Here is a 53,847-nt window from a genome sequence, read left to right as displayed (position 1 = left end):
GGCGGGTACCAGGCTCTCCGTGATGTCAATCTCATCGTGCGCAAGGGCGAGAAGATCGTGCTCTGCGGCCCGTCTGGCTCAGGCAAATCGACGCTGATCCGCTGTATCAACCGTCTCGAGGCGATCGAGCAGGGCAGCATCGTGGTGAACGGTCATCGGCTTGACGACAGCATCAAGGCCATTGATGTCGTACGTCAGGACGTCGGCATGGTCTTTCAGAGCTTCAACCTCTTTCCGCATATGACTGTCCTGCAGAACTGCATGCTCGCGCCCATCCGCGCGCGCCGTATCGGCAAGACCGAGGCGGAAGCGACCGCGCGAAAATATCTCGAGCGCGTTCGCATCGGCGACCAGGCCGAGAAATATCCGGCTCAGCTTTCGGGCGGACAGCAACAGCGTGTGGCGATCGCGCGCGCGCTCTGCATGCAGCCCAAGGTCATGCTGTTTGATGAACCGACCTCGGCGCTCGACCCTGAGATGGTCAAGGAGGTGCTCGATACGATGATCGGCCTCGCCAATGACGGCATGACCATGATCTGCGTCACCCACGAGATGGGCTTTGCCCGCCAGGTCGCCGACCGGGTCATCTTCATGGCTGAAGGCCAGATCATCGAAGAAGGCGAGCCCGAGGCGTTCTTCCGCAATCCACAGCATGCCCGCACCAGGCAGTTCCTTGGCGAAATCCTCGCCCATCACTGAACGGAGTTCTCTTATGAGTCGTCTAGTTTACGTCCTCAACGGCCCAAATCTCAATTTGCTCGGCAAGCGCCAGCCCCACATCTATGGTCACGAGACGCTTGCGGACGTGGAGCGGGACTGTCGGGCGCTGGGCAAGGAGCTCGGCCTGGAGCTTCGCTTCCATCAATCCAACCGGGAATACGAACTGATCGACTGGATCCACGAGGCGCGCGAGACGGCTGCCGGGATCGTGATGAATCCCGCAGCTTTCACCCATACGTCGGTCGCCATCCTGGATGCTTTGAACACGTTCGAGGGCACGGTGATCGAGGTGCATATTTCCAACGTGCACAAGCGCGAGGAATTCCGTCACCACTCGTTTATCTCCAAACGGGCCGATGGGGTCATCGCAGGCTTCGGCACTCAAGGGTACCTGCTCGGCTTGCGGCGTGTGGCCAAGCTGCTTGATGAGACGAAGGGATAGCACTGCATGAGCGCACCCGTCCGCCTCTCGGTCATGGGAGCGGGCCTCATCGGCAAGCGACACATCGAGCACGTTCTCGCGCGGCCGGAGGCGATGCTGTCGTCAATCGTCGATCCGATGCCGGCGGCCCGAGAGCTGGCGGCATCGCTGAAGGTGGACTGGTTTCCGTCGTTTCAGGACATGCTCTCCGGAAATCGGCCGGAGGGGGTGGTTGTCGCCACCCCCAACCAGATGCACGTGGCCAACGGCATGGATTGTATCGCGGCTGGCATCCCGGCGCTGATCGAGAAGCCGCTGGCGGATGAGATCGTCGCTGCGCAGGGGCTGGTCGAAGCCTCGGAGCGGGCGAGCGTGCCGCTGCTCACCGGCCATCACCGCCGGCATAATCCGATGATCCGGCGCGCCAAGGCGGAGATCGACAGCGGCCGGCTCGGCCAGATCGTCTCGGTGCATGGCATGTTCTGGCTGATCAAGCCGGACGACTATTTCGACGTGGCCTGGCGCCGCGAGAAAGGGGCGGGGCCTGTTTTCCTGAATCTCATCCACGATGTCGACCTGTTGCGGTACCTGTGCGGGGATATCGTCGCGGTGCAAGCCGCGCAATCCAATCGGCTGCGCGGAAACGCGGTCGAGGAGACCGCGGTGATCATCCTGCACTTCGCCTCCGGCGCGCTTGGAACGGTCAATGTCTCGGATACCATCCAGTCGCCCTGGAGCTGGGAATTCACCGCCGGTGAGAACCCGGCCTACACCCATACGCAGGAGGCGTGCTACCAGATCGGCGGCACGAGGGCATCGCTGGCCATTCCGCAACTCGACCTATGGCATCACCCAAGCAAGGCGAGCTGGTGGGCGCCGATCGAGCGCGAGCGGTTGAGCTATGAGAAGGCAGACCCGCTTGGTCTGCAGATCGCCAATTTCTGTGGGGTTATCCGCGGTACGGCCGAGCCTGTGGTGAGCGGGCGCGAAGGGCTGAAAACCCTCGGCGTGATCGACGCAGTCAAGCGCGCGGCGGAAAGCGGAGCTCTCGTGCCGGTTTGATACCGAAACGCAGGGCGTCCGCCCGAGATATCTGCGTCTGGAAATGTCGGCCGTCCGAAATTCGCAGGCCGATAGGTGCAGATGTCCCGGGGGATTTGCCTGCCCGTGATTGAGTTTCACCTCGCGCCAGAGCCCTTCAGCGCATTCCAAGCCGCCTGATTGGCCTGATCGAACGCCTTGCGAGACTCGGCGAGCGCTGCGCCCAGCACCGTCCACGACTCGCTGCCGGCCTGCTTCAGCTTCTGCAGACGTGCCTCGGCCTCTGACGCATCGGATTTCATCTGCTTGAGGGCGGCATCGAAATCCCCGGTATGAGTTGCGGCGACCTTGCCGGCCGCCTCGCGGAACTTGTCGGCCGCCTCGCGCCAGGCCTTCGCCTGCGCGGCGGCGATGTCCTTGAACGTAGCCTGCTGCTGCCCGAGCTGCTTGCCGGCGCTCTCGAAGTAAACCTTCATCTGCGCCTCGAAGCCGTTCCACTGCTTTTCGAGCTCTGTCTTGTTGCGTGCCCAGGCTGCCTCGCCGGCTTCGGCTTGTGCCTTGAGCTGCACCTGAAATTCGTCGCGGCGCTTCTTCAGGTCGGCGATGATCTGCTCGGCCTTGACCTTGGACTCCGCCTTGGCCTCGCCCGCCTTGACCTCGAACGAGGCGAGGGCGGCGTCCATTTCGTCGATGCGCTCCTTGGCCCAATTCAGGTAAAAATGCATGCTGCTCTGTTCTGACATGATCGTCTCCGTGACTGTTCGACTTGGATGATGTCCGGGCCTGGCTTTGCTCGTGTTGACTTGGGTCAATTGCCTCGCCGTTTGATGCGCGGTCCCTCAGGCCGCGAGAAAGGGAAGCAACGCTACCTCTTCGTCCCTGGCTGTTGGCCGAGTGCGAGATGGTCCGGAGGCAATCGCCGCGTAGAAGTCGCTCGGGGCCATCAGCTTGGCATCGCCTGGCAGCACATCCTCACTGAAAAGCGCCTCGCAGACGCGCAGGGCGTTCGCATGACGGTTATCTTCCGCGAAGTTGAGCTGGAGACAGTGCCTGGTCTCGTTCCGGTTGGCTTGCTTGACAGGAGACATGCTCAGAAATGTCCATCTCATATGCTTCTTCGTAACGTGCGCGCAGCATCTGTGCATCGCCCCGGATGCGACGCGCAATTGGCGTCAAAAGACCAGGGCCCTCTCACCGGCTCGGATCGAGCCGCGCGCCTGTTGCCGCAGATAGTCATGCACCACCGTTCCGAGGCCGAGCGTGAGGTCGGCGCGGACGTGGACGGCGGAGATGATCTCGAGTACCGGCAGTTCGGCCACGGGCGCCAGCGCATGTGGCGTCAACGCGAGGGCCGCAGGCCCGGTCCAGGCGCCCTTCAGCACGACATCCTCGAGCCGGTATTGAACGAGCTCGCAGATCCGCGGGCTGCCGTCGACGTGCGGGATGATCTTGAGCAGGAAGTTGGGCTCGCTGAGCGCTGCCTTGACTTTCGTCAGATCGGCCTCGCGGTGCTTGTAGCCCATCGTCCCGGTCGCGACGCGCAGCGGGCCGTAATCCAGCGTGCCGATCAGGGTATCGATCTCGGTTCTCAACGTCGGCTGCGCGAGCTTTTTCGGGAAGCCCCATAGCTCGCGCCCGCCGGCAATGGGTCCTTCGTCGTTGAGGAACATGCAGTGCGTGTAGCCGCCCTTGCGTCCGCGGAAGCAGACGGGAATGACTTGCCCGCTTTCCGTATAGTCGCCGAAGCCATTGGAATCGGGCATGCGGATGAACTCGTATTTGACGAGAGCCTCTCGCTCGTCGACCTCCAGCGGCTCCGGCACCACGGCTCGCAGCTTGGCTGGATCGGTGCGATAGGTGATGATCAGGTATTCGCGATCGACGAACCGGTACGGCCCCGGCGGATAAGCCGGGTTCGTCAGCGGCATGGCGAAGGCGCGTTGTTTCACATCAGTCTCGCGCATCAATGTTCTCTCCAGGCGATGGGTTGGGGCTATTCGCGGCCGTCATGTTCGAGATCGAAGGTGAAGACCCCGTCGGGGCTCGTAGGCCGGGCGAGTACCTCGGGATGGCGCAGTGTGCGTAGCGCATCGTGATAGCCGGCGCGCCAATGGTCTTGCATCGACAGCCGCGAGAACTCGTAGTCCTTGGAATGGCCTTCGTGATTGCGCGCGCGATAGATCAGATGAACGATGTTGTAGACGTTGCGGCAGACCGCGGTGCTGAGCAGCTTCACGTCCTCATGCTGGGTGAGATCCTCTGGCAGCCGGCCGAGCAGATCCGTCAGCGCGCGCCGCAGGCGCTGCACCCGCTTGAACTGGTCGGTGCTGGCGCGCGTGCGGCTCGAATACTGGATTTCCTTGTGGCGCGTGACGACTTCGGCCATGTTGCGCGGAAGTTGACCGCGCGCGCTCCAGAGGTCGACCTGGAACGCGAGCATGTCCTGCGGCGCATCAGTTTCGATCACCCATTGCAGCGGCGTGTTGGAGACGAGGCCGCCGTCCCAGTAGTGCTCGCCCTCGATTTCGACGGCCGGAAAGCCGGGCGGCAGCGCGCCGCTGGCCATGATGTGCTCCGGCTGGATGGTATGTGTCGTGTTGTCGAAATAGACGAAATTCCCGGTTCGGACGTTGACGGCGCCGGCACTGAAGCGCGTCAGCCCGGCGTTGAGACGATCGAAGTCGACCAGGCGCTCCAGCGTGGTCCTGAGCGCGCGCGTGTCATAGATGCTGGTCGCATCGCTGGCTCCGCTGGGCTGCAGCCAGGGCAGGATGGGACGGGCGGAGAAAAAGCCGGTTGCGCCACACGTGGCCGCAAGACCGGCGCTCATCTGGTTGATGAGGTTGCGCGTGCTGTCGGTCTTTGCCCAATCGCTGAGAGCGGACCACTCCCACGGCGCCGTCGAAGTGACCTGGGTCCAGAAATCGCGCAAACGGTCGACGCGGGACTCCGGCGGATTGCCGGCGATGATGGCGGCATTGATCGCGCCGATCGAAATGCCGGCGACCCAATCGGGATGAATGCTGGCTTCGTCCAAGGCTTCATAGACGCCGGCTTGATAGGCACCGAGCGCACCCCCGCCCTGCAACAGCAGGGCGATGCAATCGAATGGCAATTGCCGCTGTGCGGATGAAAGCTGTGACCGGGATTGGAAGTTCATGGAGTTTGCTCTTTGAGGATTGATGGGAAGGCCCGTGTCAACGATCGCCCGAAGCCTGCCTTCTGATCTTGGGCGGCTCGAGCATCACTTCCTTCAAGTGGTCCCCGGATGCGACGACGACCACGAAGTTGAGCCTGCCGTCTTGTCGCATCAATCCGCCGGCAAGAGCGTTGCCTCCTGCAGCCTTCTCGGCGACCTGCACGGCATCAGACAATTCCTGCTTGATCCATTTCAGGGCGACGATCTTGGCGAGATCTTCCCGATCGAGCTCCTTGAGTGAAAATGTCGTCTCCTTGCCCGTGACGTCTCCGGTCTTTGCATCGATGGCATTTTCCCAGACGCGCTCATTTCTGAGCGTGCGGATGCGATACACGGGCGGGCCTGCGATCTCGAAGCTGATGTCGGCCGTCTTCGATCCGCTGTGCAGGCGCTCCGCTATCGCCATCGCCTGGCTGAGCGGGACGCGGGTGGTGCGGAACTCCGAAAGCACGCGGCGGATCGCTGCCTCTTCGGCATCGCTCTGCTCGCTCGCGGCCTGCTTGGTTGCATCAGCGGAATTCCGCACGTCAGCGACCGCTGCGGTCGCGGCGAGCGCAGCGGACCACACGATCGCTGCAAACAAATGGTTCTTGGACATCGGATCAATCTCGATTGGGTTGGTCAGTCGCCTGCAACAGGCGCGTGGGCGACGACGATCTCCTTGTCGGAGGGCGCGGGCAGGGGCTGATTGGTATCGATCGTGACCAGCTCCGGTCCCTTCACGTCGGAGTGGATGCGGATTTCAGGCCGTGCGGGATTCGGCTCGGAAGAGCGACCCGGCAGTTGCGCCGGCAGCGCCCAGTCCGCCAACCATAACAAGCAGACCAGAGCTCCGCCCACCGACAGGAAATAGCCGCGTAGAGGAAGCGCGCTATCGATCGGCTGCCTTGCGCGCATGAACATGGCAGATCGTCGGCTCACGACAGCTCGCTCCCGGCAGTGGAATCACACAGTCTCATCTTCAGATGCTCCACGGGCGCGGATGCCGGCGCGCAAGCGCGGCGTCGAGATAGCCGCGCTCGTCGAGCCAATCGGTCGGACAATAGGTTGCGACTTTCGGATCCATGGCGAATCCATCACGCTTCAGCGCCGTCAGCGTACCGGTGACGCCGGTCCACACGGCTTCGCCGCTGTCCGGATCGACTTCCATCACGTCGAACACTTCGATGAAGTTCAGCATTGTCGGGACACCCGGCATCGTTTCAAGCGGCGTGCGTAAAATTGTCGGACTGGGCGGGTGGAACGCCTCTGCGCGCGAGCTCCGCCTCGATCACGTCGAACACATATTCGATCGGCGCTATCCAGGCGTTGACCCAGCAAATGATGCAGTCCCGGGCGATCAGCAGGGCCGGCGTCATCCGATCGTCCTCCGCTCCAGCCTGATAGTGCCGGGCTTGCGCTCGCTGAACGAATGAGCCGACGCGATCATCGCGATCGTGATTCCCAGCAGCAGGCTCAGCGCCACGAGATACATGGCGACGACGATGTTCAGCGATGCGGCGGCAAGTCCGGGCAGCGGATTTTCGCGCATCAATGCGAACAGCACGGTTGACATTCTCCGTCTCCTTAATAAAATACACCGTATAGTTCATATAAATCACGCGCAGCGAATGCTGTCAAGACGAGGACCTCACAAGCGCGTGTGCAGGATCAAGGCGGTGAGGCTCCGCCCGACCAGAAGCCTCGAGCAAAGAAAGGATCCGACATGACGAGATTGACGCAAATATTGTTCGCAGCGGTCGTGATTGCGCTTAGCAGCGCATCAGCATCAGCTCAGGAGAACCAGGGCACCGCGGAGCAGAGGGCGGCCTGTGCGCCGGACGCCTTTCGTCTGTGCAGCGCCTACATTCCGGACCCGTCGGGTGTCGAAGCCTGTCTGCGGCAGAGGAAATCGAACCTGAGCGAAGCGTGCAAGGCGGTGTTCGACCAAGCCAGCACCGGTTCGGCCAGGGGCAGATAAGGATTGATGCCGCAACCGGTGCGGCGGGGTTCCTACCCTGAATTGCATCGGCATCGCGGCAGGAGACAGGAGCGATCTCATGAGCACGGTGTACATACCGGCCCTGGCTGCCTTCGGCGGCTCTGCGTTCGGCGCGCTCTCGACCATCGTCAGCGGATGGTTCAGCGGCCGCCGGAAACGTCGCGAGCTTCATCATGCCCGCTCGTTTTCGAAGCGCGAACAATTGTACCATTGCTTCATCGAGGAGGCGTCACGGCTCTACGCCGAGGCCCTGGTCAATGATCAGGCCGAAATCCCGCGACTGGTTAGCCTCTATACGCTGGTCGGGCGCATGCGGATCTTGTCGAGCAGCGAGGTCGTTCAGGCCGCCGAGAGAGCCGGGCACTTGATCATCGAGACGTATCTCTCGCCAAATCGCACATTCGTCGATCTCCCGAAATTCATCGAGGAGATGGATCCCTTGCGCGATTTCGGCGAGGCCTGCCGCCGCGAGCTGATGACCATTCCGGCGCAGTGAGAGACATCATGCGCAGCCGGATTGAAGGTCGATCGAGCAGCGCCCGCTGTAAGATCGTGCAGGCCGCCATCCATCTCTATGGCGAGATAGGACACAAAAAGACCACCGTTGCTGATATCGCGCAGCATCTGTCGATGTCCTCGGCCAACGTCTACCGCTTCTTTCCCTCGAAGCGGTCGATTGAAGAGGCTGTGGTCGCAGAGCTGCTCGACGAGACGGTGAGTGCTGCAGCTGAGGCGGCCCGGACCCAGGGGCCGGCGCTGCAGCGCCTGGCGGCGATCCTGAAAGCGATTGCCGACTGCAATGAAGGTCGATCGGCGAAGCACCGGCGCGTGCAGGATCTGGTGGCGTTGGCTGCTCGTCAGAACTGGACAGTCGTCCTCGCCTATCACGACAGGATCCGGGGGCTGGTGCGACCAATCATCGGCACGGGGCAAGCACGCGGCGAACTGCAGGGCGGCAGCCCGATGGCGCTGACCTGCTGCCTGCTGGAAGCCATGGACGTCCATCTCAACCCATCGAGGGTCGGCGCTGTGGTGCTGCGACCAAGCTTCGAAGAAATGTTGAGATTTTGTACGAGCGCTTTGCGTCGCGCGCCATCGTTGCAGCCGGCCAAGGTGATACCTCATGGGCAGCTCAGGGCCGGCTGAAGCAGCGTCGCTCGCGCCGAAGACAAGACTGGCCGCAATTCTAGTGCGACCAGTCCGTCTCGCAGGCCGCCAGGAAGAATCCGACGCGCTCGCGCACGAAGCCGGGAAGCTCCTTCTTCAGGTCCTTCGGCGTCTCGCCGACCAGCGAGCGGAACAGCATCGGCAAAAGAATCAAGTCGAGAAAGATCTGGGCGGTGGCGCGGCTTCGCCTGGCGCTGAAAGGGCCTCTCGGGTTGCGCGCGAGCTTCTGCGTGGCGTCGTCCAGCAGCTGGGACACCGCGGCCTGAGAGCGATCGCGCGCGGTGTCATGAACGTTGCGGCTCAGTTCGGGAAATCGCTGCGATTCAGCGATAGTGGCGCGGACCAAGTCCACCGATTCCTCCACGAACCGTTCCACGATTGCGGTCCCGAGGTTCATCAATTTGTCCTCGATGGTGCGGCCTTCCGGCGAGAATCCCTGGAAATCAGTCAATCCCTCGACCGTGCGGGCCACCACCGCCGCGAACAGCGCTTCCTTGCCGGGGAAGTGGGCATAGATCGTCGGCTTGCTCGCGGGCGCGAGTTCGGAGATGTCGTCGATGCTGGCGCTGCGATAGCCCTTTTCCAGAAACAGCTGCTGGGCGGCATCGAGGATGCGCGCCTGCGCGTCGCCGGCCGAATCCTTGGGCGGTCTGCCTCGCTTCGTCTTCTTCATTGTTGGGCCTCCGAAATCACGAGTCTGTGCGTATCGCTTTCCCGCTTGACATGGCCCTGGAAGAAAGGCAAGAAAAAGAAAATATACGGTATAGTTTATTATTCGCCGGGTGCCGCTTGGCAGGCCTGGCGAGCGCTTCCGGACCATCCGGGCCGCGCAGGTGGACGTTGGCCCGATCGTTCGATCCAGATGAGGAGAATGTCGTGATTCCGTTGAACCGAGAACCGCCCGGCTTGCAGGAAGGCACGCTGCTGCGGGAGCTGCACCACAGGGTCAGCAATGGCGTTGACTTCGCCATCGACCTGGTCTCCGCCGCGGCCATCCGGGTCGAGGGAGCGGAAGCCAAATGCGCGCTGAGCGACGTGGTCGAGCTGCTGCAGGGCTATTCCGATGTGCATCGTGCGCTGGCCATGCCCGCGGGCGACACGCTGACCCACGCCGCGACTTACGTCCGCAAGCTCGGCTGTGGCATGCGGCGCGCGGTGCTGGACCGGATGAACATTCAGCTGGCATTCGCGATGCAGTCCCTCGCGCTGCAGCCGGAGCGCTGCTGGTATCTGGGGCTGATCGTCCACGAGCTCGTGATGCACGCGGCACGGCATGCCTGCTTCGAGGCGAGACCGGGGCAGATCAGGGTCAAGCTGACGCGGACCGGCGCGCTGGTGAACTGCGTGATCCTGGACAACGGCTCGCGTCCGGCGCGCGAGGCCTCGGACCGCGAATTGCGGATCGCGCGGGATATCGCCAGAGCGCTCGGCGGCCGGATCGAGCAGGGCCTTGGCACCGAATTCACCTCGATCGTCCTCTCGTTCCCGCTGACCGAGCGCGAACGCGACGCAAACTGGACCATCGCGACGCGCCAGATGAGGGCGCCGCGCCGCACGCGAGCCACCGCTTCGACTGACACAGCGCTCGCTTCCCGCCGATCCCAGGATCCGCTCGCCGGGCTCTTGACGCTGTCCCATCCGACGGTCGCGCCATGACCAGCCGATCCTCCCATCCGATCATGGCGCCGCGTGCGGTGAAGGTTTTCGCCGCAGCGGGCGCGCTCATCAGTATCGCACTGAGCGGCTGCAATGATCACGCGGCGCAGACGGCGACGCGGGCCACGCTGGTCCGGACCACGATTGTGCAGCCGCGCGACCGGCAAGGCGCCATCACGTTGACGGGAGAGGTCCAGGCCCGCTTCCGTGCCGATCTTTCCTTCCGCGTCAGCGGACGTGTGGTTGCTCGCACCGTGGACGTTGGTGCTCACGTCAACAAGGGCGACGTCCTCGCCCGGCTCGATCCGGCCGAGCAGGCGGCCGACGTGGATGCTGCGACCGCGGCAGTGGCCTCCGCCGAAGCTCAGCTGCGCGTGGCGAAGGCAACGTTCGAGCGCCAGAGCGCGCTGATCGCGAGCGGCTTCACCACCCGCACCGTCTACGATCAGGCCCAGGAGGGCCTGCGAACGGCGGTGGGCGTGCTGGAAGCAGCCCGGGCGCAGCTCGGCACCTCGCAGGACGCGCTTGGCTATACCGTGCTGCGCGCCGAAGCCGACGGCGTCGTGACCGCGCGAAATCTCGAGGTCGGCCAGGTCGTGCCGGCCGCGCAACCCGTGTTCTCGCTCGCGCAGGACGGGGAGCGGGATGCCGTCTTCGAGGTCTATGAATCCGCCTTCCTCGGCCAGACCGACAGCCGCCGCGTCACGCTGGCGCTCGTCTCCGATCCCGATGTGACAGCGGCGGGCGAGGTGAGAGAGATTTCACCTGTGATCGATGCGAAGAGCTCCACGATCCGCGTCAAGGTGTCCATCGACAATCCGCCGGCCGCGATGACATTGGGCAGCGCCGTCGCCGGAACGGTCAAGGCGAAGCCTCAGAACGAGATCGCCTTGCCCTGGAGCGCGCTGATGGCCGCGGGCAGCAAGCCTGCCGTCTGGACCGTCGACCCCAGGACGCAGACGGCGTCGCTGAAGCCGGTCACGGTCGGCGCATACGAGGCCGGACAGGTGCTGATCAAGGCTGGCCTCGAGCCCGGTGAGCGCGTCGTCGTCGACGGCGGCAAGCTCTTGAGCGTTGGCCAGTCGGTTACTGAAGCGGGAGGACGGTCATGAAGCGACCGATCATGATGATTGCCGGCACGCTCGCGGCGGCCTCGCTGCTCGCCGGGTGTCAGCAGGAGACGAACGCGCCGGAGTCCGTGCGCCCCGTGCTCTCGATGCTGGCCAAGCCTGATAGCGGCGACAGCACAATTGCCGTCGGCGTCGTCGAGCCGCGCTACAAGACCAACCTCGGCTTTCGCGTGCTCGGACGGCTGACCTCGCGCCCGGTCTATGTTGGCGACATCGTCGGCGAAGGACAAATCATCGGCACGATCGATCCCACCGCGCTCGATCTCGCCGTTCGCGCCGCCAAAGCCCAGCTTGCGAAGGCTGAGGCGCAGCTTGCGACGGCCAGGGCCACGGAGGAGCGGCAACGGACGCTGATCACCAGCGAGGCGACCACGAAACAGACGCTCGACAATGCCGAGCAGGCGCGCGCCGGAGCCGAAGCGAGCGTCGCACAGGAGCAGGCGAGCCTGACGAAAGCAATCGAGCAACTCGGCTATGCCCAGATCAAGGCCGATTTCGGCGGCGTCGTCACCGCCGTTGGTGCGGAAGTGGGCCAGGTGGTCTCGCCCGGTCAAACCGTCGTGACGGTCGCGCGGCCGGACATTCGCGAGGCGGTCGTCGATATCGGGGAAGACTTTCCCGTGCCGCTCGAGGTGGGGCTCGCCTTCACCGTCAGCCTGCAGCTCCTTCCCGCCGTCGAGGTGGAGGGCAGGATCCGTGAAATCGCGCCGCAGGCGGATGCGCTGACGCGGCTGCGCCGCGTTCGGATTGCGCTCGAGAATCCGCCCGAAAGCTTCCGCCTTGGCGCGACGGTCACGGCCAGGCTCGGCAAGGACCAGGGCAAGGTCTTGCGCCTGCCCGCATCAGCGGTGCTCAGCAAGGACGGTGCCGAATTCGTCTGGGTGGTCGATCAAACCACCGGCACCGTCTCGTTGCAGAAGATCGACGGCGTCGCCGAACCGGCAGGCATCCGCGTCACCGGCGGGCTTGCCGCAGGCGCTCGAATCGTCACCGCCGGAGTTCACAGCCTCAAGCCGGGACAGCACGTCCGCATCCAACAGGATCAACAGCCATGAAGTCGTTCAACCTCTCCGACTGGGCGCTCGGCCATCGCTCGCTCGTCTGGTATTTCATGATCGCCTTCATGGCGGCCGGCCTGTTTGCCTATCTCCAGCTTGGGCGACAGGAGGATCCTGATTTCACCATCAAGACCATGGTGATCCAGGCGCAGTGGCCGGGCGCCTCGCCCGAGGAGATGACCCGTCAGGTCACCGACCGGATCGAGAAGAAGCTGGAGGAGCTGGAATCGCTCGACTACACCAAGAGCGTGACGGTCGCGGGCCAGACCACCGTGTTCGTCTACTTGCGCGATTCGACCAAGGCCGCCGACGTCAAGCCGACCTGGGTGCGCGTCCGCAACATGATCGCTGACATCAGGGGCGATTTTCCCCAAGGCGTGATCGGGCCCGGCTTCAACGACCGTTTCGGCGACGTGTTCGGCAACGTCTATGCCTTCACCAGCGACGGCTTGAGCCAGCGACAGCTGCGCGACCAGGTCGAGGATATCAGGGCCAAGGTGCTGACGGTGCCGGACGTCGGCAAGGTCGACATTCTCGGTGCGCAGGACGAGGTGATCTATCTCGAATTCTCCACCCGCAAGACCGCGGCGCTCGGCCTCGATGTCCACGCCATCATGAATTCGCTGCAAGGCCAGAACGCGGTGGCGCCATCAGGCGTGTTCCAGGAGGGGCCGGAGCGGATCAGCGTCCGCGTCAACGGCCAGTTCACCTCTGAGGCGAGCCTGAAGGCGGTTAATCTGCGCATCAACGACCGCTTCTTCCCGTTGACGGATGTCGCGACCATTACGCGCGGCTATGCCGATCCACCATCAACGCTGTTCAGATACAATGGTCAGCCCGCCATTGCACTTGCGATCGGCATGAAGTCCGGTGCCAACCTGCTCCAGTTCGGCGAGGCGCTGAAGAAAGAGATGGCCGGGATCATCGCCGACCTGCCGATCGGCGTCGGTGTCCATCTCGTTGCCGACCAGCCCGTCGTGGTCGAACATGCGGTCTCTGGCTTCACCGAAGCGCTGTTCGAGGCCGTGATCATCGTGCTCGGCATCAGCTTCCTGAGCCTGGGCTTGCGGGCGGGGCTCGTGGTCGCCATCGCCATTCCGCTCGTGCTCGCGATCACCTTCGTGGTGATGGCCTATTGCGGCATCTCGCTGCAGCGCATTTCGCTGGGCGCCCTGATCATCGCGCTTGGCCTCCTGGTCGACGATGCCATGATCGCGGTCGAGATGATGGTGGCGCGGCTCGAGATCGGCGATCCGCTCGAAAAGGCGGCCACCCACGTCTATACGTCCACCGCGTTTCCGATGCTGACGGGAACGCTTGTTACCGTGGCCGGCTTCATCCCGATCGGGCTCAACAGCAGCAATGCCGGCGAGTTCACCTTCACCCTGTTCGTGGTGATCGCGGTATCTCTGATCGTCTCCTGGATCGTGGCCGTCTTGTTCACCCCGCTGCTCGGCGTCACCATCCTGCCGGCCAGGATGAAGGGACACCACGAGCAGAAGGGCCGGATAGCTCAGCTGTTCGCGCGCCTGCTCTTGTTCTGCATGCATCACCGCTGGAGCACCATTGCGGTGACGGTCGGCGCCTTCCTGCTCGCTGTGTTCGGCTTGCAGTTCGTGCAGCAGCAGTTCTTCCCGTCGTCCGACCGTGCCGAGCTCGTCATCGACTGGAACCTGCCGCAGAATGCCTCGATTACCGACACCAACGCCCAGATGACTCGCTTCGAGCGCGAGCAGTTGCAGGGCAACGATGCGGTCGAGCATTGGTCCACCTATGTCGGCACCGGCGCGCCGCGCTTCGTGCTGTCGTTCGATGTTCAGACCGCCAACACCTGGTTCGGCCAGCAGGTGATCGTGACCAAAGGCGGCGTCGCCGCGCGCGAGCGTCTCAAGTCGCAGTTCGAGGACTATTTGCGGAAGACCTTCCCCGGCACCGACACCTACGTCAAGCTGCTCGAGGTCGGCCCGCCCGTCGGCCGTCCGGTGCAATACCGCCTGAGCGGGCCCGATATCGCTGAGGTCCGCGACCTCGCGCAAAAGCTTGCCGGCGTCGTCAGCAGCAGTCCTGACCTCGGCAACGTGGTGTTCGACTGGATGGAGCCCGCGCGTGTCGTCAAGGTCGACGTGCTCCAGGACAAGGCGCGCCAGCTCGGCGTCACCTCGGAAGACATCGCCACCACCCTGAACTCGGTGCTCCAGGGCACGCCGGTCACCCAGGTGCGTGACAGCATCTATCTCGTCAATGTCACGGGCCGCGCGACCGCAGCGGAACGCGCCTCGATCGATACACTGCGCGACTTGCAGATGCCCGGGCTCGGCGGCCAATCGGTGCCGCTCGGCGCCGTCGCCAATCTGCGCTACGAGCTCGAGCAGCCCACGATCTGGCGGCGCGCACGGATTCCAACGATTACTCTCAAGGCCGCCGTCGTCAGCGATGTGCAGCCGAAGACGGTCGTCGACCAGCTCGCGCCGAGGGTGGCGGAATTTGCCAAGCAGCTGCCCGCGGGTTACGCGATCAAGATCGGAGGCTCGGTGGAAGAGAGCGCCAAGAGCCAGGGGCCGATCATCGCGGTCGTGCCGTTGATGCTGTTCGTCATGGCGACCGTGCTGATGGTGCAGTTGCAGAGCTTTTCGCGCCTGTTCCTGGTGTTCGCCGTTGCGCCGCTCGCGCTGATCGGCGTCGTCATGGCCATGCTGCCGAGCGGTGCACCGCTGGGCTTCGTCGCCATCCTCGGCGTGCTCGCCCTGATCGGCATCCTGGTGCGAAACTCCGTGATCCTGATCGTGCAGATCGAGGATCTGAAGAAGGAGGGGATGCCGGCCTGGGAGGCGGTGGTGGAAGCAACCGAGCATCGCATGCGACCGATCCTGCTCACGGCTGCCGCCGCAAGTCTCGCGCTCATTCCGATCGCGCGCGAGATTTTCTGGGGTCCGATGGCCTACGCCATGATGGGTGGCATCATCGTCGGCACGCTGCTGACCCTGCTGTTCCTGCCTGCCCTGTATGTCGCGTGGTTCAGGATTCATCCTGACCAGGCGGATGAATCACCTTCACATGCCGACGAAGCCGTTGCGCACGAAGCACCGGCCGAACAGAGGCCCACGCACGACACGCCCGAGCCTGTGCTCGAGCCCCAAATCTAAAATGGAGATGATGATGCTCTCGAAGACCCGTTCAGTCCTTGCTTTCGCTGCGACGATCGCGGCGAGTTCGCTCGCCCCGTCCATGGCATTTGCGCAATTTCCGCCGCCGCCGCCGATGGCGCCCGCGGGCCCTCCACCCATTGCTGCAGCAGCGCCTCCAGCCTTCGCAGGTCCCGGTCCCGCCGCACTTGGCGGTCCTCGCCTCGGTCCGGCAGCGGGGCCGCGCGCCGATCTCGCCGCGCGAGGTGCCGGCGGCGGGCCGACCCTCGTGAACGCCGCGCGGACCACCGCGGTCAACATCGGCGGTGCCGGCTATCGCTATGGCGGTGTGCACGGATATGGATATGGAGCGCGCGCTGCGAGCTATGCCGGCGCATACGCGGCCGGCGCCTATGCCGGGTACTCCTATGGCGGCGCGCGCTCGAGCGGCTACTCGAGTAGCGACTGCTACTACGTTTATAGACGCCATAGCAGGTATCTCGTCTGCGACTAGCCGTGAGCACGTTGCATCTGACGAGCGCAGTCCGGCTGAACGCGACATGGACATCGTAAGCGCCCTGGCGGTACTGGTGCGGGTCACCGAGACCGGATCATTCTCGGCTGCGGCGCGCGAGCGCGACGTCAGCAAGGCGGCCGTGGCGCGGCAGATCTCCGCTCTCGAGGAGCATTTCGGCGTTCGTCTGCTGCACAGGACGACCCGCAAGCTCAGCCTGACCGACGACGGACAGATGCTGCTCGATCTCGCGCGCCCGGTGCTCGAAGGCATCGAGACCATCGAAGCTGCGCTTGGACGACAGAGCGCATCGCCCGTGGGCCTGGTTCGCCTCGGGATCATGGTCGCGGCCAGCCATTTTCTCGCACCGCGACTGCCGGCGCTGCTGGCGAGCAATCCCGGCCTCAAGGTCGAACTTGTTGTAAACGACCGGTTCGGCGACATGATCGAAGACCGCCTGGACCTGGCCATGCGGGTCGGGGACATCGTCGATGCGTCCCTCGTCGGACGACGGATCGGGATAGCGGCCCGTGTCGTGGTCGCGGCGCCCGGCTACATCGCAGCGCACGGCGAGCCGCGCAATCCGGGCGAACTCGCAAGCCATGCCTGCATCATCCACGACATCGGCCCGGGATCGGACATCTGGGCCTTTGCGGGGCCGGACACCGCGCGGGAGGTTCGTGTGTCGGGCGGCATGCTCGCCAATGATGGCGCCGCGGTCCATCTTGCGGCTCGTGTCGGATATGGCATTGCCTTTCTTCCGCTCGTGCAGGTGGTCGATGACCTCCGCCGAGGCGATCTGGTCCGTCTCTTGAGCGACTATCCTTCGCCGGGACTGCCCTTCAGCCTGGTGTACTCGTCACGACGGCATTTGGCGCCCCGCACCCGTCTGGTGATGGATTTCGTCATCGAGCAGGTGCGGCAGATCCGCACCGAGCAATCAGCCTTGTCCGAAGAAGCGATCGTATAGCGCGAAGCGGCGCCTGTAGCGACGAGTGGTTCCAGGATTCATCTCTTTCTTCGCGCTTTGTGCCTGACTGGTCGAGTGGATTGGCTCAATTCGCGAGACAGTCTTTCGCGCTGCATCTGCTTTTTCCGAAAGCTCGCCCCGGCTAACTGTCCGTCGGTTTCATCACCGAACCGAAAGCACGGAGTGTAGACATGACCAAGACCATCGCCTTGAGCACCATCGCAGCGGCGGCACTCGCCGCTGCGACGTTCTGGTTTACGGCGGAGCCAGCAAGCGCGAAGAGCTACGAATATTGCCGCCTGGACTACGGTTTGGGATCGCCGCGGGACTGCGGCTACGATACCATGCAGCAGTGTCTTGCCATGATTTCCGGCCGCGGTGGCAGCTGCACGCGCGATCCCGCCTACCAGAGCGAGTCGTTTGCCTACGCTCCGAAAAACACCGGCCGTCGCCACCACTAAGGCGTTCCCGATCTTGCCGAGCGTTCTGGCGCAAATTCGCGCCAGAACCTTGCTCTACCAGGCTGGCGCACCGCTGGACAATGTTCCTGACTTCGCTAAGTGTCAGGTCTTTGGACTATCAAGAGCAAAAAAATGTTGGACCTCTTGAAGAGAGGCACCGAAGAAAGCTTCGGTCTGATCGAGCGTGAACTGCGGTGCGGACTGTGGAGCTGGAATCTGCGTACCGATGAGATGCACTGGTCTCGCGGGTATCATGATCTTCTGGGCATCGAGCCGGGAAAGGTAGCGCCTTCCTTTGCGGCCATCCTCCAGGTGACCCATCCGGACGATCGAGGCGCGCAGGCCGAGGTGGAGCGGGTCATCCAGAAGGCCTCGACCATCAGACGGAAATTCCGCGTCATTCGCCGCGGCGGCAACATCGCCTGGATCTACTGTCAAATCATCGTCTTTGTTGACCCGAAGGGGGCGGCGGAGAAGGCGATCGGCGTCTGCACCGATATCACGGCCCGCGAGGATCAGCTCAACCGGCTGCGGATTGCCGACGAGCGGTACCGTGCCCTGATCAAGGCTGCGGGAGCCGTGGTGTGGATCGCCAAATCGGACGGTCGAATCCACGAAGTCGTCAATTGTGATCATGGCAGCCAGATCGTCGCATCCGAATCTGGCTGGCTCCAGCTCGTGCATCCCGATGATCAGGAGAAGATGCTCAGGGTTTGTGCGGCCGCGAGCCGGGAGAAGCGCGGCTATGACGTCGTGCACCGCTTTCTCCAGGCCGACGGTACTTTCAAATGGAGGCGTTCCACCGGCCAGCCGCTGCTGGATGATGCAGGCAATATCAAGGAGTGGCTGGGGATCAGTGTTGATCTGGACCGCGATACGGCGCGCGCCGGTACCCACCGCGTGACGGGGGCGCAAATCAGGGCCGCGCGCGGGCTCGTGCGGTGGTCGGTCAAGGATTTGGCGCACGCTGCGGGGATCACGCGTGCGACCATTCGACGACTGGAAGAAGCGGACGGCGCTCCGCCTCACAACGATCCGGCGCTTGCCGCGATCGAAGCCGCGTTCGCGAGCGCCGGTGTCGAATTTTTGTTTCGGGAGGCCGGAAAACCGGGTGTGCGTCCCCGCTAATTTGGCGTGTCACCAGGGCTGATTCCGTAAGATTTGTCGCTACGTTTGCTGATCGACGACCATCGCCACAAATTTGGCTCTGAACTGCCGAAGCGAGGTGCGCGGACGCAGGCAATGGGCGCGCAATTCGCTTCGCAGCCGCCAATTTTGCCTAACAAAGGGTTAGCACGGTCGGTATTATTGTTCTGCACGTGGAGCTCCGGCGCGACGTGCAGGCATCATGAAGAAAATCATTCGACATCTCGCAATCGACACGCGCACTCAGCTTCTGGCCGCGCGGCTATGGGGCTTGCCCGACGAGCCGAGTGACCTCGTCATCGCGGCGCTCGTCGTCACACTCGAAAAATACGTAGCCGTCGACATGGCGCTCACCAAGCTACTCCGACCGGCTGGTCGACTGAGCTGGTGCGGTGCCGGATTCCCATATTTCTTTTCACAGTCACTTTTGAAAGGACCAGACCATGACGGACCTGCCCGCCTGCGCCACCTCCGATCAGCAAGCCCAGGCGAGACTGCGCTTCATGGGAATTGCACCCCGCACGGGGGAGCTGTTGCGGGAATTCTGGGCCATCGCCGAGCCGGCCGTTCCGCACATTCTGGACGGCTTCTACCGGCACGTGACGAGTGAGCCTCAGCTTGCCGCGTTGATCGGGAATGATATTCCCAGGCTGAAATCAGCGCAGGGCACGCATTGGGCGCGGCTGTTCAACGGGCGGTTCGATGACGAATACCTGAAGGGTGTCCGTGCCATCGGCATGGTCCACAACAAGATCGGCCTGGAGCCACGTTGGTACATTGGTGGATATAATTTTGTCCTGAACCAGCTCGTGGCGCTCGCCACGCGGCGCTATCGCTGGAGGCATAGGCGTCTCTGCGAGATCCTGAGCGCGGTGAATTGCGCCGTGATGCTCGACATGGAAATCGCCATCTCCGTCTACCAGGAGGCAATGCTTGCCGAGCGGGAAAGGCGGCAGGAGAAAGTCCACGCTGCGATCCGCAGCTTTGATTCCCGGATGAAAAGGGTGTTGGACACCGTCGATGGTTCGGCGGACAGTCTCCAGAGCGCAGCCAATGCCCTGGCGGCAAGCTCCTCGCAATCGACCCAGCAGTCCGGCGCGGTGGCGGCAGCTTCGGAAGAAGCGTCGACGAATGTACAGGCGGTTGCCGCATCCACGGAGCAACTGACCTCATCGATTCAGGAGATCGGCCGTCAGGTGTCCGACTCGACGAAGATCGTCCGGATTGCGGTCGAGCAATCCGCGCGGTCCGGCGACACGGTCCAGAGCCTTGCGAAGGCGGCGCAGCGGATCGGCGACGTGGTTGAGCTGATCAGCACAATCGCGGGACAGACCAACTTGCTTGCTCTCAATGCCACAATCGAAGCCGCGCGAGCCGGGGAGGCCGGGCGCGGCTTCGCTGTCGTTGCTTCCGAGGTCAAAGCCTTGGCGGAGCAGACGGCGAAGGCCACTGGCGAAATCGGAGAGCAGATTCTCTCGATTCAGGGCGCAACCAGGGAGGCGGTAGCGGCGATTCAGGATATCGGCCGCACCATCGGCTCCGTCAGCGAGATTGCGACCGCCGTCGCGGCGGCCGTGGAAGAGCAGGGCGTTGCGACCGCCGAGATTGCGCGAAATATCCAGCAGGCGGCCCAGGGCACGCAGGAGGTATCCACCAATATCACCGGGGTAAGCCAAGCCGCCACTGAAACGCGGCAGACAGCGGCAAGGCTCCTGGGCGCTTCCGAAGAGCTCTCGGTGCAGGCTACGGCCCTTCGGTCGGAGGTGGAAACGTTCTTTGCCGAAATTCGAGCAGCCTAGCGCAATATTCAAAAGTCTGGCGGCACAATGACTCAACCAACGATCGATTTCGGGGTCGGCGGACGCGCGCCGAAGCGCGAGGTGAACTGGGAGCAGCTGCTCCACACCGCCATCGAAAGCAGCTCTCATGGCCTGTGTGTCTTCGACTGGCGATCCAGGCTGGTGATAGGCAATGAACAGCACCGCAGCCTCTATTCGCTGACGTCCTCGGAGGTCTCGCCGGGTCGCCCCGCCGAGGATGTTCTCATAAGCCGCCATGCCCGGGTGGCCGGAGCGAAGGCCAATGGCCAATTGGCCGCCTATCTGGCGGCCATAAGTCGGCGCGAAGCGTTCCGCACCACCTATGAATTGCAGGACGGGTCGTTCGTCGAGCTCGATATGCATCCGATGTCGGACGGTGGCTTCGTCGAACGGCACCGCGATGTGACCGAGCTTCGCCTCGCAATGGTCCGGGCCGAAGAAGCGAGGCAGGAGCTGATCGAGAGGCAGTACGCCATCGACCAGGCCGTCATTGTCGCGATCACGGACGTCCGCGGCACGATCACCTACGCCAACGATCGGTTTTGCGAGATCAGCGGGTACACCAGGGAGGAGCTGGTCGGAAGCAACCACCGTGTCCTGAAATCGGGGGTTCATTCACCGCAGGTTTTTCGCCAGATGTACCGTTGCCTCGCCCGAGGAGGCGTCTGGCGGGGCGAGCTGTGCAACAGGGCCAAAAGTGGCGAGCTGTACTGGGTCGACACCGTGATCACGCCCCAGCTTGGCCCTGACGGGAAGCCGGTTGCCTACATGGCGATCCGGGTCGATATTACTGCCCGAAAGAAGGCCGAAGCGCAGCTCAGTCATGCGGCCCGCCATGACGCGTTGACCGGTCTTCTGAACCGTGCAGCTCTCCTGGACGATCTTTCGGAACGGCTGTCCCAGACACAGGCAAGACGGCAGCAGCTGATCATTTACCTGCTTGATCTCGACGGCTTCAAGCATGTGAATGACACGCTCGGTCATGCCGCCGGCGATGCATTGCTCAAGCAGCTAAGCGGACGTCTTGTCTCGGTTGTTCCAGAAACTGCCCTGATCGCACGCCTGGGCGGTGACGAATTCGCGATCGTGCAGTCCAGCTCCACCGACGAGCGTAAAGAGACCGAAGCGCTCGCGATCCAGCTGCTGCAGGCGATCGCCATACCGTTCTCGATAGAGTCGCAGGAGGCCTCGGTCGGCGTCAGCATCGGCATCTCGATTGCACCGTTGCATGGTGTTACGGTTCCAGAGCTGCTCTACAAGGCCGACTTGGCTCTGTATCGAGTCAAATCGGACGGGCGCAGCGGATTTCATGTCTTTGAAGATGAAATGCGCAGCCGCGCGCAAGACCGCAATCGGCTCGTCAATGAGCTCCGGGCTTCGGTTGCGCGCGGCGAGTTCGAGCTCCACTATCAACCTATCTGCGAGGCCGAATCCCTGCGGCCGCGCAGCGCGGAAGCGCTGGTGCGATGGCGCCATCCCACGCGAGGCTTGCTTTATCCAGATGAGTTCATCGGAGTTGCCGAAGATAGCGGGCTGATGGAGGCATTGGGACGGTGGACCCTGGAAAGGGCGTGCGCAGACGCCGCATCGTGGCCCGCGGAGCTCAGGGTTGCGGTCAATTTGTCTCCGGCTCAATTCCGGGGAGGGCTGCTGTTCGACTCCATCATCGGCGTGCTGATGAAAACCGGCCTTCCGCCGCATCGGCTCGAGCTCGAAGTGACGGAATCGATGCTGCTGCAGGACAGAGAGGAGAATCTCCTGTTGTTTCGCCGGTTGAAGGACCTTGGAATAACCTTTGCCCTGGATGACTTCGGCGTCGGCTATGCCTCGCTGGGTTCGGTCGTCTCATTCCCGTTCGACAAGCTCAAGATCGACCGCTCGTTCACGAGCGAGCTGCCGGGCAAGCCGGCGAGCAGGGCGGTCGTCGCATCCATCATGACATTGGCCCGCGGCCTCGATGTGGAGGTCACGGCGGAAGGTGTCGAAACAATGGAGCAGCTTGCGTATTTGCGGGGTCAAGGAATCGATTCGGTGCAGGGCTATCTGCTGGGCAGGCCTGCGCCATTCGGCCCGCTGGAGAGGGCGAGAGCGGTTGTCGGATGCAAGCCGGGCTTGTGAACCGGCGCATGGTTGACGGTCAGCTGCTTGATCCTGACATCATGCCCCTGTTTTGCCCGACGGATCAAGCTGTTTTTTTCGTAAAATTCGAAAAGCCGCAGCGGCGCCAATGCGTCGGCTACTGTGCATGGGGTTGTTTTTCGAGATTGAGACAGAAACGGATAGTCACGGCACTACCAGCTTCTTGCGGATCGCATACCGGACCAGTTCGGCCGTTGACGACATTCCGAGCTTGCGCATCGCCGTAGCGCGATGGGTCTCGACCGTCTTCACGCTCAGCTTCAGAACGGCGCTGATGGATCTGTTGGTATGCCCTTCCGCGATCAATTGGACGATGCTTTGCTCGCGCGACGTCAGCAGCATGCCCGACTTGCCCTGCTTGTTGAGCTGGTAGTCGTGCAGGAGCTTCTCGACAAGGGCGCTGGTAAAATAGGGTCTTCCGTCGAGCAGCGCCTCGATCGCGAAAATGAGGTGCTTCCTGGCATCCGACTTGAACAAAAAGCCGCGGACGCCGGCCAGGACCGCTTCCGTCAGCAGCTCCTCGTCCTCATGCATCGTCAAGATCAACACTTCCGTACGCTGACGGAGCGCCCTGAGACGGCGACTGACCTCAAGACCGTTGATGAGCGGCATCGAGTAGTCGACGATCACGATGTCCGGCCTCGCCTCCAAGGCCAACGCGATGGCCTGCTCGCCATTGCTCGCTTCGCCCGCAACAATCCAGTTCGGCTGCATTTCAACGATTGCGCGCAGCCCGGAGCGCACGACTTCATGATCATCCGCAATCAAGATGCGTTTCACGGGCGTCGTTCTCGTTGTTCCCGCCACAGTCGAGCAGATGACCGGCGGCGGCAAGGTCGAACGATCCTATCGATCGCACGTCGCAGGATTATCCTGCAAAACCCTGAGATGCTTCTGCGAAGTTACTCAGCTAGCGCCCTCGCTCGCGACATCTCCGGGGCCAATGCGCCCTCACGCCTCGACCAGCGAGGCGCGTACGGCGTATCGGACCAGGCCGGCAGTTGAATTCACGTCCAGCTTGCGCATGGCCGCCGCCCGATGCGCCTCCGTCGTCTTGACACTGAGGTTCAGGAGCGCGCTGATGCTCTTGTTGCTGTAACCTTCCGCAACCAGCTTGACGACGAGCTGCTCGCGCGGAGTGAGCCCGTGGGACTGGTCGGCATTGCCGCACGATGTCCGGTTCGCTCCACTCGGGCAACTCACGCTGCAAAACCGCCTATGCACCAGAAGCGATTCGACGGCTGCCAGAAGCAATCTGTTTGCATCCGATTTGACCAGGAACGCGCGTGCACCGGCCTCGAACGCCTGCTCCGCAAGCAGGCCGGAATTGTGCACCGTGAAGATCAAGACTTCCGTCGGCAACGGATATTCCCTGATCCGCCGCGCAACCTCCACGCCGGTCATTCGCGGCATCGAAAAATCCACGATCGCGACATGCGGCTGACTCTCGATTGCCGCGCTCAACACCTTGCCGCCGTCGCTCACTTCGGCGACCACTTCCCAATCCGTTCGCTGCTCGAGCACTGCCCGCAAACCTGATCGCACGGCTTCATGATCATCAGCGATAAGGAAACGCTTCATGTCCGAGTACTCCGGGGTCATTCACACGGCGGCCCGGCTTGAATGGCTGTATTCTCGCCTGCCATCGGTGTTCAGTGTTCTTGTTTCCTCACAGCGTGCTCGTTGCCCCTCGTATCAGTGCCGGCCTTGCGCGAGTTGCGCCTGTTCGGCGTCAGACCGTGCGGAAACACCGCCCGAAGGATCGTGCCGGAACGGTGCGCCGTCGTATCGGAGTAGATTTCGAGCGAACCTCCGATTTGCTGAAGTCTGGCTTTCATTGCGGGAATTCCGACGCCGATCGATATCGCCCTCGCGCCTGGCCTGGCTTGGTCGGCTCGAAACCCGCGCCCGTTGTCGCTGATCGTCAGCCGAAGCTCGCTCTCGGCCACATCAAGGACGATACCCACTTCCGTCGCCTTCGCGTGACGGAACACGTTCGTGAGGCCCTCCTGTACAACTCGCAGGATCGAGCGCTGCTTTTCGTAAGGCAGCAGATCGACCTCCGGCGCGATTCTGGTCGTGACCCGCAGCGACGTGCGCGCCGCGAAACCATCCGCGTAATGCTCGATCGTGGCCTTCAGCCTCTCCAGCGTGAGATTCTGCGGATGCAGCAAATAGGCAAAGGCGCGAATTTCCCTGAGGGCTTCGTCGATCGACGCGTCGATCTCCTGGCACAGCCGCTCGGTCGCAGCCGGATCGCAAAGGCTCCGCCGGATCCGCATCAGGCCCAGGCTCGCAGCGATCAGATGCTGGCATGTCGAATCGTGCAGATCGGAAGCGATCCGCTGCTGGATATCCTCCTGGATGGAGGCCAAATTGAAGATCGGATGATCCAGCTCGGTGGGGGAAGAGCGATGTGGCTTCACGGCACGCACTCACTTCTCCGGCGACGCTCGACACTGAATCTCAATATCGAGCGTCTCCTACCTTGCCCAATTGGGCGAAGCGGACGGATGCGCGCGCCCGCGGGGCTCCGCTGTTATACACCGTTAGGTTGCGGACACAAACAAGTTGCCCTGCCGGAGCGTCGAGTTCTCGAATCTGTGAAAGCCCCGGGGTTCGAGTATGCAGTTTGTGCCGAAGTCGGACAGTGATTCAAAGACGATGCAATCGATGGGCAAACGCTGCGGATGGCCTTCATGAACCATGGCGGAGGCCCACGCTTCGCTGCTACGATCGGAACTCGATGATCGTGAGTTCCATCTCGCCTGAAGTGGCGCTCGGCCGTGACACGCCGGCCACGGCCGGTCCCCACGCGATCTGCCTAGTAGTCCACCGCGTCCCTGATGATCGGGCAGGTCATGCAGTGTCCGCCTCCGCGGCCCCGCCCCAACTCGGCGCCGACGATGGTGATGACCTCGATCCCCTCCTTGCGCAGCAGCGTGTTGGTATAGGTGTTGCGATCATAGGCGAACACGACGCCTGGTGAGGCGCAAACCAGGTTAGCTCCGCTGTCCCACTGCGTTCGCTCGCGCATATAGGCGTTGCCGCCCGTCTCGACGACGCGCAGCCTCTTCAGACCGAGCGCCTCGGCCACGACCTCCACGAACGGCTTCTCGTCTTTCCGTAGTTCGATGCCGGTGGCATTGTCGGCCGGCCGATAGGAGTACGCCGTGATGTTGTTGACGATGTCGGGATAAAGCAGCACGCAATCGCGGTCGGCGAAGGTGAACACGGTGTCGAGATGCATCGCAGCGCGCAACTTCGGCATGGCGGCGACGATGACGCGTTCGGCCGCCTTCTGCTTGAAGAGCGCCGCAGCGAGTTGGCTGATCGCCTGACGCGAGGTGCGCTCGCTCAAGCCGATCAGCACATTGCCCTTGCCGATCGGCATCACGTCGCCGCCTTCGAGTGTGGCCAGTCCGTGATCCCTGGTCGGATCGCCCCACCAGACATTCACCTTTCCGGCGAAATCCGGGTGGAACTTGTAGATCGCCGTCGTGAGGATCGGCTCTTCGTGGCGCGCAGGCCAATAGAGCGAGTTGAGCGTGACCCCGCCGTAGATCCAGCAGGTCGTATCCCGTGTGTACAGCGTGTTCGGCAATGGCGGCAGCAGATACTCGGTCATGCCTGCCGCTTCACGGACCAGCTTGAGCGTCTCACCGCCATGTGCGTCCGGGAAATCATGGGTCGACACGCCGCCGATCAGGGTTTCCGCAAGGTCGCGCGGCTTGAGGCCTTCGAGGTAGGAGCGAAGCTCGTCGACGAGGCCAAGGCCGACCTGATCGGGAACGACCTGGTTGTCGAGAATCCACTTCCTGGCCTCGGGGATCGCGACCGTCTCCGCCAGCAGATTGTGCATCTCGACGACGTCGACGCCGCGGTCGCGCATCTTCTGCACGAAGTCGAAATGATCGCGCTTTGCGTTTTCCACCCACAGCACATCGTCAAACAGCAGGGTGTCGCAATTCGACGGCGTCAGGCGCTGATGGGCGCGGCCGGGCGAGCAGACCAGGACCTTCCTCAACTGCCCGACCTCCGAATGGACACCAAAGCGAATCGAAGTGGCCGACGTCTGATTTGCCATGGGAGCTCCCGCGAGTTTTGCTGCCTAGATCGTAATGTAGCCAGTGGCCAATCCGTGGATTCCGACAGCCGCGCCGACGGCGGCTGCGATGAAGATGCCCCACTCGACAGCTGTGAAGACCTTCGCCTTCCGTTCCAGGCGCGCCCAGAAGTACAGGGCCGTCCCAGGCGCGTAGAGGATCAGGGACAGCAGCAGAAACTTCATCCCGGCAGAGTAGATCAGGAACAGCGTGTAGATGAAGGCGATGCCGGCGAAGATCGTGTCGCGTGTGCGCTCACTGCCGCTCTTCTCATAGGTCTCGCCCCGCCTGACGAGCCGAAGCCCGTAGGCCGCGACCAGGAAGAATGGAATCAGTGACATCACGCTTGTCAGATTAAGCATCAACGCGAACGCATCCTGCGACCAATAGGTGCTGATGACGAAGAGCTGGACGATCACATTCGTCAGCCACAGCGCCGCGGCCGGGACCTTGTTCGCATTCTCCGTTCCGAACAGGGCTGGCATGTCCCTGGTCCGGCCGGCCGCCGAAAGCACCTCGGCACAGATCAGGGACCATGCAAGATAGGCTCCGAGCACCGAGACGAGGAGCCCGATGCTGACGAAGACGGCACCCCAATGCCCGACCACCGCCTCGAGCACCGTCGCCATGGACGGCTGCCGCATCTCGGCGATGTCCGCGCGGGGAAGCACCGCGTAAGGCAGCATGGTGACGAGCACCATGAGACTGGTGACGATCACAAAGCCCAAAATCGTCGCCGCGCCGACGTGAGATCGCTCCTTGGCGTAGCGTGAATAGACGCTGGCGCCCTCGATCCCCAGAAACACGAACACCGTGACCAGCATGGTCGCACGGATCTGGTCGAACAGACCCTTGTCCGGCATGCCTTCGCCGCCCCAGAAATTGGCGCGGAACATGTCGTATTTGAACGCGACCGCGAGAATGACGATGAAGACCAGGATCGGCACGATCTTGGCGATGGTGACGACCGTGTTGATTGCGGCCGCCTGCTGCACGCCGCGCAGGATCATGAAGTGGAAGAGCCAGATTCCGATCGAGGCGACGACAATCGCGGTCACCGTGTTACCTTCTCCGAAGACCGGGAAGAAAGCGCCCAGGGTCGACTTGATCAGGACCCAGTAGGATACGTTGCCGATGCAGCTGCCGATCCAGTAGCCAAATGCCGATAAGAAGCCGGGATAGTCGCCAAACCCCGCCTTGGCATAGGCGTAGACGCCGGCATCGAGCTCGGGCTTCCGCTCGGCCAGCGTCTGGAACACCCGCGCGAGGGTGTACATGCCGCCACTGGCGATGCACCAGGCAAAGATGGCGCCGAACGGGCCGGTGGCGATGCCGAAGGTGCGGGGCAAGGAGAAGATGCCCGAGCCGACCATCGAGCCGACCACCATTGCGGTCAATGCGAACAGAGAGAGTTTTTGGATTGACGGCGTCCCAGTCATGGGGAGACCTCGCGACACGAGGGGTGCGCTACATCCTGGCCGATTGACTTGCCCGGTCGTTGCACCATGCGCCTTGGGCAGAGCCTGGAATATCGGGTGATCACCCAGGGGAGGGCCGGGATTTCCCTCGCCGGAAACGACGGCTCAAGACGGCGCCGGTGCGGGAGCGCCGGTGCGTTCCTTCTCGCCGAAACAGGCCACGTACATTGTCGGCAGCAGGACCAAGGTCAGGACGGTCGCAACCAGCAGGCCGCCCATGATTGCAACGGCCATCGGTCCCCAGAATACGGTTGGCGCAATCGGAATCATGTTCGGCGCGCCTGTCTGCAGCTTGGCAGCCTTGTCGAGCGAGGCGATCATGTCCTCCGTCAATGGCCGGCGGCCGGCATCTGCATGCTCGCCGTGACGGTGCTGCTCGCCGCTTCGATGTTTGGAGCGGATTGAACGCCTGCCCGGATCGGAAAAACATCCTTCGCACCTCGGGTTTTGTCGGATGCCGGGGTGGCGGCTCACGCTCTATCCTGGATGTCGTGCTGTGCAGTCGGGGCCAGTCGGTCCTGAGCGGAATGGAAACGGAGGTCTCAATGTCCGATCTCGTCGCGATCGTGTATCCGTCCGAAGCGAAAGCCGAGGAGGTACGTCAGCGTCTCCTCAAACTGCAGAAAGAGTACCTGATCACGATAAGCGACGCTGTGATCGCCGTGAAAACGGAGTCCGGCGGCATCAAGCTCAATCAACTCGTCAACACCACCGCGATGGGCGCGATGACCGGAAGCTTCTGGGGTCTTCTGATCGGCGTGATCTTCCTCAATCCGATCCTCGGTGTCGCGATCGGCGCGGCATCCGGCGCACTTGGCGGTGCATTGTCCGATTTCGGCATCGATGACGCCTTCATGAAGCAGCTGGCCGGCTCACTCCACACCGGCAACGCCGCGTTGTTCGTCCTGATCAAGAACATGACGGCCGACAAGGTGCTGAAGGAGATCAAGGACGCCGGCGGAACGGTGCTGAAGACGTCGCTGGACGACGCCAAGGAACAGGCACTGCGCGACGCGCTCGCAAGCGCTGCCGCGGAGCGGCCGGCGGCCTGAAACGGCCGCCTTTGGCCGTTCAGCGCCGGCCGCCGAGCAGGCGTAGCATCATCGTGAACAGGTTGATGAAGTTGAGATAGAGCGACAGCGCCGAAATGACCGACTTGCGGCCTGCCGAAGTTTCATCGTCACCGGCATCGTACATCGCCTTGATCCGCTGCGTGTCGTAGGCCGTAAGGCCGGCAAAGACGCCGACGCCTACGATCGAAATCAGCCAGTCGAGCCCGGTTGACCGCAGGAAGATGTTCACCAGGCTGGCGATGATGACGCCAATGAGCCCCATGAACAGGAAGGTGCCGAGGCCGGAGAGGTCGCGCCGCGTTGTGTAGCCAAAGACGCTGAGCGCCCCGAACGTTGCGGCGGAGATGAAGAATACGCGGGTGATCGAAGCGCTGGTATAGATGTGGAACAAGGTCGAGAGCGACACGCCGACCAGCGCTGCATAGACGAAGAACAGCAGGCGCGCCGTTGATGCCGAGAGCGTATTGATGCGCGTGCCGATGAAGAACACCAGCGCCAGCGGCGCCAGGATAAACACCCACATCAAGGGACTTTGCAGCAGCGCCGGGCCGGTGAGCTGGTGGGTCAGCCACGCGGCGACGGCGGTGAGGCCGACACCCGCGGCCATGTAGTTGTAGATGCGCATCATATAGTTGCGCAATCCGGCGTCCACCGCAGCCGTGCCGCGGCCGATCGCGCCTGATGTCGAAAGGTTCTGGTCGAGGTTTGACATCGCCTGCCTCCTCCTGAACTCGCGGAGCTAGAGCCACGCTACCCTCCAGGACCAGGCGACGACATCGGACAATCACCCGAGTGCCCCTGGCGAAAACCCCTGCAACCCCGCCTTCACGGCACCATCCCGCGCATGACGATTGCGCAATCTGGCGCCGCTTCTCATCCCTTTGGCGTAGGCCTCTTACGGCTTTGTCACTTGGAAGCCGGCGGTGATCCGGCTTAATTCTGCGGCATGCGCTTCTTCTTCCATATCGTCGACAAATACGGGCTTTGTCCCGATGGCATCGGATGCGACCATGCCAATGACGACGCAGCCGTTCTGCATGCCCAGCGGATCGCCGCCGAGCTCGCGAAGGCCGGCGAGTTCTTCCGCGCCGGTGTCGTCTTCGTAGCGCGCGCCGCTCTTCCCGGATCGCCGTCGTGCGGTGGCGATGAGGGCCCGGCTGCACCCGCCGCCAAGAATCTGATCAAGCCCTGAAGGCGGCTTGCTGGGCTCCGGCACGGGCCGATTTCCTGCTCTGGCTCCTACAGAGAATCCCTGATGTCCGAAGGTGAGAGGTGCCTCTAGGCTCGTCACCGGGATCGGCCGCCATCGGTGCCGGCTTCGTCCCGGATTTGGAAGGCCGTCCTCATGGCTCCTTCGACCAACGACGCCAACCAGAAGCTCTCCCGCAACGCCCTCATCGCCCTTGTGATCGGGTCGATGGTCGGCTCCGGCATCTTTGCATTGCCGGCATCGTTCGGACGAGCCACCGGCGCATTCGGAGCGATCATCGCCTGGGCGATCGCAGGCACGGGCATGCTCATGCTGGCGCAGGTGTTCCAATCGCTGTCACGGCGCAAGCCCGACCTTGATGCCGGCATTTACGCTTATGCCAAGGCTGGATTCGGGGAGTATATCGGGTTCGCCTCGGCCGTCGGCTACTGGATCGGCTGCTGTCTTGCCGACGTCGCCTGCCTCATCCTGATCAAGGCGACGCTGGGAATATTCTTCCCGGTGTTCGGCGACGGCTCGACACCGATCGCCATTGCTTCCGCAACCGTGCTCCTGTGGAGCGTGCACGTGCTGGTGTTGCGCGGCATCAAGGGCGCGACCGCGCTCAACACCGTGGCGACCTACGCCAAGGTCATCCCGATATTCCTGTTCATCGTCGTGGCCGCGATCACCCTCGACGGCGATGTGTTCACCGGGAATTTCTGGGGAACGCAAGCGCCGGATGCTTCCGATGTGTTCACCCAGGTCCGCAGCACGATGCTGCTGACGGTATTTGTCTTCGTCGGGATCGAGGGGGCAAGCGTATATTCCCGCTATGCCCAGAACCGCGCCGACATCGGCTTCGCAACTGTCGTCGGCTTTCTGACCGTTCTTTGCCTTCTCGTCCTGGTGACGCTGCTGTCGTATGGCGTGCTGCCGCGACAACAGCTGGCGGGCCTCCCGACGCCGTCGATGGCGGGCGTCATGGAAGCGATGGTTGGTCGCTGGGGCGGCGTGTTCATCAGCGTCGGATTGCTGATCTCGATCCTCGGCAACTATCTTTCATGGTCGCTGCTGGCGGCCGAGGTGCTGCATTCCGCGGCCGTCAATCGCACCATGCCCTCGTTTCTCGCCCGCGTAAACGCGCACGACGTTCCCTCCGGTGCGCTCTGGCTCACCAATTGCGTCATCCAGCTCTTCCTGCTCGTGACCTGGTTTGCCGAATACGCCTTCACGCTCGCCCTGAAGATGACCAGCGCGATGACGCTGGTTCCGTACTTCCTGGTCGCGGCCTATGGCCTGAAACTGGCTTCGCGCGGCGAGACCTACAAGGCCTTCGAGCGGGCGCGCATCGTCGATTGGATCCGCGCGATCATCGCGACGCTTTACGCGATCGGCATGATCTACGCCGGCGGGCCCAAGTTTCTGCTGCTGTCGTCGATTCTGTATGCGCCCGGCACGTTGCTGTTCTTTCTGGCGAAGCGCGAACGCAAGCAAGCGACCTTCACACCGCTCGAGGCCGTTCTGTTTGCAGCGATCGCCATCGCCGCATGCGCCGGCATCTATGCACTCGCGACCGGAGCCATCTCGATCTGAATTGAGCCACCTCTGATCATTTGGAGGCGAACATGAAAATCACGCTCTTCGGCGCCCTGATCCTGATCGGAATGGCGGCGGTGGCCGCACCGCCGACCCTGTCCTTTGCCCAGTCGAACGCGCCTCCCGCATCCGCTGCAACGACGCCCAATACCAGCATGACACCGACCAAGCACCGGTACTGGCGTCATCGCGGCGGCAAGCATCCGCACTTTGGCAGCCGCCGCGTCCGCAGCCAGGTCCAGACGCCGCAGTAAGACCTGCAAAATCGGTCGACCCATGAACGATGCGAGTCCAGGCGAGAGAGACGACCAAGTCGCACGAGGCGACGAACCCAGCCGCGATGCCGGACCGCGCAGCATGCTGGGGACGGGACTGAGCCTGCTCGCCGCCGGCGTCGCGCTGTTCCTGGTCTGGCAGACGGTCTCCAGCCTGCTGCTCATCTTCGCGGGTGTGCTGTGCGCGGCGTTTCTCGATGCGTCAGCGCGGGCGCTGGCGCCGGTCATCCCGCTCAATCGTGCCTGGCGGCTGACGCTGGTGCTGTTGCTGCTATCGGCCATCGCGGGGTTCGGCCTCGACTGGGGCGCGGGCAAGCTGCCGGAGCAGACGCGGAACTTGATCAAGGTGATGGACACCCAACTCGACATCGTCCAGGCGCAACTGCTGTCGTACGGCGTGGAGCTGCTTGGGCCGGAAGGCGGCCGGAATTTCTCGCAATGGCTTTTCTCCGACCAGGGCAGGTTGATCAGCCATGCCCAGATCGTGCTTGGCGGCGCATCGAGCCTCTTGACCGGCGCTCTCGTGATCCTGTTCCTCGGAATCCTGTTCGCGTTTGATCCGATCAGCCATCGCGACAGCCTGGTCATGCTGATGAAGCGGTCGTATCGCGCGCGGGCGAGCGCCGTCATGGACGAGATGGGCGCCGTCATGCGGCTGTGGTTCGTCGGGCAATTGGTCCGCATCATCCTCATGACGCTGTGCGTGTGGATCGCGCTCTATCTCATCGGGCTGCCAGGTCCGTTCGTGCTGGGATTGCAGGCGGGCTTGTCCAATTTCATCCCGTATCTCGGGCCGATCCTGGCCGCGATTCCGATTGCGCTCGTGGCAATGCCGCTCGGCGCCTCACTGCTGATCTGGGCCATCGTGGTCTACACCATCATCCAGTCGGTGGAAGGCTATGTCATCGGCCCGTTGATCCAGCGCCAGGCTGTCGAAATTCCTCCTGCCTGGACCTTGGTTGCGATCGTCCTGCTGGGCGCGATGTTCGGCGTCATGGGCATCGCGCTCGCCATGCCCGCGGTCGCCGTCGGGCGGGTTGCGATCATCCGGTTCTACGTCGAGGACTGGCTTGAGGATGATCCCAGGCGGACGTTGCAAGAAAAGGTTGAACGCGAAACATTCGTAAGTGGATGACCATGAGCGACGTCGAAGTCGAACGGAACGATGGCACGGAGAGCCCCGCACCGCGTTCGGGGATGGCTCACTTCCTGTGGCAGCAATTGCCCTATGTCGTGGCGCTGGTGCTCGCCATCGCGGGCGTCGCCTATACCAACGTGTCCCACCAGCCTCTTGTCGGCTATTGGGAATTCCTGGCGCTGTCCATCGGCGTCGTCTGCGTCGTCACCAAATGGCCGGAGGCGGAGGGCAAGGAGGCCCAGCTCCGATTGATCTGGACCCAGGCGCTGCATTGGGTTGCCGTCCTGGTCACCATGAACATCATGCTGGTGTCGGGCGTGCAGCAATTGCTTCCCACACCGGCAACCGGCCTCGTCCTGCTGACCTTGCTCGCACTCGGCACGTTTCTGGCGGGCGTCAGCCTTCTGTCGCTGCAAATCTCCTTCCTCGGCCTTGCGATGGGCTTGGCCGTCCCGGCGATATCCTGGCTGAAGCAGTCGGTCTTCTTCTTCCTGCTGGGTGCCGTGCTGCTGATCGGGCTCGGCATCACGTTCTGGCTTCGCCAGGACCGACGGCCAGCGACGAGATCCATCAACAACCACAGGGAGGCTTGAATGCGAACAATGCGGCTCGTTTTCATCGGTGCGTTCGCCTTGATATGCACCGCCTTGCCCGCCCGCGCCGAGGCATTCCGGGTCGGCAGACTGTTGTGCTTCAGTGAGCCGCGCGTGGGGCTGGTTCTTGGATCGGCGCAAGCGCTGCGCTGCGTGTTCTACGCGCGCAGGACACGTCAACCATATGTCTATGAGGGACGCATCAGGCGCATCGGTCTCGACCTTGGCGTGACCTCGGCCGGCACCTTGTCCTGGGGCGTCCTCGCCAGGAATTCCCGGATCGGCCCCGCCACCTTGCGCGGGAACTATGTGGGAGCGAGCGGCGCCATCGCCCTTGGACCGGGCCTCGGAGCCAACGTTCTGATTGGCGGATCGCGCCGAAGTATCATGTTGCAGCCACTGTCGATCGAGCGATCGATCGGGCTCAATCTCGCGGCCGGCGTCACCAATCTGACATTGGGCCCACGCGGCCGGCGATAGCGCGCGACAGCGGGTGACGACGTTGGATTTCCCGCTTTCTTGCTCAGGGTTTCGTCGGATGCCGAGGCCGCGGGGTCGAAGTTATCATGCCAGGCAGATGATCGCGGTCCAGGAGGATGGCATGACGGTCTACGACGGCCGGTCCGGCATCGAAGCGCTGGGTCCTCCGCCCCTGTGGGTCTGCGTCCTTCTCGGCATCGTGATGATTGGCGCCGGCGTCGCGGTGCTGGGCGATGTGGTGGTCGCGACTGTCATCAGCGTGAAGCTGATCGGGCTGGCGGCAATTGCAGCGGGTGCGTTCGAGATCGTCCATGCCTTCTGGACCAGGGGGTGGGGCGGCTTCCTGTGGCAGATCCTGCTCGGCGCACTCTATGTCGCCCTCGGACTCGTGCTTCTGACTCAGCCGGCTGCGGGCGCCCTGATACTGACCTATTTCCTCGGCGCCGTGCTGTTCGCATCGGGTGTCATCAGATGCGTGCTGAGTTTCGCCTATTGGCGGCAGAACGGTTGGATGATGCTGGTCTCCGGTCTCTTCGCGGTCCTTGCCGGGCTGCTCATCCTGTTTGGCTTTCCCACCATCAGCGCCTGGGCGCTCGGCTTCCTGCTGGGCGTCGATCTGATCTCGCACGGCCTCGCCTGGCTGCTCTACGCGCTTCACGCTGCGCGAAGCACTGCGTAACAAGAGGAGAAAGATGATGGATACTCCCAACCGTCGAGCTTTCCTTGGCTTTGCCCGGAACGCCGTTGCCGCCGCCGCGATCGGCGCGATTGGGGTTCGTTTCATTGAGGCCGCAGAAGCGATGCCGATGGCTCCCGATCTTGCCAAGGCCGCCGGGCGGTCGAATCTCCTGACCCAGGCGCAGTGGGGACCGGGTCCCGGCTGGGGACCTGGACCTGCTCCCGGCTGGGGCCGCCCGCCGCCGCGCCGGCGCCGTCGCTGGGTTTGCTGGTGGCACCGAGGTCGTCGTCATTGCGGCTGGCGGTGGGTTTAGCAACGTTCCAGCGAAAGTCTCACATCCCGGCGGCGGCAGATTTGTCGCGGAGCTTGTGCGGGTCCCGAGTTCCTATGACGGAGGCAATTGTGCGCAACACCAGGCATTGGCTTCTTTCTGCGGCTCTGGCAGCTCTTCTTGTTCTGGCTGTCTGGTACTGCGCGTCGGTGTGGCAAGCCACCTCACCAATGCCGCTTTACCGCAATGTCATCCTTGGAGTTGCTGCCGTCCTGATGTTCGTGATCGGCGTCGGCCTGACGGCCCTGATGTTCTACAGCCGCCGCAAGGGCTACGACGAGCCCGCACGCAGCGATCCGAGGCCGCGGGAGTGATGGGTTTCGCAAAGGCCCAACCCATCCTGCGTACTAATGCAGCCGCTGGTGAGGAGGATGAACCTCACTCATCTGCTCCAATCTCAGCTCCAGCCGCTCATTCAGCAGCATCAGCGCTCTGAGTGCGCCGCGCCAATCACCGTCACAAGCTGCAACGATCTCATCGACAGCAAGCTGGTATTGATCAAGAGCAGAACTGGTGCGTTGGCGTGACATGCGCACAACATCCAAACAGAAACCTAAGTAGATCGTGCCATTAAGGGGGCATTTTCCCCGTAATTCACAACAACATTTGTTGTGTTTGCGGGCTTCAACCGGCGCGGCCGCGAGGAACGACGGAGCGATTGCCACGTTTTCCCGATAGCCCAGGTTCGTGATCCTGGGCGAGAAGGTGAACTTGCCCCAGCTCACCATCCTTTGTGAAGCTGGGGTTTTTTCACCCCGACTCCCAGTCGCTGGCGGCCGCTCCGAGCTACCAGTAATCTCTTGCGACCAACCGCTCCTGTTTCGCACTGCGTCAACCCCTCCCCGCAAAAATATTCCACTTTACCGAAATTCGGAAATGGCGTATGTTTCGCTCCATCCCGGCTCATCCTTGAGGGGCGGTCTCGAGTCGTCTTGATTGCGAGCCGGGCTTGCGGTGGACGCGGGCAGCGTTGGGCGCGATGGGTGCGGGCAGGGCGGGTAGTCCCTGTGAGTCCGAAACCTTCGCGCAGACGAACGGCGCTGTCAGGTTCGTCTCGCCGGCATGCTTCCGGCAACGTCGACACGGCCGGACGATCATGCGGCGAACTCGCGAACCCCAGCGTACGGCAAAACCGTGTGGTCCCGGCCGTCGTCGCTACGGTCAAGCCTTTGCGGAGGTGTGGAGCGTCCAACCGGGCTGGCCACATCGCTAATTCGCAAGGCGAGGGAGGCCAGAAGGAATTCGGCTCCCGGGAGAGCGCGGCATAAGCCGTCAAACCACTGCGCAGGGAAGGCCGAGTGTTCGGCACCACCTGTATGCTGCTGTGCGGTCTTTTTGCGCTACATTTTCGCGCAGCGGACCGCGGGTGCGAGGTCGGCACCCGGTCTTCCCTGCGCCCTCTTGGTTTTGAGGGCAGCAAGAGAATGAAATGACAAGGCAAAGCTCGGGTGAAACACGCCGCGAGAGCGCCGGGCCATGAGCGCGGCGCTGCGAGCCGGACGGAGCCATCATCAGGCAAGAAGGCAAATCGTGCTCCGCAGCGCGTTACCCATGCAAGCCCATCTCACCTGCGCCGGCCGCCTTTTGCATTCACGTCACAAAAACGCTGGCGCCGCGATCTGCGCAGCTGACGCGCTCGCGGAAGAACCCGAAGAGCTCGCGGCCAATCCCGGTATGTGCTGCGGAGAGATCGGCTTGCGCGCAGGCTCGCGCGGCCCACTCGCCCGGGGCGACGAGCACGTCCAGCCGACCAGTTTCGGCGTCGAGCCTGATGACGTCGCCGTCGCGAATCCGCGCAATCGCACCGCCGTCAGCCGCTTCTGGCGTGACGTGAATGGCGGTGGGAACCTTGCCCGAGGCGCCCGAAAGCCGCCCGTCGGTCACAAGTGCCACTTTCAGCCCGCGGTCCTGAAGAACGCCAAGGAGCGGCATCAGCTTGTGCAGCTCCGGCATTCCGTTTGCTTTGGGGCCCTGGAAGCGCACCACCGCAATCATATCACCCGTGAGCTCGCCGGCAGCGAAGCTCCGTTGCAGATCCTCCTGGCAATGGAACACGCGTGCCGGCGCTTCGATCACATGGCGCTGCGGCGCCACTGCAGAGGTCTTGATGACGGCGCGCCCGAGACTGCCGTTCAGAACCCGGAGGCCGCCTGTCGTTTGGAACGGGTCAGAGGTCCCCCGCAGCACGGCGGTATCGCCGCTTGCGGCCGGTCCATCGCGCCACGTCAGCCTTCCCTCGACATCGAGCCGCGGCTCTTGCAGGTACGCATCGAGCCCGGCGCCGCAGACGGTCAGGGCGTCGCGGTGCAGGAGCCCGGCAGCAAGCAATTCCCGGATCAGGAAGCTCATGCCGCCGGCGGCATGGAAATGATTCACGTCTGCGGAGCCGTTGGGATAGATCCGCGCGATCAGCGGCGTCACCTCCGCAAGGTCGGCGAAATCGTCCCAGGTCAGTGTGAGGCCGGCCGCCGCGCCCATGGCAACCAGGTGCAGCGTCAGATTGGTCGAGCCGCCGGTGGCGTGCAGCCCCACGATGCCGTTGACGAAGGCGCGCTCGTCGAGCACGCGACCGATCGGGATGTACTGATTGCCGAGCGATGTGATGTCCAACGCGCGTTCGGTGGCGGCACAGGTGAGCGCATCGCGCAGGGGCGTGTTCGGGTTCACGAAGGATGCGCCCGGCAGCTGCAGGCCCATGATCTCCATCAGCATCTGGTTGGTATTGGCGGTGCCGTAAAACGTGCACGTCCCCGCGCCGTGATAGGCCTGCGCCTCGGCTTCCAGCAAGGCGTCGCGGCCGACCTTTCCTTCCGCGTAAGCCTGCCGGATTTTTGCTTTTGCGTCGTTGGCGAGGCCCGAGGTCATCGGACCCGATGGAATGAAGACCGCGGGCAGATGCCCGAACGACAATGCACCGATCACGAGGCCCGGCACGATCTTGTCGCAGATGCCGAGAAACACCGCGGCGTCGAAGGTTTGATGCGACAGCGCGATCGCGGTGGACAAGGCGATGACCTCGCGCGAGAACAGCGAGAGCTCCATTCCCGCTTCGCCCTGGGTGATGCCGTCGCACATCGCCGGTACGCCGCCCGCGACCTGGGCGACCCCGCCGGCTGCGCGCGCGCTCCGTCGGATAAGTTCAGGGAAACGCTCGTAGGGCTGATGCGCCGAGAGCATATCGTTGTAGGCCGTGACAATTCCGAGGCTGGGGACGTGACCGTCCTGCATCAGCTTCTTGTCGTGCCCGCCGCAGGCCGCGAAGGCGTGGGCCTGGTTGGCGCATCCCAGCCGCCGGCGGACCGGCGTGCTCGCCGCGTTCGCAATGCGGTCGAGATAGCGTGCCCGGCTGTCGTGACTGCGCCTGATGATGCGGTCCGTCACTTCGGCCACCCGCGCATTGACCTTTGCTTCGATCGTCATACACGCCTCCTGACTGCGGACCTGGCATCGGCGACAAGCTGCTCCGTGGTCACGGACCGTCCTCCATCCATGTGCGGCCGTCGCGTTCGATCAGCGCGACGGCGGCGGAGGGGCCCCAGCTGCCGGCAACGTAGGGACGCGGGATTTCATTCATCCGGCTCCACGCCTGACGGATCGGGTCGATCCAGCGCCATGCCGCTTCGACTTCGTCCCGGCGCATGAACAAGGTCGCGTCGCCGCGGACCACATCCATCAACAGCCGCTCGTAAGCGTCCGGCACGGAGACGTCGAATGCTTCCGCAAAGCTCATGTCGAGAGGGACATATTGCAACCGCATGCCGCCCGGTCCGGGCTCCTTGATCATCAGCCAGAGCTTGATTCCCTCGTCGGGCTGCAGACGGATCACGAGCCGCGTCTGCAACGCCTTTCCCGAATTCGAATTGAAAATCGAATGCGGGACCTTGCGGAAGGTCACGACGATCTCGGAGCTGCGTTGTTGCAGCCGCTTTCCGGTGCGCAGGTAGAAGGGAACGCCGGTCCAGCGCCAATTTGCAACGGCCGCCTTGAGCGCAACGAACGTCTCCGTCGAGCTTGGGCGATCTGCGATCTCTTCCGCGTAGCCGGGCACAGCGATGCCATTGCATGCGCCGGCGCGGTATTGGCCTGGTACGGTCAGGAATGCAGCGTTGGTTTCGTCGATCCGTTCCAGCGACTTCAGGATCTTGAGCTTCTCGTCGCGCACGGCATCCGCCTCGAGCGAATGTGGCGGCTCCATCGCCACCAGACAGAGCAGCTGCAGAAGATGGTTCTGAACCATGTCGCGCAGCGCGCCGGACTTGTCGTAGTAGGGGCCGCGTTCCTCCACGCCGATGGATTCGGCGACCGTGATCTGCACATGGTCGATGTGGGCGGCATTCCACAGCGGTTCGAACAGCGCGTTGGCGAACCGCAGCGCCATCAAGTTCTGCACCGTCTCCTTGCCGAGATAGTGATCGATCCGATAGACGCGTTCCTCCGGAAAAATCTTCCCGACGGTTTGATTGAACCGGATTGCGGATTCGAGATCCTTGCCGATCGGCTTCTCGATGACGATGCGGGAATCGCCCTTTGAAAGACCGTAGTGACCGAGCCTTTCGCAGATCGGCCCGAACAGATGCGGTGCCGTTGCCAGATAGTGCACCTGGATGCGGTCGGCATAGGCCGATAGCGCCGCCGCCAGTTCGGTCCAGCCATGCTCGCCTTCCGCGTCGGCAGCCATGTAGGAGATGCGGGCCAGGAAGCGATCGAGTTCCGCTCCCGTCGTTTCCGATGCCGGCACATGTTGCACGATCGCCTCGCGCACCATGGCGAGGAAGTCATCGCGCGACATTGCACCGCGCGCGACGCCGAGAATGGTGGCGTCATCCGGCAACTGGCCGGCGAAATCGCGGCGAAACAGCGCCGGCAACAGCTTGCGGCGTGCGAGATCACCTGTCACGCCGAAAACGGTCAGGACGAAGGGGGCCACCGGGATGACGCGGCTTGTCATGCCCGCCCCCTCGTCAATTCGAGCCTCTTTGATGTGCCGCGTTGTGTCTGTCACTCTGTCAAGCATGGCATGGCTCCGTACTCGCATCGATGTCGGCGGCGGTCGGCAGGTCGGCTCCATCGCGGGACACCGTGATGGCAGCGGCAGCCGTCGCGTAAGCGAGCAACTCGCGGATATCAGGCGGGTCGAGCGCCGCAATGGCCTCGGGACGGAGCCGGCCGGTTTTCGCAAGCTGCGCAAGCAGCGCGGCGTGGAATGTATCGCCGGCGCCCACTGTGTCGCGCACGACCGTGAAACGACCGGGCACCGAGACGCTGCCAGTGGTCGAAAAGGCGGTTGCGCCCTTTGCTCCCTCGGTCACGACCACCAGATGCGCCCCGCACGCGAGCCAGTAGGCGGCCGCATCGGCAATCGAGGCCCGACCGCCCCACGCAATGCGGACATCCTCGTCGCTCGCCTTGATCATCGTAGCCGTCCGGTAGAAGCGTTCCGCGGCGATGGCCCAGCTTTTCATGTCGCCGACGACGGTCGGTCGCACGTTCGGATCCACGCTGATGACGCGGCGGCCATGCTCGCGCTCGGCGAGCGCGGCAAACGTCGAGCCGACCGGCTCGACAGCCATGGAATAGGAGCCAAAGGTCAGAGCCTGAATATCGTCCGGCAGCGTGCGGGGGAGATGGGCAAGTCTCAGCGAGCGATCTGCCGCGCCTTCGCCGTGGAAAGTATAGTTTGGCTGGCCGTCACCGGTCGTCGCCACGATCGAGATCGGGGACGGCCGGTCGCTTCGCACGAGAAAGCTGCCGTCCACGCCCTCGCGAGCGAGCCTGTCCGCGAGGAACGTGCCGAAATGATCGCGCGAAATGCCACTCAGGAACGCCGTTCGAACCCCGAGCCGAGCGAGACCAACAGCAACATTGAAGGGCGAGCCGCCAGCAACGGCATGGGTCGACATCGCGGACCCGCCGTGCGCCCTCACAAACAGATCGATCAGGGCTTCGCCACAGACAAGAATCATGATGTGTGACCCTCGTTCATCAGGACGACCATGCTCAATCCTTGAAGAGCACGTCGTGGTCGCGAGCGAACGCCGCGAGCAACGGCAGCGCCGCGCCGCCGATCGCGCGCGCATCGCGCCCGATCGAGCCCTCCACCACGACAGCGTCGGTGAGGCCCTGCCGGTCCATACCGGCCCAATGTTCCTTTGTGCGCTCGACGAGGCGATGGCGCACATCGACCGGAAAGGCCCCGTCGATGATGACGGCTTCAAAGTCGATCACTGCGAGCAGGGCGGTGATCGCCTGCGCCAGCGCTGCGGCCGCCTCGGAAACCCACGCTTCCAGCGGCTCCTCGAAGCTCGACCAGTCGTCGGGCGAGAGCCAGATGTCGGTGCCTGGTCGGCCAGCGGCGATCAGTCGGCGCTCGAGCTGATAGATCGAAGCGGTGCGGATCAATTGCTGAAGGCTTGCCTCACCATTTTCCTCCCGCCGCATGATCGGCATGGAGCCGAGCGCGCCGGCATTGCTGCTTCGTCCCGGGAAGAGGCTGCCGTTCAGAACAATGCCGCCGCCGATGAAGGCGCCAATGTAGAAATAGGCAAAATCCCGATACGCCGCGCCGGCACCGAAGGTGAGTTCGGCTGCGCATGCCGAAGTCGCGTCGTTGCTGACGCGCACCGGCCAAGGGGCGAAACGGCGCGACAGTTCGGCAGCAACATTGAAGCCACGCCATTTGCCGAGCGCGCCGGGTGGTGTCTGCAGGTCAGCTTCCCAATTCCACAACTCAAATGGCATCGCGACGCCAATGCCGCTGATCCTGTCGTGCTGGGCTTCTGGCAACTCGGCGAGAAGACCAGGCATCTCGCGTTCGGCAAATGCCATGATCTCTTCGGGGGACGGGAAGGAGTAGATCACGCGTCGTCTGGCGCGGATGCCGGCGGCGAAATCCATCAACACCAGATCGGAGCTGCGACGGCCGATCATGAGTCCCAGTCCAAACGCGCCGTCCGGATTGAGCGAATAGGGGACCGACGGCTGGCCGATGCGGCCTCGCTGCGGTTCGCCTGCACGGAGCAGTCCGTCGGCTTCCAGCCGATTGATGATCACCGTCGTGGTTTGAGTCGAAAGCCCGGTGAGGCGCGCGATCTCGACCTTGGCGAGACTACGATGGCGCCGAATGAGGGAGAGGATCAGGCGCTCGTTGTACAGTCTCACGCCGGTTTGAGTGGTGCCGCGGCTGTCGCCGGGGAAGGCCACCGTAGTTCCAGCAACCGCGGCTGTTTCTTCCATCTTCGGCTCCTCACAATCCGGGGAATCCGTCCTTGCGACAGGTCGATTGGCCGTTCCCGGCAGTCGGCCGCTACAATGACCGCAGTCGGCAATGTATGTCAATTAATAAATCGGGATGATTTATTTATTGACAAGGTCGTTTTGCGCTCTCTAGGATGCCCCACCACGCGGTCGAAACCGTGCAGGCCAACAAAACGACTAACGAGGAGGGAATTGATGCGTCAGTCACTCGGACTATTCACAGCGTTCGCGCTGGCTCTGGGCGCCACCAGTAGTTTCGCGGCCGACAAGCCGATCGTGGGCCTCATCACCAAGACCAACACCAACCCGTTCTTCGTGAAGATGAAGGCCGGCGCCGACGAGGCGGCCAAGGCGAATGATGTCGAGCTCCGCTCGTTTGCCGGAAAGGTCGACGGCGACAATGAGAGCCAGGTCGCGGCTATCGAGAACCTGATCGCCGCCGGTGCCAAGGGCATCCTGATCACACCAAACGACTCCCGCGCGGTCGTCCCCGCTGTCGAGAAGGCGCGGGCGGCGGGCATTCTTGTCATCGCCCTCGACACCCCGCTCGATCCGGCGAATGCGGCTGATGCAACGTTTGCCACCGACAATTTCCTGGCTGGCGAAATGATCGGCCAATGGGCTGCCAAGACGCTGGGCGCCAAGGCGGCATCGGCGAAGATTGCGCTGCTCGACCTCAACGTGAACCAGATCTCGGTCGATGTCGCGCGCGATCAGGGCTTTCTGAAAGGCTTTGGCATCGATCTCGGCAACCCCGCCAAGATCGGTGACGAGAAGGATGCGCGCATCGTCGGTCACGATGTGACGCTCGGCAGCGAGGAAGGCGGCCGCAAGGCGATGGAGAATCTGCTCCAGAAGAATCCGGACATCTCGCTCGTCTATACCATCAACGAGCCTGCGGCGGCGGGAGCCTACGAGGCGTTGCGCTCGGTTGGCCGCGACAAGGACGTGCTGATCGTTTCGGTCGACGGCGGTTGCCCTGGCGTGCGCAACGTGAAGGACGGCGTCATCGGCGCCACCTCCATGCAATTCCCGCTGCTGATGGCGGCGAAGGGCGTTGAGGCGGTGAAGACCTTTGCCACCGGCGGCGGCAAGCCGAAGGCGTCGCCCGGTCTCGACTTCGTCAATACCGGCGTCGAACTCGTCACCGACAAGCCCGTTGGCGAAATGCCGTCGATCGACAGCGCTGCTGCCTTGAAGAAGTGCTGGGGCTGATCGCAGCTCTGACTTGTCGTCGCCGCCAAGGATTGGCGCCCGCGAGCCGGGCGCCAAAAGCCGGAAACCCTTCCGCGATCGGACGGGCAGATCCCCGCATGCAACGAGGAAAATGGTCATGACCGACATCGGCAGTAGCCGCCCGGTTGCCCAGGCTTTCGAGCTCGTGCTCGACAAGGGCGAGAGTCGCGTCGCCGAGTTCGAGGTTCGTGCGCGATCGCCGCTGCAGAAGCTTCAGCATTTCCTGCACGCCAATCCGACAGCAGTGCCGGCGATCGTGCTGCTGCTCAGCGTTGCGGCGTTCGGCTTCACCGTCGGCTCGCGTTTTCTGTCGATGTTCAACCTGTCGCTGATCATCCAGCAGGTCACGATCATCGGCGTGATCGGGGCGGCGCAGACGTTGATCGTGATCACCGCCGGCATCGATCTCTCGGTTGGTGCCATCATGGTGCTGTGCTCCGTCATCATGGGCAAGCTCGCGGTCACCATGGGACTGCCGGCTCCGATCGCGCTCGTTGTCGGCGTTGCCGCAGGTGCCGGCTGCGGCGTGATCAATGGTACGCTCGTGACCCGACTCAAGCTGCCGCCTTTCATCGTGACGCTCGGGACGTGGTCGATCTTCTTCGCGCTCAATCTTTGGTATTCGGCGTCAGAGACCATCCGTTCGCAGGAGGTCGCGAAAATCGCCCCGCTGCTGCAGGCATTGGGAACGCCGGTCAACATTCTTGGCGCCCGCTTCACTTACGGCTCCTTCTTCATGCTCGGCCTCGTGGCGTTGATCTGGTTCGTGCTGAATCGCACCGCCTTCGGGCGCCATCTCTATGCGGTGGGCGACGATCCCGATGCGGCGCGGCTTTCCGGCATCCGGACCGACCGCATTCTCTTCAGTGTCTATGTGATCGCCGGCGTGATTTGCGCGCTTGGTGCCTGGGCATTGATCGGACGCATTGGCTCGATCAGCCCGCAGGCCGGCCAGACAGCCAATCTGGACAGCATCACTGCGGTGGTCGTCGGTGGCGCTAGTCTGTTCGGCGGGCGTGGTTCGATTATCGGCACGCTGATCGGCGCGCTGATCGTCGGCGTATTTCGCAACGGGCTCGCATTGTCCGATGTCGACGTGCTCTGGCAAGAATTCGCCGTCGGCTGGCTGATCATCATCGCAGTGGCGCTTGACCAATGGATTCGCAAGGTGTCGGCATGAGCACAGGATCGAACGTTCCCGGTACAACTCCGCTCCTTCAGGCCCGCGGCCTCAACAAGCGCTATGGCCGCGTGACGGCGCTCGATCATGCCGACTTCGATCTCTATCCGGGCGAGATCTTGGCCGTGATCGGAGACAATGGTGCCGGAAAGTCATCGCTGATCCGCGCGCTCTCGGGCGCACTGGTTCCGGACTCAGGCGAGATCAAACTCGCCGGCAAGACAGTCGCATTTCGTTCGCCGCTCGACGCTCAGGCGGCCGGCATCGAGACGGTTTACCAGACGCTTGCTCTGTCGCCCAGCCTATCGATCGCCGACAATATGTTCCTCGGCCGCGAACTGCGCCGGGCCGGGCCGCTCGGAACGATCTGCCGCATGCTCGATCGCAAGGCCATGCAGCGCGTCGCCCGCGAGAAGCTCACCGAGCTTGGCCTTATGACCGTGCAAAGTATCAATCAGCGGGTCGAAACCCTGTCGGGCGGTCAGCGCCAGGGTGTGGCGGTTGCGAGGGCTGCGGCCTTCGGCTCGCGCGTCGTCATCATGGACGAACCGACTGCGGCGCTCGGCGTCAAGGAATCGCGTCGGGTGCTGGAACTGATCCTCGATGTGCGGCGGCGCGGCGTTTCGGTGGTCCTGATCAGCCACAACATGCCGCACGTGTTCGAGATAGCCGATCGCATCCATATTCATCGACTCGGTCGGCGGCTCACGGTGATCGATCCCAAGGCCTACACGATGTCGGATGCGGTTGCCTTCATGACCGGCGCGAAGGCACCGATCGAAGTTGCCGCGTGACTGCGCACCGGGGCCGGAGAACGGATTCTCATCTGCGCAGCTCTGCCGGCGCGCCGTCCGGGATCGGGAAGACTGAGTTGACGCTGATCTTGCCGAGCACGTAGCTGTCGGTCCCCTCTCCGGCTCACAGCTTCTCCCTCTATGTTTCAGATGTGAATTGCGTGGCCCAGCAACTTCAGAGCGGCCTCTTGAAGGGCCTCGCTTTGGGTTGGATGCGCGTGGACGGTGAGGGCGACGTCCTCGAGCCGCGCGCCCATTTCCAGCGCAAGGCTGAAGGCCGCAGAAAGTTCGGCGATACCGGCTCCGACGCCCTGGATGCCAAGCAGAACATGATTGTCCGCCCGCGCCACGGTCCGGATGAAGCCGTCCTCGCGCTCCAGCGTCAGTGCGCGGCCGTTGGCCTTGAACGGAAAGCGGTCCGTCTTGATGTTGAAGCTCTGATCGCTCGCCTCGCTCGGCGACAAGCCGACCGTGACGATCTCGGGATCGGTGAAGCAGATCGCCGGGATCGAAACCCTGTCCCAGGCGCGGTGACGGCCGGCGGCGATCTCTGCGACCATCTCGCCTTGCGCCATGGCGCGATGCGCCAGCATCGGCTCGCCGGTGACGTCGCCGATGGCGAAGACGCCGCGCATCGAAGAACGGCATCGGTCGTCAATCCGGATGAAAGATCCGTTCATGTCGAGATCGAGGGTCTCGAGGCCGAATCCTGATGTCACAGGCCTGCGGCCCACCGTCACCAGAATCTTGTCGGCATCGAGGGTCGTCTGCTGGCCGTCGGCGGTCTCGACCGCGAGCGCTCTGCCGTCCGAAACGAGAGCTTTCGCCTTCGCGCCTGTCAGAACGCCGACCCCGAGCGCGGCGAGGCGCCTTCCCACAGGCTCGCTCAGTTCGGCATCATATTGCGGCAGAATGCGTGGAGCGGCCTCGACGACCGTGACGGCCGCGCCCATCTTTGCGAACGCCGTGCCGAGCTCCAAACCGATATAGCCGCCGCCGACCACGATCAGCCTGTCCGGAATCTCGGTCAGCGCAAGGGCCTCGGTGGAGGAGATCACGCGACCTCCGAACGGCAGAGTCGGAATCGCAATCGGCTCAGACCCCGTCGCGATCACCACCGCTTCGGCATGAATCATCTGCGAGCCGGATTGCGTTTTGACCTCGATCGACTTGCCGTCGCGAAAGCGAGCGTGCCCGGCAATCAGCCTGACGCCGGCTTTCTTCAGCAGGCCAGCCACGCCGCCGTTCAAGCGCCTGACGATGCCGTCTTTCCAGGCGATGGTCTTGGCGAAGTCGAGCGACGGCCTTGCGGTCGAAATTCCGAGCGCGCTCTTGCCCCCGGCGGCAATCGCAATGGTTTCATACTCGTCGGCCGCGTGGATCAGGGCCTTCGAGGGAATGCAGCCGACATTGAGGCAGGTGCCACCCGGCCTTTCGGCTTCGATGACGATCGTATCGATGCCGAGCTGGCCGGCACGGATCGCGCAGGTGTAGCCGCCGGGGCCGGCGCCGATGACGAGGAGCTTGCAGGTGATCTCGGTCATCGCTTTTTCAGTCAATGAAAATCATCGCCGGCGTCTCCAAAAGCAGCTTGATGCGCTGCACGAACCGAGCGGCATCGAAACCATCGATCACGCGATGATCGAAGCTGGACGACAGGTTCATCATCTGGCGCGGGACGAAAGCCGAACCGTCCCAGTGCGGCCGGATCGCGATCCGGTTGACGCCGACGATCGCGACCTCCGGGTGATTGATGATGGGCGTCGTCGCCAGCCCGCCGAGGGCGCCGAGCGACGTGATGGTGATGGTTGAGCCGGTGAGTTCGTCGCGGGTGGCGCTGCCGTTTCGGGCGGCTTCCGCAAGCCGGGCGATCTCACTGGCGCAACCCCAGAGGTCGCGCGCTTCGGCATGCCTGACGACGGGGACCATCAGGCCGGTCGGGGTCTGGGTGGCGATTCCGATATGAACGCCGGCGTGCTGGTGCACGATCCCGGCCTCATCGTCGAAATGGGCATTGAGATGCGGCAGCTCGGCGATCGCGCGCACCATGGCGCGCATCAGAAACGGCAGCAATGTCAGCTTCGGCTTGTCCGGCAGCTTGCGCCCGTTGACCTTCGCGCGCAAATCCTCGAGCGCCGTGACATCGACCTCCTCGACATAGGTGATGTGCGGGATGCGCGCGTTCGCAATCGACATCTTCTCGGCGATCTTGCGCCGCAAGCCGACGATCTTGATGTCGGTGACAGCAGTTTGGGCCTGGTGCGGCGTCGCTGGCGTTCCAGCGCCGCCGCGCAAGAGAAGAGCGTCGAGATCATCGTGAGTGATCCGCCCAGCCGGACCCGTGCCGTGAACCTGCCGCAGATCGACGCCAGCTTCGCGCGCACGGAGCCGGACGGCAGGAGCGGCCAAAGGCCGTTCGGCCGCGTGATGGCGTGGCGCAGCGAAGGGCTTCGATTTCTGTGCACCCGCCGGCGCGCGCGGGATGGTTGCGCCGTGATCCGCCCCTTTGGCCTCGGCGCTTGCCGCGGGTGATGCCACTTTTGCCGCCTCAGGCGCCGGTTCGCTCTTGCCGTCGAGCTCCAGCCGAACGAAGTCCGAGCCGATGGCGAGAAGATCGCCTACATTGCCGGCGAGCCAGGTGACGCGTCCGTCAGCCGGCGAGGGGATTTCGACGGTCGCCTTGTCGGTCATGACGGCGCCGAGCACGGCGTCCTCACGAACGACATCGCCGACCTTCACGTGCCATTCCACCAGTTCGGCTTCCGCGATGCCTTCGCCGACGTCGGGCAGCCTGACCACGCGCTCGGCCATCTCAGGCCTCCATCGTTTCGATCAGCGCGCGGCCAATGCGCGCCGGGCCAGGGAAGTAGTCCCATTCCTGCGCGTGCGGGTAGGGCGTATCCCAGCCGGCGACGCGCAGGATGGGGGCTTCAAGGTGATAGAAGCATCGCGTCTGGACCAGCGCACAGAGCTCGGCCCCGAAGCCGGAGGTAAGCGTTGCCTCATGCACGATGACGCAGCGTCCGGTCTTCTTCACCGAGGCTTCGATGGTATCCAGATCGAGCGGCAGCAGTGAGCGAAGATCGATGATCTCGGCGTCGATACCGGTTTCGTTCGCGGCGGTCTCGGCGACATGAACCATCGTCCCGTAGGCGAGGATGGTGACGGCGTTGCCCTCTCTGCGGATCGCGGCGCTGCCGAGCGGAATTGCAAAATGGCCGTCGTCGACTTCGCCTAGATCGTGCTTCGACCACGGCGTCACCGTCCGGTCATGGTGGCCGTCGAACGGACCGTTATAGAGGCGCTTCGGCTCGAGAAAGATGACGGGATCGGGATCCTCGATGGCCGAGATCAGCAGACCCTTGGCGTCGCGCGGGTTCGACGGCACGACGGTCTTGATACCGCAGACGTGGGTGAACAGCGCTTCCGGGCTCTGGCTGTGCGTTTGCCCGCCAAAGATGCCGCCGCCGGTCGGCATGCGAACCACAAGCGGGCAGGTGAACTGGCCGTTGGAGCGATAGCGCAGCCGTGCAGCCTCCGAGACGATCTGGTCGTAGGCAGGATACATGTAGTCAGCGAACTGAATCTCGACGCAGGGCTTCAATCCGTAGGCCGCCATGCCTACCGCGATGCCGACGATGCCGAGCTCGCTGATCGGGGTATCGAAGCAGCGGCTCGTTCCGTATTTCGCCTGCAGTCCCTGGCTGGCGCGAAACACGCCGCCGAAATAGCCGACATCCTCGCCGAACACGACGACACCGTCGTCGCGCGACATCATCACGTCCATGGCATCCCTGATGGCCTCGATCATGGTCCGGCGTGTCATGGTTCAGACTCCGGCTTCCTGGCGCTGGCGGCGCAGATGCGGAGGCATCTCGGCGAACACGCCCTCGAACATGTCGCGTGCCGTAGGCCGCTGCTCGGAATGGAGCGTGCCGTAGCTTTCGGCCTCCTTCTGCGCCGAGATTACGGTGTCGAGGATCTCGGCCTCCGTCTGCTTGTGCCGCTCCTCCGACCAGGCACCGCGAACGATCAGATGGTTCTTCAGCCGGATCACGGGATCTCCGAGCGGCCATGCGTCGGATTCCGTCTTCGGCCGGTAGCCTGCCGGGTCATCGGAGGTGGAGTGAGCGCCGACGCGGTAGGTGACATGTTCGATCAGGGTCGGGCCGAGATTGCGGCGTGCGCGCTCGCAAGCCCATTTCGCGACCGCATGGACTGCGAGGTAGTCGTTGCCGTCGACGCGCAGCGCCGGAATGCCGAAGCCGAGACCGCGCGCGGCGAACGTGCCGGAGCCACCGCGCGCGATCCCCTGGAAGGTCGAGATGGCCCATTGATTGTTGACGATGTTGAGCACGACCGGCGCGCGATATGTCGAAGCGAACACCAGCGCGGCATGGAAGTCCGATTCTGCGGTTGCACCGTCGCCGATCCAGCCAACGGCGATCTTGGTGTCATTCTTGATGGCGGACGCCATCGCCCAGCCGACCGCCTGGATGTACTGGGTGGCGAGATTGCCCGAGATCGAGAAGAAGCCGTGTTCCCTGGAGGAATACATCACGGGCAATTGGCGCCCCTTCAGGGGATCGTGCGTGTTGGAGTAGATCTGGCAGGCCATCTCGACCAGCGAGTAGCCACCGGCGATCAAGAGCCCCGCCTGGCGATAGGTCGGAAAATTCATGTCGCCCGGAAGAAGCGCCTTGCGGAAGGCGCAGCTCACCGCCTCTTCGCCCATATGCTGCATATAGAACGAGGTCTTGCCCTGGCGCTGCGCCATTTGCATGCGCGCATCGAACGCACGCAGCGTCATCATGTGGCGCAGCCCCTCGAGCAATTCACTGTCCGAGAGCGCCCCGGCCCAGGGCCCCACCGCTTCGCTGTCGCGATTGAGCACACGGATGACGGAGAAGGCGAGATCGCGGATGGCCTCGGGATCGACGTCGACGCTGGGACGATCGACCTGGCCGGCGCGCGGGATGCGGATGTTCGAGAAATCGGGCGTGCCGCCCGGGCGCACTGCCGGCTCGGGCACGTGCAGCTTCAGTGGCGCAGGCGCGGGGGATGGAGCCACCTCGCGCCGCGGGCTCATGGTGTCATGTGTGAGGTCCGAGTCGGGCATTGGCTTTCACCTCTCACCTCGATCGCATCGATGCAGAACAACGCGCCGACGCGGCGAGCGATCCGGTCGACAGCGTCGCGATCATCGATGTCTATGGAAGCCGAGATGCGGCATTCGCTCGCGTCCGCCGGTGCGCTGACGGCCGCGAGCCGAAGTCCCGCGACACGCGTCTGGTCGAGCAGGCGGCCGAGTGCGGCGTGCATATCGCTGGTCTGGAGTTCGAGCAAAAACACCGCGTTGGTCTCATGCTTTTAGGAAACGGTACTGCCAAACGTCAGGATTGTCGTTCCATTAATCTCGGTATACCATGGATGGGTAGGAGGAAATTTCTACATATTGTTGGAAAATCCAGAAAGAAGTTCTCGGTATGGCGCCAGCCAGGCGTGCCACAAGGCCGGTCAAGGCACCGCGCAAGGATGCGCTTCGGCTCGACGAGATCGATCGCAAGATCCTGCGCGCCCTGCAGCAGGATGCACGCCTGACCACGGCGCAACTCGCCGAAAGAATCGGGCTCTCCACCACGCCGTGCTGGAACAGGCTGAAGCGTCTGGAAACGCAGGGCTACATCGATGGCTACGTTGCGCTGCTCAATCAGGACAAGCTCGGCCTGCCCGAGACGGTTATCATAGAGCTGACGCTCGATCGCCACGATGAGGAGATGCTCGAGCGTTTCGGCCAGTTGCTGACGAGCTTGCCGGAGGTGATCGAGGCCTATCTCACCACCGGCGACTACGACTACGTCGTGAAGGTCGCGGTCGAAAGCACCGCCGGCTACGAACGCTTTCTGCGCGAGAAGCTCTATCGCATTCCAGGCATTCGCCACAGCCGCTCATCGTTTGCGCTGCGCTGCCTGAAAAAGCTGACCTCAGTGCAGGTCTAGCCAAATGCGTCCCGTGTCACCGCAGTAATCCTGAACGGGGTGTCAGTCTTTCTCAATGATCGATGTGCCTGTTCCGGCTCTGGTGACGGGTGACGTCGTCACCGTTCCCTTCTTCGTCGCCAATGCGCTAAAGCATATCGGTTACGACCAGATGATGGCGAACGGCTCCGGCGCCTCCAAAGCGATCGCAGACGGCGTCGGCTCTGCCACCGCAGCCGCGGTCGAAGGCGGCCATGGCCGAGCCTATATTTCGGACCTGGCACGGCTGCTTCGCAAGGCGAAGCCGGCAGCCCGGCCAGAGAATGAGCGTTGAGACAGGAAAGACTGAGCGAATGACAAAGACCGAGATCCGATTTCCCGTAGACGGCCGAACTCGCAAGATGTTCGTTGATGGCACCTGGGTCGAGGCGCGCTCGGGGAAAGTCTTCGAGACGCGCAACCCGGCAACGGGCGAAGTGATCGGCCATGTCCCGCGTGGCGATGCCGTCGACATCGACATCGCGGTCGCCGCCGCGCGTCGGGCCTTCGTCGGACCATGGAGCCGCTTCAAGCCGTTCGAGCGGCAGGCGCTGCTCCTGCGCATCGCCGATCTGTTTGAGAAGCATTGGGAGGAGATCAGCCAGTCCGACACGGCGGACATGGGCATGCCGATCGTGAGGACGCGGGCGAACAAGCTCCGCGTGCTCGGCATGCTGAGATATTACGCCGGCATGGCGACCGCGATTCACGGGCAGACGGTCGACAATTCGCTTCCAGGCGACATCGTCTCGTTCACGCGGAAGGAGCCCGTCGGCGTGGTCGGCGCGATCATTCCCTGGAACGCGCCCACGGCGGCGTCGGTCTGGAAGATCGGACCTGCGCTTGCGACCGGCTGTACGATCGTGCTCAAGCCCTCGGAAGAGGCGCCGCTGACGCCGCTCCTGATCGCGGATTTGATGAATGAGGCAGGCGTGCCGCCCGGTGTCGTCAACGTCGTGACAGGGACCGGGCCTGAGGCCGGTGCGCCTCTGGCCGAACATCAGGGCGTCGACAAGATCGTCTTCACGGGCTCCACGGCAACCGGGCAGGCCATCATTCGTGCCTCTGCCGGCAATCTCAAGCGGGTGTCGCTCGAGCTTGGCGGAAAGTCACCCGTCATCGTCTGCGCCGATGCCGACCTCGACAAGGCCGTTCCGATTGCCGCAATGGCGGCATTCGCAAATTCAGGCCAGATCTGCATCGCCGGCTCGCGGCTGTTCGTCGAGCGGGCCATTCACGACGAACTGGTCGAACGGCTGGGCAAGTTTGCCTCGGCCCTGAAAATTGGCGATGGCGCCGATCCCTCGACGGACATCGGCCCCCTCGTTTCCGAGCGGCAGCTCGACAAGGTTGAAGGCTTCCTGCGCAGCGGACGCGAGGAGGGCGCGAAGGTCGTGGCCGGTGGCAGGCGGTTGAAGGAAGGAAACCTCGCCAAGGGCAACTTCGTCGAGCCGACGGTGTTCGCCGGCGTCTCCGACACCATGCAGATCGCCCGTGACGAAATCTTTGGTCCTGTCATCTCCGCGCTGCCGTTCGACACGCTTGATGAAGCCGTGGAACGGGCCAATGCGACGCCATATGGGCTTGCGGCCGGTGTCTTCACGCGCGACGTGAGCAAGGCCCACATCGTCTCGCGCAGCCTGCGCGCGGGCTCGGTCTGGGTGAACACCTACCACGCCATCGATCCTGCATTGCCCTTCGGCGGCTACAAGATGAGCGGATATGGCCGTGAGGGCGGCACTGAACAGCTCGACGAGTACCTGAACACGAAGGGGGTCTGGATCAAGCTGGACTGATCCGATCATTCTGTCGGCCTGGCGATCAGTCCCGACGCCGGCCAGCACCAGCGGCGCCACCAGAGCGGAGTAGGTCACGGCGGG

57 protein-coding genes are annotated in these 53,847 nt (G+C 63.3%); 29 read left to right on the top strand and 28 right to left on the bottom strand.

The genetic code is table 11. The annotated features are described in order from the left end of the window. The 3 genes from AOQ71_RS22410 to AOQ71_RS22400 form a co-directional block, all read left to right on the top strand. A partial coding sequence (locus tag AOQ71_RS22410; RefSeq protein WP_063958286.1) for an amino acid ABC transporter ATP-binding protein occupies positions 1-699 on the top strand: 699 nt, incomplete at its 5' end. A 13-nt stretch (positions 700-712) separates the two neighbouring features. Further along, positions 713-1,162 (top strand): type II 3-dehydroquinate dehydratase, encoded by a 450-nt coding sequence (aroQ, locus tag AOQ71_RS22405; protein ID WP_057751113.1) that lies wholly within the window; start codon positions 713-715, stop codon positions 1,160-1,162. 6 nt (positions 1,163-1,168) lie between these two features. Continuing rightward, a complete protein-coding gene (locus AOQ71_RS22400) occupies positions 1,169-2,203 on the top strand; it encodes a Gfo/Idh/MocA family protein (RefSeq protein WP_057751110.1) in 1,035 nt (344 codons plus the stop codon). A gap of 116 nt (positions 2,204-2,319) precedes the next feature. Here the strand turns inward: AOQ71_RS22400 and AOQ71_RS22395 are convergent, their stop codons facing one another. The 9 genes from AOQ71_RS22395 to AOQ71_RS22360 form a co-directional block, all read right to left on the bottom strand. Next, positions 2,320-2,925 (bottom strand): sll1863 family stress response protein, encoded by a 606-nt coding sequence (locus AOQ71_RS22395; protein WP_057751107.1) that lies wholly within the window; start codon positions 2,923-2,925, stop codon positions 2,320-2,322. Positions 2,926-3,021: 96 nt separating this feature from the next. Continuing rightward, positions 3,022-3,270, bottom strand: a complete 249-nt coding sequence (locus tag AOQ71_RS22390) for a hypothetical protein (RefSeq protein ID WP_157083620.1) — start codon at positions 3,268-3,270, stop codon at positions 3,022-3,024. 84 nt (positions 3,271-3,354) lie between these two features. After that, on the bottom strand, positions 3,355-4,146 hold the full coding sequence (locus AOQ71_RS22385; protein WP_057751101.1) for an acetoacetate decarboxylase: 792 nt from the start codon (positions 4,144-4,146) through the stop codon (positions 3,355-3,357). A gap of 29 nt (positions 4,147-4,175) precedes the next feature. Beyond that, on the bottom strand, positions 4,176-5,342 hold the full coding sequence (locus AOQ71_RS22380) for a DUF3734 domain-containing protein (protein WP_057751098.1): 1,167 nt from the start codon (positions 5,340-5,342) through the stop codon (positions 4,176-4,178). A 37-nt stretch (positions 5,343-5,379) separates the two neighbouring features. Further along, positions 5,380-5,979, bottom strand: a complete 600-nt coding sequence (locus AOQ71_RS22375) for a PepSY domain-containing protein (RefSeq protein WP_057751096.1) — start codon at positions 5,977-5,979, stop codon at positions 5,380-5,382. 23 nt (positions 5,980-6,002) lie between these two features. Beyond that, positions 6,003-6,284 (bottom strand): hypothetical protein, encoded by a 282-nt coding sequence (locus AOQ71_RS22370; RefSeq protein WP_057751092.1) that lies wholly within the window; start codon positions 6,282-6,284, stop codon positions 6,003-6,005. Between the two features lie 58 nt (positions 6,285-6,342). Then, positions 6,343-6,561: a hypothetical protein gene (locus AOQ71_RS22365; protein ID WP_057751090.1), complete on the bottom strand. Its 219-nt coding sequence runs from the start codon at positions 6,559-6,561 to the stop codon at positions 6,343-6,345. A 22-nt stretch (positions 6,562-6,583) separates the two neighbouring features. Then, positions 6,584-6,739 carry a hypothetical protein gene (locus AOQ71_RS46360; protein WP_167353992.1) on the bottom strand — a complete coding sequence of 52 codons (156 nt, stop codon included), beginning with the start codon at positions 6,737-6,739 and terminating at the stop codon, positions 6,584-6,586. Continuing rightward, positions 6,736-6,936, bottom strand: a complete 201-nt coding sequence (locus AOQ71_RS22360; RefSeq protein WP_057751086.1) for a hypothetical protein — start codon at positions 6,934-6,936, stop codon at positions 6,736-6,738. The genes AOQ71_RS46360 and AOQ71_RS22360 overlap by 4 nt, the downstream gene beginning before the upstream one ends. Positions 6,937-7,420: 484 nt before the next feature. On the opposite strand from AOQ71_RS22360, the gene AOQ71_RS22350 reads away from it, so the two are divergent. Both AOQ71_RS22350 and AOQ71_RS22345 read left to right on the top strand, forming a co-directional pair. Next, positions 7,421-7,858, top strand: coding sequence for a hypothetical protein (locus AOQ71_RS22350; protein WP_057751084.1), 438 nt, complete (start codon positions 7,421-7,423; stop codon positions 7,856-7,858). 56 nt (positions 7,859-7,914) lie between these two features. After that, positions 7,915-8,508, top strand: a complete 594-nt coding sequence (locus AOQ71_RS22345) for a TetR/AcrR family transcriptional regulator (protein ID WP_245317071.1) — start codon at positions 7,915-7,917, stop codon at positions 8,506-8,508. Between the two features lie 40 nt (positions 8,509-8,548). On the opposite strand, the gene AOQ71_RS22340 is transcribed toward AOQ71_RS22345, so the two are convergent. Then, a complete protein-coding gene (locus tag AOQ71_RS22340) occupies positions 8,549-9,349 on the bottom strand; it encodes a TetR/AcrR family transcriptional regulator (protein WP_245317070.1) in 801 nt (266 codons plus the stop codon). 56 nt (positions 9,350-9,405) lie between these two features. Between AOQ71_RS22340 and AOQ71_RS22335 the strand changes: the two genes are divergently transcribed. The 10 genes from AOQ71_RS22335 to AOQ71_RS22290 all read left to right on the top strand — a co-directional run bounded on the left by AOQ71_RS22335 (position 9,406) and on the right by AOQ71_RS22290 (position 22,524). Continuing rightward, positions 9,406-10,185, top strand: coding sequence for a sensor histidine kinase family protein (locus AOQ71_RS22335; RefSeq protein ID WP_245317069.1), 780 nt, complete (start codon positions 9,406-9,408; stop codon positions 10,183-10,185). Next, positions 10,182-11,297 carry an efflux RND transporter periplasmic adaptor subunit gene (locus AOQ71_RS22330; RefSeq protein WP_057751075.1) on the top strand — a complete coding sequence of 372 codons (1,116 nt, stop codon included), beginning with the start codon at positions 10,182-10,184 and terminating at the stop codon, positions 11,295-11,297. The genes AOQ71_RS22335 and AOQ71_RS22330 overlap by 4 nt, the downstream gene beginning before the upstream one ends. Continuing rightward, positions 11,294-12,370: an efflux RND transporter periplasmic adaptor subunit gene (locus tag AOQ71_RS22325; protein ID WP_057751073.1), complete on the top strand. Its 1,077-nt coding sequence runs from the start codon at positions 11,294-11,296 to the stop codon at positions 12,368-12,370. The genes AOQ71_RS22330 and AOQ71_RS22325 overlap by 4 nt, the downstream gene beginning before the upstream one ends. Then, entirely contained in the window at positions 12,367-15,516 is a 3,150-nt protein-coding gene (locus tag AOQ71_RS22320; RefSeq protein WP_057751070.1) for an efflux RND transporter permease subunit, read from the top strand. Before AOQ71_RS22325 ends, AOQ71_RS22320 begins: the two co-directional genes overlap by 4 nt. Position 15,517: 1 nt before the next feature. Continuing rightward, complete coding sequence (locus tag AOQ71_RS22315; protein WP_245317068.1) at positions 15,518-16,009, top strand: hypothetical protein; 492 nt, start codon at positions 15,518-15,520, stop codon at positions 16,007-16,009. Positions 16,010-16,055: 46 nt separating this feature from the next. Then, the gene (locus tag AOQ71_RS22310) at positions 16,056-16,979 is read left to right on the top strand and encodes a LysR family transcriptional regulator (RefSeq protein WP_057751067.1); all 924 of its coding nucleotides are present in this window, start codon (positions 16,056-16,058) and stop codon (positions 16,977-16,979) included. A 191-nt stretch (positions 16,980-17,170) separates the two neighbouring features. Then, positions 17,171-17,440: a DUF3551 domain-containing protein gene (locus AOQ71_RS22305; protein WP_057751064.1), complete on the top strand. Its 270-nt coding sequence runs from the start codon at positions 17,171-17,173 to the stop codon at positions 17,438-17,440. Between the two features lie 132 nt (positions 17,441-17,572). Next, positions 17,573-18,568 (top strand): PAS domain-containing protein, encoded by a 996-nt coding sequence (locus tag AOQ71_RS22300; RefSeq protein ID WP_057751061.1) that lies wholly within the window; start codon positions 17,573-17,575, stop codon positions 18,566-18,568. Between the two features lie 461 nt (positions 18,569-19,029). Further along, a complete protein-coding gene (locus tag AOQ71_RS22295) occupies positions 19,030-20,385 on the top strand; it encodes a globin-coupled sensor protein (protein ID WP_057751058.1) in 1,356 nt (451 codons plus the stop codon). Positions 20,386-20,412: 27 nt separating this feature from the next. Next, positions 20,413-22,524, top strand: a complete 2,112-nt coding sequence (locus tag AOQ71_RS22290) for an EAL domain-containing protein (RefSeq protein WP_057751055.1) — start codon at positions 20,413-20,415, stop codon at positions 22,522-22,524. 165 nt (positions 22,525-22,689) lie between these two features. Here AOQ71_RS22290 and AOQ71_RS22285 read toward each other — a convergent pair whose 3' ends face one another. The 6 genes from AOQ71_RS22285 to AOQ71_RS22260 all read right to left on the bottom strand — a co-directional run bounded on the left by AOQ71_RS22285 (position 22,690) and on the right by AOQ71_RS22260 (position 28,450). Beyond that, positions 22,690-23,325 (bottom strand): response regulator, encoded by a 636-nt coding sequence (locus AOQ71_RS22285; RefSeq protein ID WP_057751052.1) that lies wholly within the window; start codon positions 23,323-23,325, stop codon positions 22,690-22,692. 171 nt (positions 23,326-23,496) lie between these two features. Beyond that, the gene (locus tag AOQ71_RS22280; RefSeq protein ID WP_057751049.1) at positions 23,497-24,126 is read right to left on the bottom strand and encodes a response regulator; all 630 of its coding nucleotides are present in this window, start codon (positions 24,124-24,126) and stop codon (positions 23,497-23,499) included. A gap of 71 nt (positions 24,127-24,197) precedes the next feature. Then, positions 24,198-24,980 (bottom strand): sensor histidine kinase, encoded by a 783-nt coding sequence (locus tag AOQ71_RS22275; protein WP_083514404.1) that lies wholly within the window; start codon positions 24,978-24,980, stop codon positions 24,198-24,200. A 389-nt stretch (positions 24,981-25,369) separates the two neighbouring features. Beyond that, positions 25,370-26,632: an arginine deiminase gene (gene arcA / locus AOQ71_RS22270; protein ID WP_057751046.1), complete on the bottom strand. Its 1,263-nt coding sequence runs from the start codon at positions 26,630-26,632 to the stop codon at positions 25,370-25,372. A 24-nt stretch (positions 26,633-26,656) separates the two neighbouring features. Further along, positions 26,657-28,090, bottom strand: coding sequence for a basic amino acid/polyamine antiporter (locus tag AOQ71_RS22265; RefSeq protein ID WP_057751044.1), 1,434 nt, complete (start codon positions 28,088-28,090; stop codon positions 26,657-26,659). A 144-nt stretch (positions 28,091-28,234) separates the two neighbouring features. Then, complete coding sequence (locus AOQ71_RS22260) at positions 28,235-28,450, bottom strand: efflux RND transporter permease subunit (protein WP_057751041.1); 216 nt, start codon at positions 28,448-28,450, stop codon at positions 28,235-28,237. Between the two features lie 224 nt (positions 28,451-28,674). Here AOQ71_RS22260 and AOQ71_RS22255 point away from each other — a divergent pair, with 224 nt between their 5' ends. Beyond that, on the top strand, positions 28,675-29,181 hold the full coding sequence (locus AOQ71_RS22255) for a DUF1269 domain-containing protein (protein ID WP_057751038.1): 507 nt from the start codon (positions 28,675-28,677) through the stop codon (positions 29,179-29,181). A gap of 19 nt (positions 29,182-29,200) precedes the next feature. Here the strand turns inward: AOQ71_RS22255 and AOQ71_RS22250 are convergent, their stop codons facing one another. Together AOQ71_RS22250 and AOQ71_RS45265 are read right to left on the bottom strand one after the other, a co-directional pair. Continuing rightward, entirely contained in the window at positions 29,201-29,914 is a 714-nt protein-coding gene (locus AOQ71_RS22250; RefSeq protein ID WP_057751035.1) for a Bax inhibitor-1/YccA family protein, read from the bottom strand. A 183-nt stretch (positions 29,915-30,097) separates the two neighbouring features. Then, positions 30,098-30,493: a hypothetical protein gene (locus AOQ71_RS45265; RefSeq protein WP_162268395.1), complete on the bottom strand. Its 396-nt coding sequence runs from the start codon at positions 30,491-30,493 to the stop codon at positions 30,098-30,100. Between the two features lie 54 nt (positions 30,494-30,547). On the opposite strand from AOQ71_RS45265, the gene AOQ71_RS22240 reads away from it, so the two are divergent. The 7 genes from AOQ71_RS22240 to AOQ71_RS22210 all read left to right on the top strand — a co-directional run bounded on the left by AOQ71_RS22240 (position 30,548) and on the right by AOQ71_RS22210 (position 35,800). Continuing rightward, a complete protein-coding gene (locus AOQ71_RS22240; protein ID WP_057751030.1) occupies positions 30,548-31,987 on the top strand; it encodes a basic amino acid/polyamine antiporter in 1,440 nt (479 codons plus the stop codon). 32 nt (positions 31,988-32,019) lie between these two features. Beyond that, complete coding sequence (locus AOQ71_RS22235) at positions 32,020-32,244, top strand: hypothetical protein (protein ID WP_057751028.1); 225 nt, start codon at positions 32,020-32,022, stop codon at positions 32,242-32,244. Positions 32,245-32,347: 103 nt separating this feature from the next. Further along, the gene (locus AOQ71_RS22230; RefSeq protein ID WP_245317067.1) at positions 32,348-33,400 is read left to right on the top strand and encodes an AI-2E family transporter; all 1,053 of its coding nucleotides are present in this window, start codon (positions 32,348-32,350) and stop codon (positions 33,398-33,400) included. Between the two features lie 2 nt (positions 33,401-33,402). Beyond that, positions 33,403-33,996 (top strand): hypothetical protein, encoded by a 594-nt coding sequence (locus tag AOQ71_RS22225; protein WP_057751022.1) that lies wholly within the window; start codon positions 33,403-33,405, stop codon positions 33,994-33,996. Then, positions 33,997-34,476: a DUF992 domain-containing protein gene (locus AOQ71_RS22220; RefSeq protein ID WP_063958285.1), complete on the top strand. Its 480-nt coding sequence runs from the start codon at positions 33,997-33,999 to the stop codon at positions 34,474-34,476. Between the two features lie 121 nt (positions 34,477-34,597). Beyond that, positions 34,598-35,155 (top strand): HdeD family acid-resistance protein, encoded by a 558-nt coding sequence (locus AOQ71_RS22215; protein ID WP_057751398.1) that lies wholly within the window; start codon positions 34,598-34,600, stop codon positions 35,153-35,155. 402 nt (positions 35,156-35,557) lie between these two features. Beyond that, the gene (locus AOQ71_RS22210) at positions 35,558-35,800 is read left to right on the top strand and encodes a hypothetical protein (protein ID WP_245317066.1); all 243 of its coding nucleotides are present in this window, start codon (positions 35,558-35,560) and stop codon (positions 35,798-35,800) included. 33 nt (positions 35,801-35,833) lie between these two features. Here AOQ71_RS22210 and AOQ71_RS50350 read toward each other — a convergent pair whose 3' ends face one another. From AOQ71_RS50350 to AOQ71_RS22190, 5 genes are all read right to left on the bottom strand, one after another. After that, the gene (locus AOQ71_RS50350; protein ID WP_430648643.1) at positions 35,834-36,214 is read right to left on the bottom strand and encodes a hypothetical protein; all 381 of its coding nucleotides are present in this window, start codon (positions 36,212-36,214) and stop codon (positions 35,834-35,836) included. Between the two features lie 862 nt (positions 36,215-37,076). Then, on the bottom strand, positions 37,077-38,906 hold the full coding sequence (gene edd / locus AOQ71_RS22205) for a phosphogluconate dehydratase (protein ID WP_057751013.1): 1,830 nt from the start codon (positions 38,904-38,906) through the stop codon (positions 37,077-37,079). Between the two features lie 49 nt (positions 38,907-38,955). Continuing rightward, positions 38,956-40,434 carry a glucose-6-phosphate dehydrogenase gene (zwf, locus tag AOQ71_RS22200; protein WP_057751010.1) on the bottom strand — a complete coding sequence of 493 codons (1,479 nt, stop codon included), beginning with the start codon at positions 40,432-40,434 and terminating at the stop codon, positions 38,956-38,958. A gap of 58 nt (positions 40,435-40,492) precedes the next feature. Beyond that, complete coding sequence (locus tag AOQ71_RS22195; RefSeq protein WP_057751007.1) at positions 40,493-41,449, bottom strand: carbohydrate kinase family protein; 957 nt, start codon at positions 41,447-41,449, stop codon at positions 40,493-40,495. Positions 41,450-41,483: 34 nt separating this feature from the next. Continuing rightward, positions 41,484-42,719, bottom strand: a complete 1,236-nt coding sequence (locus AOQ71_RS22190; protein WP_057751002.1) for an ROK family transcriptional regulator — start codon at positions 42,717-42,719, stop codon at positions 41,484-41,486. A gap of 216 nt (positions 42,720-42,935) precedes the next feature. Between AOQ71_RS22190 and AOQ71_RS22185 the strand changes: the two genes are divergently transcribed. The 3 genes from AOQ71_RS22185 to AOQ71_RS22175 all read left to right on the top strand — a co-directional run bounded on the left by AOQ71_RS22185 (position 42,936) and on the right by AOQ71_RS22175 (position 45,950). Beyond that, entirely contained in the window at positions 42,936-43,955 is a 1,020-nt protein-coding gene (locus AOQ71_RS22185; protein ID WP_057751000.1) for a sugar ABC transporter substrate-binding protein, read from the top strand. Positions 43,956-44,073: 118 nt separating this feature from the next. Beyond that, positions 44,074-45,156: an ABC transporter permease gene (locus AOQ71_RS22180; RefSeq protein ID WP_157083617.1), complete on the top strand. Its 1,083-nt coding sequence runs from the start codon at positions 44,074-44,076 to the stop codon at positions 45,154-45,156. Next, positions 45,132-45,950, top strand: a complete 819-nt coding sequence (locus tag AOQ71_RS22175; protein WP_083514402.1) for an ATP-binding cassette domain-containing protein — start codon at positions 45,132-45,134, stop codon at positions 45,948-45,950. The genes AOQ71_RS22180 and AOQ71_RS22175 overlap by 25 nt, the downstream gene beginning before the upstream one ends. A 146-nt stretch (positions 45,951-46,096) precedes the next feature. Here the strand turns inward: AOQ71_RS22175 and lpdA are convergent, their stop codons facing one another. Genes lpdA through AOQ71_RS22150 form a run of 5 tightly spaced genes read right to left on the bottom strand, consistent with a single transcriptional unit; the run spans position 46,097 to position 51,302 of the window. Further along, complete coding sequence (lpdA, locus tag AOQ71_RS22170; protein WP_057750995.1) at positions 46,097-47,494, bottom strand: dihydrolipoyl dehydrogenase; 1,398 nt, start codon at positions 47,492-47,494, stop codon at positions 46,097-46,099. Between the two features lie 7 nt (positions 47,495-47,501). After that, the gene (locus AOQ71_RS22165) at positions 47,502-48,761 is read right to left on the bottom strand and encodes a dihydrolipoamide acetyltransferase family protein (RefSeq protein ID WP_057750992.1); all 1,260 of its coding nucleotides are present in this window, start codon (positions 48,759-48,761) and stop codon (positions 47,502-47,504) included. A gap of 1 nt (position 48,762) precedes the next feature. Further along, a complete protein-coding gene (locus AOQ71_RS22160; RefSeq protein WP_057750989.1) occupies positions 48,763-49,776 on the bottom strand; it encodes an alpha-ketoacid dehydrogenase subunit beta in 1,014 nt (337 codons plus the stop codon). Between the two features lie 3 nt (positions 49,777-49,779). Continuing rightward, positions 49,780-51,039: a 3-methyl-2-oxobutanoate dehydrogenase (2-methylpropanoyl-transferring) subunit alpha gene (locus AOQ71_RS22155; protein ID WP_057750986.1), complete on the bottom strand. Its 1,260-nt coding sequence runs from the start codon at positions 51,037-51,039 to the stop codon at positions 49,780-49,782. After that, positions 51,036-51,302 carry a hypothetical protein gene (locus tag AOQ71_RS22150; protein WP_057750983.1) on the bottom strand — a complete coding sequence of 89 codons (267 nt, stop codon included), beginning with the start codon at positions 51,300-51,302 and terminating at the stop codon, positions 51,036-51,038. Before AOQ71_RS22150 ends, AOQ71_RS22155 begins: the two co-directional genes overlap by 4 nt. A gap of 134 nt (positions 51,303-51,436) precedes the next feature. On the opposite strand from AOQ71_RS22150, the gene AOQ71_RS22145 reads away from it, so the two are divergent. From AOQ71_RS22145 to AOQ71_RS22135, 3 genes are read left to right on the top strand one after another with little or no spacing between them, the layout of a single operon-like run. Next, positions 51,437-51,949 (top strand): Lrp/AsnC family transcriptional regulator, encoded by a 513-nt coding sequence (locus AOQ71_RS22145; RefSeq protein WP_057750980.1) that lies wholly within the window; start codon positions 51,437-51,439, stop codon positions 51,947-51,949. Positions 51,950-52,004: 55 nt separating this feature from the next. Next, the gene (locus AOQ71_RS22140; protein WP_057750977.1) at positions 52,005-52,262 is read left to right on the top strand and encodes a hypothetical protein; all 258 of its coding nucleotides are present in this window, start codon (positions 52,005-52,007) and stop codon (positions 52,260-52,262) included. Between the two features lie 19 nt (positions 52,263-52,281). Then, complete coding sequence (locus AOQ71_RS22135) at positions 52,282-53,763, top strand: aldehyde dehydrogenase family protein (protein ID WP_057750974.1); 1,482 nt, start codon at positions 52,282-52,284, stop codon at positions 53,761-53,763. The last annotated feature ends 84 nt before the right edge of the window (positions 53,764-53,847 follow it).

The organism is Bradyrhizobium manausense (assembly GCF_001440035.1).
Classification (GTDB): domain Bacteria; phylum Pseudomonadota; class Alphaproteobacteria; order Rhizobiales; family Xanthobacteraceae; genus Bradyrhizobium; species Bradyrhizobium manausense.
The sequence above is the reverse complement of the archived record's forward strand: the minus strand, read 5'-3'. Positions and strand labels throughout refer to the sequence as shown.

Excerpts from the sequence above, each read along its gene's own strand:
- AOQ71_RS22350 (WP_057751084.1), top strand. The coding sequence starts at position 7,421 with ATGAGCACGGTGTACATACCGGCCCTGGCTGCCTTCGGCGGCTCTGCG.
- lpdA (WP_057750995.1), bottom strand. The coding sequence starts at position 47,494 with ATGACCGAGATCACCTGCAAGCTCCTCGTCATCGGCGCCGGCCCCGGC.
- AOQ71_RS22160 (WP_057750989.1), bottom strand. The coding sequence starts at position 49,776 with ATGACACGCCGGACCATGATCGAGGCCATCAGGGATGCCATGGACGTG.
- AOQ71_RS22295 (WP_057751058.1), top strand. The coding sequence starts at position 19,030 with ATGACGGACCTGCCCGCCTGCGCCACCTCCGATCAGCAAGCCCAGGCG.
- edd (WP_057751013.1), bottom strand. The coding sequence starts at position 38,906 with ATGACGATCGAAGCAAAGGTCAATGCGCGGGTGGCCGAAGTGACGGAC.
- AOQ71_RS22180 (WP_157083617.1), top strand. The coding sequence starts at position 44,074 with ATGACCGACATCGGCAGTAGCCGCCCGGTTGCCCAGGCTTTCGAGCTC.
- AOQ71_RS22310 (WP_057751067.1), top strand. The coding sequence starts at position 16,056 with ATGGACATCGTAAGCGCCCTGGCGGTACTGGTGCGGGTCACCGAGACC.
- AOQ71_RS22400 (WP_057751110.1), top strand. The coding sequence starts at position 1,169 with ATGAGCGCACCCGTCCGCCTCTCGGTCATGGGAGCGGGCCTCATCGGC.
- AOQ71_RS22300 (WP_057751061.1), top strand. The coding sequence starts at position 17,573 with ATGTTGGACCTCTTGAAGAGAGGCACCGAAGAAAGCTTCGGTCTGATC.
- AOQ71_RS22250 (WP_057751035.1), bottom strand. The coding sequence starts at position 29,914 with ATGTCAAACCTCGACCAGAACCTTTCGACATCAGGCGCGATCGGCCGC.
- AOQ71_RS22360 (WP_057751086.1), bottom strand. The coding sequence starts at position 6,936 with ATGTCAACCGTGCTGTTCGCATTGATGCGCGAAAATCCGCTGCCCGGA.
- AOQ71_RS22220 (WP_063958285.1), top strand. The coding sequence starts at position 33,997 with ATGCGAACAATGCGGCTCGTTTTCATCGGTGCGTTCGCCTTGATATGC.
- arcA (WP_057751046.1), bottom strand. The coding sequence starts at position 26,632 with ATGGCAAATCAGACGTCGGCCACTTCGATTCGCTTTGGTGTCCATTCG.
- AOQ71_RS22390 (WP_157083620.1), bottom strand. The coding sequence starts at position 3,270 with ATGTCTCCTGTCAAGCAAGCCAACCGGAACGAGACCAGGCACTGTCTC.
- AOQ71_RS22370 (WP_057751092.1), bottom strand. The coding sequence starts at position 6,284 with ATGTTCATGCGCGCAAGGCAGCCGATCGATAGCGCGCTTCCTCTACGC.
- AOQ71_RS46360 (WP_167353992.1), bottom strand. The coding sequence starts at position 6,739 with ATGACGCCGGCCCTGCTGATCGCCCGGGACTGCATCATTTGCTGGGTC.
- AOQ71_RS22215 (WP_057751398.1), top strand. The coding sequence starts at position 34,598 with ATGACGGTCTACGACGGCCGGTCCGGCATCGAAGCGCTGGGTCCTCCG.
- AOQ71_RS22320 (WP_057751070.1), top strand. The coding sequence starts at position 12,367 with ATGAAGTCGTTCAACCTCTCCGACTGGGCGCTCGGCCATCGCTCGCTC.
- AOQ71_RS22290 (WP_057751055.1), top strand. The coding sequence starts at position 20,413 with ATGACTCAACCAACGATCGATTTCGGGGTCGGCGGACGCGCGCCGAAG.
- AOQ71_RS22190 (WP_057751002.1), bottom strand. The coding sequence starts at position 42,719 with ATGGAAGAAACAGCCGCGGTTGCTGGAACTACGGTGGCCTTCCCCGGC.
- AOQ71_RS22330 (WP_057751075.1), top strand. The coding sequence starts at position 10,182 with ATGACCAGCCGATCCTCCCATCCGATCATGGCGCCGCGTGCGGTGAAG.
- AOQ71_RS22395 (WP_057751107.1), bottom strand. The coding sequence starts at position 2,925 with ATGTCAGAACAGAGCAGCATGCATTTTTACCTGAATTGGGCCAAGGAG.
- AOQ71_RS22145 (WP_057750980.1), top strand. The coding sequence starts at position 51,437 with ATGGCGCCAGCCAGGCGTGCCACAAGGCCGGTCAAGGCACCGCGCAAG.
- AOQ71_RS22195 (WP_057751007.1), bottom strand. The coding sequence starts at position 41,449 with ATGATTCTTGTCTGTGGCGAAGCCCTGATCGATCTGTTTGTGAGGGCG.
- AOQ71_RS50350 (WP_430648643.1), bottom strand. The coding sequence starts at position 36,214 with ATGGTGAGCTGGGGCAAGTTCACCTTCTCGCCCAGGATCACGAACCTG.
- aroQ (WP_057751113.1), top strand. The coding sequence starts at position 713 with ATGAGTCGTCTAGTTTACGTCCTCAACGGCCCAAATCTCAATTTGCTC.
- AOQ71_RS22255 (WP_057751038.1), top strand. The coding sequence starts at position 28,675 with ATGTCCGATCTCGTCGCGATCGTGTATCCGTCCGAAGCGAAAGCCGAG.
- AOQ71_RS22265 (WP_057751044.1), bottom strand. The coding sequence starts at position 28,090 with ATGACTGGGACGCCGTCAATCCAAAAACTCTCTCTGTTCGCATTGACC.
- AOQ71_RS22230 (WP_245317067.1), top strand. The coding sequence starts at position 32,348 with ATGCTGGGGACGGGACTGAGCCTGCTCGCCGCCGGCGTCGCGCTGTTC.
- AOQ71_RS22165 (WP_057750992.1), bottom strand. The coding sequence starts at position 48,761 with ATGGCCGAGCGCGTGGTCAGGCTGCCCGACGTCGGCGAAGGCATCGCG.
- AOQ71_RS22140 (WP_057750977.1), top strand. The coding sequence starts at position 52,005 with ATGATCGATGTGCCTGTTCCGGCTCTGGTGACGGGTGACGTCGTCACC.
- AOQ71_RS22240 (WP_057751030.1), top strand. The coding sequence starts at position 30,548 with ATGGCTCCTTCGACCAACGACGCCAACCAGAAGCTCTCCCGCAACGCC.
- AOQ71_RS22155 (WP_057750986.1), bottom strand. The coding sequence starts at position 51,039 with ATGAGCCCGCGGCGCGAGGTGGCTCCATCCCCCGCGCCTGCGCCACTG.
- AOQ71_RS22235 (WP_057751028.1), top strand. The coding sequence starts at position 32,020 with ATGAAAATCACGCTCTTCGGCGCCCTGATCCTGATCGGAATGGCGGCG.
- zwf (WP_057751010.1), bottom strand. The coding sequence starts at position 40,434 with ATGACAAGCCGCGTCATCCCGGTGGCCCCCTTCGTCCTGACCGTTTTC.
- AOQ71_RS22380 (WP_057751098.1), bottom strand. The coding sequence starts at position 5,342 with ATGAACTTCCAATCCCGGTCACAGCTTTCATCCGCACAGCGGCAATTG.
- AOQ71_RS22225 (WP_057751022.1), top strand. The coding sequence starts at position 33,403 with ATGAGCGACGTCGAAGTCGAACGGAACGATGGCACGGAGAGCCCCGCA.
- AOQ71_RS22340 (WP_245317070.1), bottom strand. The coding sequence starts at position 9,349 with ATGGTCCGGAAGCGCTCGCCAGGCCTGCCAAGCGGCACCCGGCGAATA.
- AOQ71_RS22305 (WP_057751064.1), top strand. The coding sequence starts at position 17,171 with ATGACCAAGACCATCGCCTTGAGCACCATCGCAGCGGCGGCACTCGCC.
- AOQ71_RS22315 (WP_245317068.1), top strand. The coding sequence starts at position 15,518 with ATGGAGATGATGATGCTCTCGAAGACCCGTTCAGTCCTTGCTTTCGCT.
- AOQ71_RS22280 (WP_057751049.1), bottom strand. The coding sequence starts at position 24,126 with ATGAAGCGTTTCCTTATCGCTGATGATCATGAAGCCGTGCGATCAGGT.
- AOQ71_RS22175 (WP_083514402.1), top strand. The coding sequence starts at position 45,132 with ATGGATTCGCAAGGTGTCGGCATGAGCACAGGATCGAACGTTCCCGGT.
- AOQ71_RS22385 (WP_057751101.1), bottom strand. The coding sequence starts at position 4,146 with ATGCGCGAGACTGATGTGAAACAACGCGCCTTCGCCATGCCGCTGACG.
- AOQ71_RS22325 (WP_057751073.1), top strand. The coding sequence starts at position 11,294 with ATGAAGCGACCGATCATGATGATTGCCGGCACGCTCGCGGCGGCCTCG.
- AOQ71_RS22185 (WP_057751000.1), top strand. The coding sequence starts at position 42,936 with ATGCGTCAGTCACTCGGACTATTCACAGCGTTCGCGCTGGCTCTGGGC.
- AOQ71_RS22375 (WP_057751096.1), bottom strand. The coding sequence starts at position 5,979 with ATGTCCAAGAACCATTTGTTTGCAGCGATCGTGTGGTCCGCTGCGCTC.
- AOQ71_RS22260 (WP_057751041.1), bottom strand. The coding sequence starts at position 28,450 with ATGATCGCCTCGCTCGACAAGGCTGCCAAGCTGCAGACAGGCGCGCCG.
- AOQ71_RS22365 (WP_057751090.1), bottom strand. The coding sequence starts at position 6,561 with ATGCTGAACTTCATCGAAGTGTTCGACGTGATGGAAGTCGATCCGGAC.
- AOQ71_RS22135 (WP_057750974.1), top strand. The coding sequence starts at position 52,282 with ATGACAAAGACCGAGATCCGATTTCCCGTAGACGGCCGAACTCGCAAG.